The organism is Bacillus sp. cl96 (assembly GCF_900100505.1).
Taxonomy (GTDB): Bacteria; Bacillota; Bacilli; order Bacillales; family Bacillaceae_G; genus Bacillus_A; species Bacillus_A cereus.
On record NZ_FNDM01000006.1, the window covers coordinates 57,672 to 108,682 of the forward strand.

A 51,011-nucleotide genomic window follows, 5' to 3' on the forward strand; every position below is an offset into this window, starting at 1 on the left:
AACTCCTCCACCACTTCCCCCGCCAAATGGATGACGGCCTGAATGTTCTACTTTACCAAATTCACTTCCACCAGCAGCAAATCCGAAACTTACTTTCGAAACTGTAAGAATTACGCTTCCATCTGCCGCTTTAATTGGGTCACCAACAATTGTATTTACATCAGTCATTTGTTTTAAATGCTGCATTGCTGTTGTCATTAAACCTTGAATTGGATGGTCCATTCTATATCCCCCCTATGCTTGAACAGATTTTTCTGTCATACCAGATCTTTGTCTTCTCATAAATACGAGTAATTTGACGCCAGTTTTTATAGCGCGGAATATACGAAAAGATGCTGTTAACTCGCATCTTGATGCAAATCCTTTCCCTTGAAAAACTGGGGTAATTTCAAATTCTGGTACGTCGACAATATGCATATATTGTCCGACAACTCCAGCAGCCATACCTTTTGTCCCCCATGCATATCCAGTGACAATTCCAGTACTAGCTGCATCGCCTGCTCCAATTTGTGTATGCCATTTCCAACCATTGATTTTCACTCGTTTGAGAAAATCTTTAACAATAGTATGAACTTCTTGAAGCTTTTTTATCAGTTCACCAATGCTGTCAAGTTGCGCCATAATTTTATTATCGAGTCCGCCGTCCTCTTCAGCTTTTTCGATTTTCTGTCCTGTCTTTTTCTGCTGTTTTTCAATTCTTTCCAACACATCAAATGTATATCGAATCATCCATATTTTCACTTGAAGCAAACATTGCTTTTCCATTTCTGAATATAAAAATGTCACCTTAAGCTTTATTTTCGACAATAGTATAAACAAAATAAAAAGAAGAAGAATTATTATTCCAATTACGAGCCACTTCATACGTATCATCCTTTCACTCCGTACCCATTATCGACAAGTTTATTCATCGTTAAACAGAGTTTTATAAGATTGAATATAAAAATTTTTCTAAAAATAAAAAGGTATTTTGACAATTTATATCGAAATATATTATTTGAACATATCATCAGGGAACGGACTCTAATGATATGTAGCACGAAAAACAGAAAATTTAACTGCAGTGGAGGGATACATAATGGCAGATCGTCGCAATTTATTTTTCTTTTATGGTGATGACAAAGCAACGCTCGTTGAAAAAATGAAACCAATCTATCGTATTTTAGAAGAGAATGGATTTACCATATTAGATCATCCAAAAAATGCAAACGCTATCGTCAGTGTTGGAGATGATGCAACCTTCTTACAAGCCGTTCGTAAAACTGGTTTTAGAGAAGATTGCTTATACGCAGGGATTTCTACGAAAGATGAAATTTCTTTCTACTGCGATTTCCATATTGATCACGTTGATACAGCCCTTCAAGAAATTACAAAAAATGAAATTGAAGTGCGAAAATATCCAACAATTCAAGTAGATGTAGATGGCAGTACATCTTTCCATTGTTTAAATGAGTTCTCATTACGTTCTAGCATTATTAAAACATTCGTTGTAGATGTTCATGTTGATGATTTATATTTCGAAACATTTAGAGGGGACGGTTTAGTGGTTTCTACCCCAACAGGAAGTACTGCTTACAATAAATCATTGCATGGTGCAGTTGTTGACCCGCTTATCCCATGTTTCCAAATAAGCGAACTAGCATCTTTAAACAACAACACTTACCGTACGCTCGGTTCACCTTTCATTTTAAATCACGAACGTACATTAACTTTAAAACTAAGACCAGACGGTAACGATTATCCTGTTATCGGCATGGATAACGAAGCGCTTAGCATTAAACAAGTGGAAAAAGCTGTTGTACGCTTAAGCGATAAACAAATTAAAACAGTTAAATTAAAAAACAATTCTTTCTGGGAAAAAGTACAGAGAACGTTTTTATAAGATTAAAATAACCGCAGAATTATGAAATTCCATAATTCTGCGGTTATTTATTTCCCCCGATTGACGCGAACAATACTCTCTTACTATCCGGCCGTTATTCTTGTCAGTTTTTGTCGGTAATTCGATATATCCCGAAAACCGCTCATATATTTTTACGCATCTTTTCTATAGACAACTTGGCCATCTATTACGGTCATTTCTGCTTGTACTTCTTTTATTTCTTCTGCCTCAATTTCAAAAATATTGCGGTCTAATATTGTAAAATCTGCTTCATATCCTTTTGCAATTTGCCCTCGCTTCGCTTCTTTTCCGATTGCATAGGCACTTCCTGTTGTAAATAAAGAAACAGCCTCATAAACCGTTAATCTTTCCTCAGGCATATAGCATATACCGTCAATAAAACTTCTACGTGTAACAGCGCTATATATGCCTAGAAACGGATTCACTTGTTCAATAGGAGCATCTGAGCCACCGTTGCAGTGTAATCCTGCCTCCAGTAACGTCTTCCAAGCGTACGCATAACGAAGACGGTGCTCGCCTAGTTTTTCAATGACTGACGGAAAATCTGATGAAAGAAAGACTGGCTGTATATCGATAATGGCTTGCAAGTTTTTCATTCTTTCTATCAACTCTTCACGAGCAAGCTGACAATGAATAATGCGGTCACGCACCCCTTCTGCTGGTGGATATAATTCGAGTGCATCAATGACATATTCAAGCGATAAGTCACCGATAGTATGAATCGCAACTGGCATATGTAGATCTCGTGCTTTCTTTACTAATTCCGCAAGTTCTTCACGTGAGAAAATCGCAACTCCATTTGTTTCCTTCGCATCTTCATACGGTTCACTTAATAATGCTGTTCTTCCGCCAAAAGAACCGTCAGAGAAAATTTTCATTGCTCCAAATTCAATACAATGTTCATTTTCATATTCTTTTCGTTCATGTGCTACTTCATGGTGAACGAGCAAATGGGCTTTAAATGGCATTTCTTTTATAACGTGAGAAAACGCATTATATGTTTTTCTAAAACCACCATAATAATTTAAATCTTCCGTATGCCCGCCAACAAGTCCGTATTTCCAGCAATCTTTAATCGCTGTTTGCAGAGCTCTTTGTAAATAAGCTTCATCAATTTCTGGCTGAACATGTTTAATTAATTCTTGCCCTTGTTCATATAAAAGCCCTGTTAACTTATTTGATGAATCTCTACCAATTTTCCCGCCTTTTGGATCTTCTGCCTTTTCTGTTATATTCGCTTCTTGCAGTATGTATGCATTCACCCATGTAACGTGACGACAAACTCTCTTTAGTAAAATGGGATGTTCTTTCGAAATTTCATCTAAATCACGCGCGTGAACATCTTTTGTATCTGTAAAGTTATTTTCATTCCATCCTTCTCCAATAATCCAAGAGCCCTTTGGAGCTTCTTCCACTCGCTTCTGAACAAGAGTAAGCACTTCGCCATAAGATGTGCAATTTGATAAATCTAAACGAAGCAATCTCTCCCCATGCCCAATAAGGTGCATGTGGCTATCAACGAGACCTGGAATCATCGTTTTGCCTTTTAAATCGTGCAATGTAACCGCGGCATATTGGTTTTCTAACTCTTCTTTACTTCCAACATCAACGATCGTACCGTTTTCAATGTAAACAGCGTCCACTTTTTCATTTTCTTCTCTCACTGTGTAAATGGTGCCGCCATACCAAATTTCTCCCATATATCCCATCTCCTTTATTTTTTATTGTATAAAAAAAAGCACCATTTCAAAACATGGTGCTTTTCTAAAAATTACTTTTGTTCAGTAGTAGATGTTGTAACTTGCCATTCAATATTAAATTTATCTTTTACTTGTCCGTATGCTGGGCTCCAGAATGTTTCTTGAAGTGGCATGATAACTTCTCCACCTTCTTGTAACTTATCGAATACTTCTTTTGCTTTTTCTGCATTACTAATTTGAATTGCGATTGTTACTTGAGATCCGATTGCATGCCCTTGACCTGGGAATGTATCAGAAATCATAAGATCCGTATTACCAACTTTTAAAGTAGCGTGTAAAACGCGCTCTTTCGCTTCAGCTGGAATCGGGTATTCTGGATTTTCAGGCATGTCACCAAAAGTTTGCATAACTTCTACTTTTGCATCTAAAGCCTCTTTATAAAACTGTACAGCTTCTTGCCCACTACCATCTAAAACTAAGTACGGATTAATACCTAAAATCATACGGACACCTCTTTTTTAAATTTATAAAATCGAACTTGTGTTCGTTTTTATTTTATCATTGTTTTACATTTCATTCAACTATTTACTTCACTGTTTTCAAAATTATTTTGACGGAATCTCCATCTCTTGTTTTCTAAGTTCAATACGGCGAATTTTTCCAGAAATCGTTTTTGGTAGTTCATCTACAAATTCAATTTTGCGAGGGTATTTATATGGTGCAGTGAGTTCTTTGACGTGTTGTTGGAGTGTTGGAATTAATGTTTCTTCGTTCTTTTCTATATTCTCTCTTAATACGATAAATGCCTTCACGACACTTCCACGAATTTCATCAGGACTTGCGACAACTGCACATTCTCTTACATAAGGATGTTTTACAAGTGCATCCTCTACTTCAAACGGCCCGATTGTATAACCAGAGCTAATAATGATATCATCGCCGCGCCCTTCAAACCAGAAGTAGCCGTCTTCATCTTTCTTCGCTTTATCACCTGTAATATAATAATCACCGCGGAATTGCATCGCTGTACGCTCATCATCTTTGTAATATTGTTTAAAGAGGGCCGGCGTTTCAATGTGAACTGCAATATCACCAACTTCGCCTACTTTAACTGGAGTACCTTCCTCATTTACGATATCGACGTGGTTACCTGGCGTTGGTTTCCCCATTGATCCTGGTCTAATATCCATCCCTTTCATTACACCAACAAGTAATGTATTTTCCGTTTGCCCATAGCCGTCTCTCACTGTAATATGAAAGTGCTTTTTGAACGTTTCAATGACTTCTCTATTTAACGGCTCACCTGCCGATACAGCGCTATGTAATGCCTCTAAATTGTACTGGCTTAAATCTTCTACCTTTGCCATTAATCTATACTCAGTCGGTGTACAACAAAGTACATTCACCTTATTATCGTCTAATAAGTTTAGGTACGTTTTCGGTTCAAACTTACCGTGATATACAAACCCTGTTGCCCCTGATCCTAAAGTTGCTAAAAACGGGCTCCAAATCCACTTTTGCCAGCCTGGACTAGCTGTTGCCCATACAATATCATTCTCTTCAATTCCGAGCCAATTTGGAGCGCTCGTACGTAAATGAGCGTATGCCCACGCATGTGTATGAACGACACCTTTTGGATTTCCTGTCGTTCCTGACGTGTAAGATAAAAAGACCATATCTTCTTTATCTGTCTTCGCCATTTCTAACATGTCACTCTCTGTTTCTAACGCTGTTTTTAAATTAACCCATCCATCTACTGACTGCTCGCTCAGGACAAATTTTCGAAGAGATTCCATCGCTTCTATATCATCAAACTGCCTAATATACGGCTCATAGCTTACTATCGCTTTTACTTCTCCATGTCCAATTCGATATTCTATATCTTTTTTACGTAACATTTCCGAGCTTGGAATTACGACAAATCCTGCTTTAATAGCAGCAATATACGTCATGTACGCTTCAATTAAACGCGGCATCATAATGAGAAGCTTGTCCCCTTTTTGCAAACCACTTTTTATAAAAGTGTTTCCAATTTTATTCGCACCTTGCATTAATTCAGCGTATGTAACTTCCCTTCGATTCCCTTTATCATCTTGCCAAATTAAAGCTAACTTCCCTTTATCACCTGTATATTTCTCTATTTCAGAAACTAAATTATAAGACGGTGGCGCCAACAATTCTTCTCGCTTCATAAAATATCCTCCCTTTTCTTTATGCCTCCTTTATATAATAAAGAATTTTCAGTTAATTTTGAACCCTCTTCTTTTGACAAATTTTTCAGTTCTGTCGAATTAGTAAACGAAATTACATCGACTTACCGACAAATAGCGACACAACACAAAAAAAGAAAGAGCGGGAGAACCCGCTCTTTCTAAGCCATCATATGGGATTATTTTTGGTAACCGCCTAATTGTTGCTCAGCTAGTGAAACTAGACGTTTAGTGATTTCACCACCAACAGAACCGTTAGCGCGAGCTGTTGCATCAGCTCCAAGTTGAACACCAAACTCTTGAGCGATTTCGTATTTCATTTGGTCTAATGCTGATTCAGCACCAGGAACCGCTAATTTATTTGTGCTACGTGACATGTTATATCACCTCCTTGTGAGTATAGAGTGTGATAAATAACATGACTTCATACACGTTTTAGATATGGTAATTTATGGTTTTAGAAAAGTTCTTCAAATTTTTCTTCTTCCGCCACTACTTCTACCGTTTGTAACACCATTGTTTCTTTGTTCGCTACAGCTTCATCGATTAATGGTGTGAAATCGTATTTCGCTTCAAAACGATTTGCTTTTTCACGTTTCGGCTTCGTCGCTGGGCTTGCTGGTGTGAATACAGTACAGCAATCTTCATATGGACGAATTGAAATATCATACGTGCCGATTTCTTCAGCGATTTTAATAATCTCTAATTTATCCATCGTAATAAGCGGACGAATAACTGGGTAGTTTGTTACTTCGTTAATCGTATGCATACTATCTAACGTTTGGCTTGCTACTTGTCCAAGACTTTCACCAGTCGTAATTGCAAGTGCGTTACGCTCCTCAGCAATACGTTCTGTAATACGCATCATCATACGGCGCATAACCGTCATTGAATAGCTAGATGGGATTTCTTTATTAATCGTTTTTTGCACTTCTGTAAACGGAACAAGGTGAAGCGTTACTCGTTTACAATACTTCGTTAACTCTTGCGCTAAATCGATTACTTTTTGTTTTGCACGCTCACTTGTGAAAGGTGGACTATGGAAGTGAACTGCTTCCACAGATACGCCGCGTTTCATCGTTAAGTAAGCTGCTACTGGGCTATCAATACCACCAGAAAGAAGTACCATTACTTTTCCGCCAACGCCAACTGGTAAACCGCCAGCTCCCATACGCTCATCGCACATGATATAGCTATAGCCACTGCGGATCTCTACACGTACATTTACATCTGGATTATGAACATCTACTGTAATATCTTCTGTATTTTCTAGAATGTGTCCGCCAATCTCAGGTAATAATTCCATCGTTCTCATTGGGAAATGCTTATAAGAACGGTGTACAGTAATTTTAAATGTTTTCACATCACCTTTTACTTGTAAGAAAGCTGCTAATGCACCTTTTTTAATGTCTTCTAATTCTGATGGTACTTTCATCGCTAAGTTAAATTTATGAATACCGAATACATCCTTCAATCTTTCAGAGACTGCTTCATGATCTTCACCATTTAACTGGATGTACATACGATCATGTGTTGCATCGATTTTAATATTTGGGAATTTTTTCAGTTTGAACTTCACGTTATCTTTTAATGTGCTTACAAACTTAGAACGGTTCTTACCTTTTGTCGTCATTTCTCCGTAACGCACTAAAATATATTCATATTTCAACATAATTTCTTTACCTCATCACTTCATATAATTTTGGCATCGTCTCTTTTACAATACCTTCAAATTGTTTTACTTCTTCCATTGTGTTTTCTGGTGCCAAACTAATACGAATAGCGCTTGCAGCTGCTGCATGCGGTACTCCCATTGACACTAACACTCTGCTCACTTCATTTGCTTTTGAAGAACAAGCAGATTTCGTTGACACATATACACCGTGTTCTTCTAAAGCATGAACGACTACTTCTGGTTTTAAACCAACAAATGATACATTTAAAATGTGCGGTGCTGCATATGCAAGCGACGTGTTAATCGTTACATCTTCCATCTCTTTAAAGAAACGAACAAGCTCTGCTTGTAAACTTTGCAAATGAGCTACCTTTTCTTTCACTTGTTCCATTGTCATGCGAAGTGCTTTCACCATCGCTACAATGCCAGGTAAATTCTCTGTACCAGAGCGATACTTAAGCTCTTGTTGACCACCTGATAAAATCGGATCTAATCTTACGCCATCGCGTACATAAAGAAGACCCGTTCCTTTTACACTGTGGAATTTATGTCCAGATATTGAGCAAAGATCAATATGAGAAGCATATAAATCAAGCGGTACTTTCCCTATCCCTTGTACATGATCTACATGGAATCTTATTTTCGGATGATTCGATAATAACGTTCCAATTTCAGCAACGGGCTGAATTGCTCCAGTTTCGTTGTTCACATGAATAATTGACACAAGAATCGTATCTTCACGAAGTGCTCGTTTCACATCTTCTACCGACACAACACCATGCTCGTTAACCGGTAAATATGTTACATCAAACCCGAGTTCTTCTAATTGCTTATATGCCTCAAACACAGACGCGTGTTCAATATTTGTTGTAATGATATGTTTGCCGCGCGAACGATTCCTCATCGCTATCCCTTTAATCGCAAGGTTATTCCCTTCTGTTCCACCTGATGTGAAAATAATTTCAGAAGGTTTAACACGAAGAAGCTGCGCTGCAATCGTTCTTGATTGTGTTAATAGACGCTCTGCCTCTCCTCCAAGCGAATGAATAGAAGAAGGATTACCAAAATATTTCCCAGCAACCGTCACATACGATTGAAGAGCTTCTGGATATGGCTTCGTCGTCGCACTATTATCAAAATAGATCATCGTTCTTCCCCTTTCAGCGCTATCACATCGTATAATCATATCATAAATACGTGTCATTACGCTAAGACTACGCAAAGGTTCCGTTTTATCTCGATTGGTGAAGGCTAATAATTGTCGAGGATGCCCTCCTATTACAGTTTCACTTTATCCCGCATGAACGGGCAATAAGACTCTCACCTCAAAATCCAGTTAGAGCAAAGAAGTTAGGTAGGAGTCGGGCTGTCCGTAAATGCCCGATTGGTGAAGGCTAGTAATCAATGGGGATGAATCCTCCTACTGATTACAGTTTCACTTTATTTTGAAACGAATAACCTTGCTGTATTCCGCTATTCATTATAGCAACATCGTCTGCAAAATTACACAAAAAAACAAACCCTTTTATGAAAGGGTTTGTTCATTGTCTACATATTCAGCTATTTTTTGAACAACGCCAGGTTCAAGTTGCTCTAATACTGAAGCCGCTTGTTCTAAAGCTGCATCATATTGATATTCACGGAATAATTTCTCAGCATAATTTAAACTTTCTGCTAGGTTTTCATCATGACTACGGTAACGGTTACCGTACTGAATTAATTTTTCCACTAAATATGCTTGTCCAATTAACTCTTCTGTCATTTCAGCCACACCGTTCACAGTTGTGTATGCTTCTTCTAAACTGCTATTTACAGCGTTCATATTTAACGGCTTCACTTCTAATTGTTCATATACAGCTTGCATTGCCATTTGCCCTCTTTTTAAATCTTCCATAATACTCTCTGGAAGACCTGGCAAATTCGACTTTTGCATAAAGCGTTTCGTTTCGAAAATAGTATTTCGCATTTCTTGTAACTTCTCACGTGCTTCAAATTCTTCTTTGCGCATCGCTTGCAGCATTTCTTTATATTCTGCATGAAGTACTTTTAACGTTTCACATTGCTCATAAACCTCTTCTAGTTCCTCACGAATAATAGAGAAGGCAATATCTTGTTCTGCAACGCGTAATTGTAGCATTTCAAAACGTTTCGTTAAAATGTGCATTTGCTTTTCAATTACTTTTTGAGACTCAATGTCTTTATCTTGTAACTGATAGCTTTGTTTTACAAGTTGTGTTTCTGTTTTCGTTTCAATCGTTTCGATACGCATTTCTTCTAAGTCATCGTAAACAGAAAGTGTTTTTTGCTCCACATAATGTCTCGCATGTACTTCTTGTTCCAATTGATCGTAGAAGCCATCTAAACGTGTTTTTAAATTTTCTACTTTTTCAGCCGCTTCTGTTATATGAAGCTCCTGTATATCCATTAAACATGTTTGTAGTTGTTTCGTCATATCGCGAACTTCTTTAGGGACTTCCAAATAATCTAATACATAACCTTGTCTTACCATATCATTATGTCCGTGTAATAAATCTTCCAGCTGAACTGGTAACGTCGCTTGACACTCTACCAATAAATCTGGAATTTGGTGAATAATGATTTCTAAATCTGCTAAACCTTCTTCCAAACTAATAACAATTTCTCTCGCTTTTAAATAGTCGCCATTGTTTGTTGCTTCTTCAAAGGTTTTAAATTTCTCAGATTCAGCGTCTAGCATCTCTTCGATTTTCTGCTCTGCTGCTCCATACATATGTCTATGAGCAAGAACACTCTTTTTCATACTACGATATGTATCACGTAACCCTTCAATTTCCGAGCTATTTTTCTCATGGCTTTCTAACAATTGCTGTAATTCATTTAAAATGTCAGTAATACGATTATCAGCGTCATCTAAACCACTTATGGATTCGTTCATCGCATGCTTTGCTTTTCGGAAGGAGAATTGCGAGGCGAATTTTCGCGCTTGCGCTAAATCTTTGTCAGCTTTCGGAAGGGTTGTTGATACAATTTCATCCCATTCTTCACGCCATTTACCAAACAGTTCTTCTGTTTGACCCGTCATGTTTAAATCTTTTACCCGTTTTAGTTCATCTGCCACAGGTTTATCTTTTATCTCTTGTTTCCACTGCTCCAGTGCTTCAATATCTTTATATGAACGATTTCTTATCACAAGCTCTATCATGAGCAGCACTAGAATAGAGCTTACTACAATGATAACGATCGTCAGGATAGAATCCATGCAAAAAAGCCTCCTAGTTATATCTCTTTTTTTGTCCGTTCCGTTTATGAAATGGAAGGCATTATGTATAAAAAGGGAATTCCCCTATATTTAACAACTAACAATGTACTAATCATACCATGTAATGGTTTGTTTTTGACCTAGTTTTTTTTAAAATTTCATGTTTCTTTCAATGTGATTGTAATCTTTCTCAATATTCCGCCTACCTCACTCCCTATCCTCAAATGATTGTAATAACAAACAATCTTTCGTATGGGATACGAAATAAATTTTCCGCATGAGTGGTGGTTCAACAGAAATTACATGTACATTTCCTTGCCTTACAGACTGCTCTACTGCCCTTTCTGGAAGTAACGTGATACCAAGGCCAGCTTTTACCATTGCAAGCATCGGTTCTGCGTAAGATGTTTCCACAGCTATAGTTGGTTTTACACCTATTTCATGAAACATGTTCATAATCATTTTCCTTACATCACATATTTCTGGATATACAATTAATTTTTCATTGTGCAGCTCTTCTATTTGAATGACTATCTTCTCTTTGTACGGATGATTATTTGAAACGGCACAAACAATTTTCTCTTGTTGCACTTCTTTTATATACGTAGCACCTTCTACTACTGAATCGATGAACATCGCGTCAATCTCCCGCGCTTTAAATAAATCTCTTAATACTTCCGTATGCCCGATTTGCCATTCCACTTCGAACTCATCACCTAATATATCTTTACATTCTGATATGTAATGCTCCGCTAAACTCGGTAGTATACCAATTGAAAACTTCCGGTTCTCTTGATACCCCCTCATTTCTGTTTTCACTTCATTTATTTGCTCCAAAATCGGTAACATTCTTTTTATAAATAACTCTCCTGCCTCCGTTAACTCTACTCCTTGCGCAGAACGCTTAAGTAACGTAACCTCTAAATCCGCTTCTAACTTTTGAATTTGTTTACTAAGCGCTGGTTGCGATATATGTAAAATCTTACTTGCCTTTGATAAACTTCGCGTATGCTTCACTTCAATAAACGATCGTACTGCCTCCAAATCCATCGTACACACCTCTAACAAAAAGTTATAACCGTTATAAGAAATCGATATTTCCTCCTATAAACAATTACTCTTTATACTTATTTCATCAACTTACTATAACGAAATGTAAAGGGGAAAGATACTCTTGAACAAAAAACAAATGCTACTCGGATCCTTTCTATGCTTACTCGCTGTCACTGCCTGGGGATTTATGTTTCCTGTAATGGCAAATGCTCTGCAATTTATCGATCCATTCTTCTTCACAACGATTCGCTATGGATCAGCAGCTATTATTTTTCTTATTTTGCTATTAATTACTGAAGGAAAGACTTCACTCCGCTTAGAAAAAAGAACACTTTCTCTATTCTTTTACGGGACAGTCGGTTTCGCGGGGTATGGTTTTCTCGTTTTCTACGGACAACAACTTGCCGGACCTTCCGGAGCAATCCATGCAGCTATGATTCAATCCCTTATGCCACTGATTGCCTTATCACTGCAATGGATAACGAAAAATCGCCGCCCACAAAACTATACATTCCTTTGTATGTTTGTTGCATTACTTGGTGTTATGCTTGTCATTTCAAAAGGAAATATTCACTTATTATTTGGAGCTGCAAGCCACTTATCAACAAACATATTGATGCTATGCGGCGTTACTTGCTGGGTCATTTATACAAACGGGGGTGCTCGTTTTCAATCTTGGTCACCACTTAGGTACACGACATTAACTTGTTTATTTGGCTCCATTTCACTCATCGTTATTGTTACTTTCTTAACGTACACAAATATAGTTACTATGCCGTCACTGCGTACAGTTGTGAGCGTTCGTTTTGAGCTCTTTTATATGTCGATTATCGCAGGCGTTATCGCTGTATTTTGCTGGAATATGGGAAATCGCTATATTTCATCTATTAACGGCATATTATTTATGAATTTAGTTCCTATCCTTGCACTGATCGGTTCTATCTTTCGAGGTTATACAGTCGATAAAATTGAAATCGCTGGAGCTGCATTAACAATTATAGCGCTATTATGTAACAATTTATGGCAAAGAAAAGTAAACATAAAAATCCCCACCTCAGTTCGTTAGGTGGGGATTCTTCACATATGAACAGCTCTTGGCCATTCATGGTACATATTCGCCTTACATAATACTTGTTCCATCCATTGCTCAATCTCTTTCGTGTACATTTCTATGAAAAATGTCTCAGACGGGAAAGAATGCAGTACTTCTGATATATATTGTGGATATAAAAACGGCATATTTATCATGCCTTTTAATTGCGTCATAAACATTGTAAATGATACTTTCTGAAATTCTTTTTTCATTTGTCCTTGTCTAATCATTTGTTCTATATAATATCTTTCTTTAGAAAAATAAACGGTCATCACTTCACGAATTAATGTCGTATCAAGCGAAAGCTCTCGGTAGAAGAAACGTGTTAGTTCTCTATTTTCAAATTGATATCGTAAAATCCCGCGCACCATTTGCACCATCACATCTTTAGCCGACAAATACTCTCTCTGTTCAAACGACATTTCAATCACATGAATATATCCTTCTAAAAAATCAGTAATAAGCTGTTCTAATAAACCTTGCTTCCCAGCAAAATAATATGAAATATTCGCTACATTCACATCCGCTTGCTTTGCAATGTCTCGCACCGATGTTCCATCATACCCTTTCGTATTAAACAACGATATTGCCGCATCAATTACTTTTTGTTTCGTCTGCTTCATGCGCTCACTTCCCCTCACTGAACAGCTATAGTTTAAATTTCTTGACTTTTAAGACAAATTCCTTTAATTTTCTATCGACAAAGTCATGTGAAATACATCGTATTTTGCTAATATTTTACACATCTCGATAAAAAAGGAGCTGTTTCCATGTTTACTAAAGAAAGTTATGCAGGATCTCGTGTGCAGCAATATGAGACAGTAATTAAACAACTGGATGCGTTATTAACTGGCGAATCAAACGTAGTCGCAAACTTATCAAATGCTTCCGCATTATTAAACCAATTTTTAGATCGCGTTAATTGGGTTGGCTTTTACGTAACAGAAGGAAATCAGCTTGTCCTTGGACCGTTCCAAGGAATGCCTGCTTGCGTACGCATTCCATTTGGACGAGGCGTTTGCGGCGTAGCAGCTGAAACGAAAACAACACAGCTTGTAGCAGACGTTCACCAATTCCCAGGTCACATCGCTTGCGATAGTGCTTCTAATTCAGAAATCGTTGTACCAATTGTGAAAGAAGGAGCTGTCATTGGTGTACTTGACATTGATAGTCCCGAAAAGAATCGTTTCGATGAAGTAGATCAGCGCTATTTAGAAAAGTTTGTGGAAACACTCCTAAAACATATGTAAAAAGAAAAGAGCGAGTTATCGATTTAGTACGTCCTGTACAAAACCGATAGCTCACTCTTTTTTTATTGATTAACAGTAGATATTTTCTTTAATGCCTGCTCTAAATCAGAAACGATATCCTCCCACGATTCTAAACCGACTGATAAGCGTATTAAATTATCGAAAATGCCCATTTCTTTTCTTAGTTCAGCTGGAATCGCAGCGTGCGTCATCGTTGCTGGATGCTGAATTAACGTTTCTGTATCTCCTAAACTCACCGCAATTGTAATAAAGTGAAGATCATTAATAAACGCTTGCGTCTCTTCTTTTCCGCCTTTTACTGAAAAAGAAATAACACCGCCCCCGCGTTTCATTTGACGAGATGCTAACTCCCCTTCTGGATACCAAACACCTTCTACCGCATCATGTTTTCTTAGGAACGATACAATTTTTTCTGCATTATCACAATGACGATCCATTCTTACTGCTAACGTCTTTAACCCGCGTAATAATAACCACGCATCAAACGGTGCCATAATACCGCCGATATCCTTTCGCATCGGGCGAATCTTTTCAGCTAATGCTTTCGTTTTACAAATTGTTACGCCCGCTACAACGTCACCGTGACCACCAATATATTTTGTCGCACTATGCACAACAGCGTCACAGCCAAGCTCAAGCGGTCTTTGTAAATAAGGTGAACAAAATGTATTATCAACAATAACAAGTAAGCCATTTCGCTTTGCAACCCGAATCACTTGTTTTAAATCAATTAATTTCATTGTCGGATTAATCGGTGTTTCAACGAAAATAAGCTTTGTATTTGGGCGAATTTTATTTTCAATATCAACCTCTGTCTCCATATCACAAAACGAATGCGTAATCATAAATTTTTCTTCTAACACTTCTAAAAAACCGTACGTGCATCCATATAATCCATTTGAACAAATAATATGATCTCCAGCTTTTAGAAAACCGATTAACGTTGCTGAAATAGCTGCCATACCAGATCCGAAGGCAAGTGCTTCTTCTCCTCCTTCTAACACCGCCATACGTTCTTCAAATAATTTCACAGTTGGATTTCCAAGCCGTGAGTAAATATAAGATGGATCCACTCCCGCAAAACTCGCCTCTCCTTGCTGCGCAGTCTCAAATGTAAATGTAGAAGTTTGAAATAAAGGTGGTGTTAAACTTCCTTTATGTTCCTCAGGTGTATAACCGTAATGAATTAACGCTGTCTCCATATGCTTCTTTTTCATAAAAACATCCCCCTTATGTTTTTATTGCCGCATATTCATCCATAAAAATTTGATGAACGTTTTCCTTCATTTTATGTAAGCGTTTTATTTGTGTTTCTATCTCTTCTTCTATATTGTTTTAAATTCCTTCTTATATTAATTCCCAAAATTTATATGCATAAAACAAAAACGTACTCGCTTGACGAAACTCTGGGTAAAAGATATAATAGCGTTTGTGTAAAATAAAAAGGCAGCCTTGTAATGTGAGTTTATCGTTTGTATTTTGTTCCTCTACGGAGGTGTATCTCGTAACTCCCTGCTGCTGGAGCGAAGGTACATGAAAACAAAATGCCCGTAAATATCGATTACGTCTGTTTTTATTTTACGTAAATAAAAACATTTTTAAAGGAGGAGTCAACTATGGCTCGTTATACAGGTCCAGCTTGGAAACTGTCTCGTCGTCTTGGAATCTCTCTAAGCGGCACAGGAAAAGAATTAGAAAAACGCCCTTACGCACCAGGTCCTCACGGTCCTAACCAACGTAAGAAACTTTCAGAATACGGTTTACAATTACAAGAGAAACAAAAACTTCGTCACATGTACGGCATGACTGAGCGTCAATTCCGTCGCACATTTGACCAAGCAGGTAAAATGCCTGGTAAGCACGGCGAAAACTTCATGATCCTTCTTGAAGCTCGTCTTGACAACTTAGTTTACCGTATGGGCTTAGCTCGCACTCGTCGTGCAGCTCGCCAATTAGTAAACCACGGTCACATCATGGTTGATGGCGCTCGCGTAGATATCCCATCTTACCGTGTAAAACCTGGTCAAACTATCAGCGTTCGCGAAAAATCTAACAGCCTTGTTGTTGTTAAAGAAGCGATCGAAGTTAACAACTTCGTACCAGAATACTTAACTTTCGATGCTGACAAATTAGAAGCTACTTACACTCGTCACGCTGAGCGTGCTGAGTTACCAGCTGAAATCAACGAAGCATTAATCGTAGAGTTCTACTCTCGTTAATCTCGGTACTCTGCAAAGAGTATTATTAAAAGCCTTAGGAACCTTGTTTATCAAGGGGCCTGGGCTTTTTTTATTGAATATAGCCGATTATATGTATAAAAACAAAACAATGTAACAAAATAAAACTTAACCCTCTCTCTAGAATTTCATCCATTTTTTATCCACATTAATAAAAACCTCCCCCCCTTCTTCTAACACTAAAAAAACACTACATTCTACCCCACAACTCATTTTTCTTTGCTGTACTCTCCTTTTGTTAACATGATTTTTACAACGTATTTATTTGTACATAATCTATACCTTCCCTTTTTCTATTTACATTCAACTTAAAAACCTCTTCATCACCCGAGCATCTGAATAAGATTAAAAAAACTTAATGAACAAGTATCTCTTTAACCGCCGAATTATCAGAATATTGAATTTACAACCCCTTCCTTAAATTGGTATTATTTTCTTGTAAGAGGAGGGAAAGTTCATGTCTTTAAATATGTATCTCGGTGAAGTACAAGCTCAAACAGAAAGTATGAACTCTTTCTGTACCACTACTATTCAAGGTATGGAACAAATTATTCATTCTATTGATGCTTTTGCATTGGATACTGTTCTACAAGGACAAACATATAGCAGTGCAAAAGCATATTTCTTACAAACCTTTCGTCCGTTAGCACAAGGAATCATTTACTTATGCGAAGAATTAATCCGTCAAAATGATGCTTTTCCAAGAGACTTTCAATCACAGGTCGCTTCTACAGATGTTATCGAACAGGAGATATTAGAACAAATTCGAGAAATTGACCGAATGATAGCAAGTACGGAAGCGCTCAACCAAACTATGCCGATCCCAGGTATGGACGCTATGGTAAATCTTTTTACTGTCATGAGGCAAAAAATGCAAGAAAAATTAGAACATCTATATAAATTTAATTATACTTCTAGTAATAATTATGATACTGCACTCCAACTAGCTGCTAGCATTGCGACAGGTTTGGCGGAAGTTCAAAGTGGAAAAGGTTAATGATTATGAAAGGATGGTTAGTATGACACTCAAAATGACAAAAGAAGAACTTATTGAACTTGTAACAAAGATTTGTAATCCTAAATTACCTGAAGAAGAACTTAATGAATACGTAAACCAATTTAATAATAGCGGTGTACCTCATCCCGCTCCAAGTGATATAATCTTTTGGGATTTTAGGGATTTAACACCGGAAGAAATAGTAGAGATTGCATTAAATTACAAAGAAGAAGAAAACTAAAACATGTAAAGAATAAGCCGCCCCGAAAAAACGAGCGGCTTTCTTCATTATCTAATTCATTTTATACTGTTCTATTTGTGCTAATGTTAGTATTTCTTTTCAATGCTAATACAACATTAGAATTATCATTTCTGAATTTAGCCAGTTTACCTTCTTCTAACACTTAAAAACACTACATTCTACCCCATAACTCATTTTTCTTTGCTGTACTTTCTTTTTGTTAACATGATTTTTACAACGTATTTATGTGTACATTCTCTATACCTTCCCTTTTTCTATTTACATTCAATCTTAAAAATCTCTTCATCACCCGAGCATCCGAATGAGATTAAAAAACTTAATGAACAAGTTTTTGTTTGCTGAATAATTAGAACATTACATTTACAACCTCTTCCTTAAATTGGTATTATTTTTTTGTAAGGGGGAGGGAAAGTTCATGTCTTTAAATATGTATCTCGGTGAAGTACAAGCTCAAACAGAAAGTATGAACGCTTTCTGTAACGCTACTATTCAAGGAATGGAACAAATTATTCATTCTATTGATGCTTTTGCATTGGATACTGTTCTACAAGGACAAACATATAGCAGTGCAAAAGCATATTTCTTACAAACCTTTCGTCCGTTAGCACAAGGAATCATTTACTTATGCGAAGAATTAATCCGTCAAAATGATGCTTTTCCAAGAGACTTTCAATCACAGGTCGCTTCTACAGATGTTATCGAACAGGAGATATTAGAACAAATTCGAGAAATTGACCGAATGATAGCAAGTACGGAAGCAATCAATCAAGCTATGCCTATCTCGGGCATGGCTGCTATAGTAAATCTATTTGCTGACATGAGGCGTAAACTTCAAGAAAAGCTAGAGCACCTATATGAATTTAATCAAACATCTAGTGATAACTATAATACAGCGATTCAATTAGCCGCTAGTATCACGACAGGTTTAGCTGAAGTACAAAGCGGAAAAGGTTTTAGTCCCGTCAGTGGTACATTTAGTACACAAAGGTTGAATATGGAATGGATAGCCTCTATTCAAAAAATTGCAGAGGAAAGAGTTCAAGAAGCCGAAATAAAAAAAGAAATTGAAGAAAAAATGGCTTTGCAGGAACAAGAAGCTAATAGACCATGGTACCAAAAAACAGCTATTGGCGCTTGGGAATTCTTCCAAGGAATTTGTAATTCAGCTGCTGAAAACTTTACAGGCGTAGAATTACCAATGGGCAATGAATTAGAAAACAAAACAACCTTTCAAGTCGGAAATCTTGTGGGGAATTTTGTATCAGGGGTAGGATCTATTTTTGAAATTTTGGGCGGTATAGCTATTGTAACAGGATCAAATGTTGGAACCGTATTGTTAGAAGGAGTAACTTTCGGGGCAGCATCACCAATTGTTATCCCAGCTGATTTAGCTCTTACAACCGCTGGAGCAGGTGTTGCTACACATGGTGCATTTGTATGGTATAATACCGTTCAAAATAGTATCGATACTTTGCAAAGGTTTCAGTATTCTTTTGGTAAGTCTGGCGAAAGAGTTATGCAGACAGTAAAACCTAACTACAAAGACTATGTAAAAGCAGAGAAAGGACAAAGAGCGCCAAATTTTACTCCTAAAGGAGCTAAGAGAGGTGGAGCTTTCAACGAAGCTAAGAGAGCAAGCGGTATTCCTGTTAATGAACAGCCAACTAAGGTGACACCAGCTGTAGATAAAAGAGGGAACCCTATTCCTGGAAGAGACTATCATTTCAAAGATGGTAAGATTATAAGAGAGCATTCAGGCGGTCATACTTATCCAGATGATCCATCTCAAAATAGAGGATCACATTTCAATGATATACATGGGAATCATTATGACTATTAAAATTGAGGTGGTAAAATGAAGTGTTGGAATGAAGTAGAAGAAGATGCATTCTCATACTACAAATGGTTTAGTAAGGATGAAGCAATCAAAAGAGTCGGGAATTTACCAAATTTAAGTTTATTCAGTGTTAATGGCTCCATGTTATTTAGCTCAGATGAAAAAAAACAATTCAAAGAAGTATGTGGCACTGAAATCAAGCAAGTATTTATGAAACATGATTTGACTAATGTCTACAAATTCTACTTGCTTGCAGCTATTGAAATCAAAGACAAAAACTCTAAAATTGAAAAATACCGAAAGGTATGGAAAGCTCTTCAAACCAAATGGAAACTTGAGGGATTTAATAAGGGTCCAGAAGTTGAAATGGAAACTGGAGGAACAACTTTCTACTCAAGTATTGCAGAGTTTTGTCTTGAGAAACTTCCAGATGCCATTGAAATAGTTTCTAGTAATCCTAAAAGATTTACAATCATTGCAAGTAAAAATAATGATATAATTGCGGAAGAAAATGTTAGAAAAATCTTCAAAAAAGCATTTAATGAATATAACAAATGGAAAGATGAAATAGATTATTTTAACCTTTCCATTCATCTCTGCCCAAAAGATGATATAGTTTTTAGATGGGGAGATTCATTAGAGGAAGCGGAAATAGCTGCTATATTTAAAGGAGATATACTTACACTTTTAAATAGCTAACTGCAAAATCTTTCTAAAAATAACTACATTTCAATTAACAATTATAATATTTGAATAGAATTAAAATAAGAAAAATCCGACTCACAAAAGACGGATTTCTTCATGTATCTAAAATGTATACTGCTTTATTTGATCTAATACTAAAAATTAGGGAGGAGTAATTTTTGGCGTATTCATTAAAACCTGAAATACAAGCCAGTCTTACAAAAATTGATTTTATTAAGAGATATAAAGCCTTATCAGAAAAATTTTCTGATAGAGAAAATACATTTGAAAACTATGAAAATGAAAAAGCAATTGAAGTATTTGAGTCTCTTGGCTATAAAGCTCGTTTTATGAAAAAAGAAAACTTTTTTAGAGTAGGAGAAGTAAAAAACAAAGATATCTATACTTTCAGGTTCAATATTAGCTTGAAATATGGACTCGTTGAATTTATTTGGGAGGCATGGCACACTGGTGAAGTTAGAACTGGAACATCTTGGGCTATGTTTGTAGACGTATTATCCAATGATACAGAAAAAATACTTCGTCCATGCTTCCACAGTTACGATGAACTCAAAGAAATCATGAAAATTGCCTTTGAAATGTACGAAGATTTTAAGCGAGAATTAATTCCTATTTATTCATGATTTCACCTTAAAGATATATGAAGTAATGACCCAAAAATAAGGATAGACTTAATATTTTAGGAGGAATAACTTTTGCCTTATTCATTAAAACCTGAAATACAAGCCAGTCTTGCAAAAATTGATTTTATTAAGAGATATAAAGCCCTATCAGAAAAGTTTTCTGATAGGGAAAATACATTTGAAAACTATGAAAACGAAAAAGTAATTGCAGTATTTGAGTCTCTTGGCTATAAAGCTCGTTTTATGAAAAAAGAAAACTTTTTTATTGTTGGTGAGGTCAAGAATAAAAACATCTATACTTTTAGATTTAATATTAGTTTAAAACATGGCCTTGTTGAGTTTATTTGGTCTGCACGACATAATGGTGCAATAAGAGCTGGAGATCCATGGGCTATGTTTGTAGCAATATTATCAAATGATACAGAAAAAATACTTCGTCCATGCTTCCACAGTTACGATGAACTCAAAGAAATCATGAAAATCGCCTTTGAAATGTACGAAGATTTCAAGCGAGAATTAATTCCTATTTATTCATAATTTCACCTTAAAAATACATGAAGTAATGACTAAAAAACAAGGACAGACTTAAGGTTTTAGGAGAATTAATTATGAACTTAAAATTAAAACCTGAAATAGAAACAGCACTTAAAAAAATTGACTTTGTTAATAGATACACAGAACTTTCTTCTTTTTCGAGAGAAAATTATGATGCCGAAGAAATCATTCCTAATCCCAATATTGAAGAAATTCAACAAATCCTTGAAAAGCTAGGTTATAAATCAGTTTATGATAAAAAAGAAAAGTTTTTAAAAGTTGGAGAACTAGGTGATAAAAAAGAAAATTTATTTTATTTTCATATTGGTATTAAAGTAAACGTTCTGGATTTTACTTGGGTAGTTTATCATAATGATGAACTAAGATTAGGTAGTCCATGGAGTCTATATTCAAGACTTTTAATTTCTCCAGATACTAGAATTAAGCCCGTACTATTTAGCGATTATGACAGCTTAGAAAAAATTTTAAAAATTGCTTTAGGTATGTATGAAGATTTTAAACAAGAATTAATTCCTATCTATTCATAATTTTACATATAAGAAAGGCAATCTTATCTTATATATAAAAAAAGAAAATCCGACTCACAAGAGCCGGATTTCTTTATGTATCTAGATTTGAGATTTTGTGCCTTGGAAACATGAATAAAGGGAGATGGTTTTATGCTAAGAAAATATTATTCAAAAAACAATCATTTACAACCATTTTTTGAGGAAGTTAATAAATATGTAGATGGCATTCACACCCTAAACAATGGAATTAACTTAGAAGATATAACAAGCCTTCAAAATGAACTTAACATTCAAATTCCTGATATATATAAAGATTTTGTCCAAGTGTGTAATGGTGGAGAATTATTTATACCTGGAACAGTCCTGTCAGAAATTCATACAGCTGCTGGGGGCCCAAAACAGCGTGGTGGCTCTTATCTAAATGATTCGTTTAAAAACGAACGAAGACCGACAAAGATGCCAGACACGTATTTAATCATCGCAGATTTAAACTATGGTGACTCGATATGTATAGACTTAGAATCAAGCAATGGATACGATGCAACGGTAATACAATGGGATAGGGAGACTCACAGCGTTTCTAGATCATGGAATGGTTTGGTGGAATGGTTAATGGATACCTTAGACGAAGGATCATTACTAGTAGATTATGATGGTAATGAAAAAGATTTAGACTTTTAACATGAATAGTAAAAGTGGAGCCACAAGAATTAATTCCTATCTATTCATAATTTCATATTCAAGAAAGACAATGTTATTTTAAATATAAAAAAAGAAAATCCGACTCACAAGAGCAGGATTTCTTCATTTAACTAAAATTTATACCGTTCTATTCGATTTCGAACGTTTAATTGAGCAGGATAGACTAACAACACCTCATTGGAAAAAACTCGCTCTAAAGTGGACAAAAAGAGATAATGAGTATTTGATAAAAGGCGAGATACCAAAAGACTATTTCAAAATTCATGAATAAGAGGGTGCAAATATGAAATTATACTTTAAAGATACTGAAATAGGTGAAATCAGAGACATTTTTGCAGAAACACCATGGATGTATGGAACAATACATTTAAATGATAATAGTAAACCCTATCAAGAATATTTTCGTGAAATGGTAGACGAAGACAGTACTTTTGGCTTTGAAAGTATTGACCCTGAATTTCTAGACGATGAAAATTGGTCCGTTTTCGATGAAAACGAAGAGAAATATTTAGGAATCGGCATTCCAGCAATCCACATTGAAGATACCACGATTGCATGGCGATGGAGATAAAAATCACACAAAGAAGAACGCCTGATTAATATTTAAACTAACGTTTACGCTAGCTTTTCCTTTGTTTCGAATCAAATATCATGGAAAAGGAATATTTGATTTTACTGGTGAAAATATTATAACTAAGATACTTCAAAATGAACTGTATCAAGCAAATTATACATTTGTAAAGACTTCAATTTCACGTACGAAAAAAGAAACAAATTCAGGGAAAATTTTGAGACGTATTTGAAAGAAATGAAAGGTAAATATGCTATTAAGATTAGATTTAGGGAGGAATAATTGATGGCATATGATTTAGAACTTGAAATAAAAGAGGTACTTGAGAAAATTAACTTTGTAGAAAGATATAAAGCTTTATCAGAAAAATTTTCTAATAGTGAAAATACATTTGAAAACTATGAAAATGAAAAAGCTATTGAAGTATTCGAGTCTCTTGGCTATAAAGCTCGTTACAATAAAAAAGCAGACTTTTTTATTGTAGGAGAAGTAAAAACAAAGATGTCTACACCTTTAGATTCAACATCAGCTTAAAATATGGTGTTGCTGAATTGATTTGGGAAGCATGCCATAATGGTGAAGTTAGAGCTGGAGACCCTTGGGACATATTTATAAGATTGTTATCAAATGACATGGGAAAAGTACCCGTGTTATATTTCCACAGTTACGATGAACTCAAAGAAATCATGAAAATTGCCTTTGAAATGTACGAAGATTTCAAGCGAGAATTAATTCCTATTTATTCATAATTCAAAAAGCTACCGAAGACGCCAAAACAGTTACTTCGAGTAGCTCTTATTTATATATTAAAGTTATTTATTTTCCTCTTTTTGAACATATACATAAGCATCTTTCTGCTCTTTATGTATATCAACCTTCGAATTCTCTGCAAGTTGACCCGCGTTTAGCAAAGAAAAAATAATCAAAGCTTCTAGTGACATTTCGTTTTACCACTCCTTTCTAATTGTTATACGTTTATCATACCGCTTACATGTGATTTCCGTATGAACTCGAAAAGGAGATTAAAACAAAAAAGCTTTGAGGAATTTCCTCAAAGCTTTTTATTTATTAGTAACGAATTAAGAAATATTTCTTCTTACCGCGGCGAATGATTGTGAATTTACCTTCGATGCGGTCGTTTTCTGTTACAACGTAGTCTAATACTTGTGTACGCTCACCGTTTACGTAGATTGCGCCGTTCGTTACATCTTCACGTGCTTGACGTTTTGATGGAGAGATTTTGCTTTCTACAAGTAAGTCGATTAATACTGTATCTTCTGCAGTACGTTCTACAGATGGTACGTCTTTGAATCCTTGTTCGATTTCGCTTGCAGTTAGTTCTGCTACAGAACCGCTGAATAATGCAGCTGAAATTTTAATCGCTTGTTCTAATGCTTCTTCGCCGTGAACAAGTTTTGTCATTTCTGCACCTAATGCTTTTTGTGCTGCACGTTTTTCTGGCGCTTCAGCTACTTGCTTTTCAAGCTCAAGAATTTCTTCATGAGATAAGAATGTGAAGTATTTTAAGTATTTAACAACATCACGGTCATCTGTGTTAATCCAGAATTGGTAGAATTCATAAGGAGTTGTTTTCTCTGGGTCTAACCAAATTGCGCCGCCTTCTGTTTTACCAAACTTCGTACCGTCAGATTTAGTAACAAGTGGAATTGTTAAACCGAATGCTTTCGCATCTTCTTCTGATTTACGGATTAATTCAAGACCAGCTGTAATGTTACCCCATTGGTCACTACCACCGATTTGTAGACGGCAATTATGTTGTTGGTATAAGTTTAAGAAGTCGTATGATTGTAAAATCATGTAACTGAACTCAGTGAATGAAATACCAGTTTCTAAACGAGATGCTACTGTATCTTTTGCTAACATATAGTTTAAACCGAAGTTTTTACCGATATCGCGTAAGAATGAAATGACATCTAAGCTACCAAGCCAGTCATAGTTGTTAGCCATCGTTGCTGGGTTGTCCACGTTTTCAAACTCTAAGAAGTTTGAAAGTTGGTTTTTAATGCTTTCTGTGTAGTAAGCAACTGTATCTTTCGTATTTAATGTACGCTCTGCTTTTTTACCACTTGGATCACCGATCATACCAGTACCACCGCCAACAAGTGCGATTGGTTGGTGACCAGCTAATTGGAAACGACGTAACATTAGTACTGGTAACATATGACCAATGTGTAAGCTATCTGCTGTCGGGTCGAAACCACAGTATAATTTAACGCTTTCTTTTTCTAATAATTGCTCAAGGCCCTCAGCATCTGTTTGCTGATTAATTAGACCGCGAAATTCAAGATCTTGTAAAATACCCATATCCTACATACTCTCCTTTAAGTTCATTACTGGCGTGAAGGTTGAAAACATAAAAAAATCGCCCCTTCAAATAAGGGACGATTTTGATTATCGCGTTACCACCCTAGTTGCAAGCAAAAAAAAGCCTACCACCTTATTTACATAACGGCTTAGCACCGTCTTTTCCCTTTTGAATACAATTCAATCGAAAAAAGATGCTCTAGGGGCGTAATTCGCGATCATCTATGTGCTGATTTTCACCGACCATCAGCTCTCTAAAACAGGGAAATGATCACTACTTCTCCCTTTCCACGCTCAATTATTCATATACTTTTCTTTATACCATCATTTATATAGGCATGTCAAATAGAGGTCAGGTTTCCCTTCTTGTCAATCCTTTACAACGTCGCAAGAAGTAATTTATTAGACATATAAAAGCCTCCCTCATCTATTCTTTTATAACTGTATACAGACGAGGAAGGCACTTCGTTCAAATATTATTTTAGTTTTTTTATAATCTTTGCAGGATTCCCGCCAACTACTACATTATTAGGCACATCTTTCGTTACGACAGCACCAGATGCGATTACCGCATTGTCTCCAATTGTTACACCTGGATTAATAATTGCTCTTCCGCCAATCCATACGTTATCGCCAATTGTAACTGGTTTTCCGTATTCTGATCCGCTTATACGCTCTACCGGATCAAGTGGGTGCGTTGCTGTATAAATGTGAACACCTGGAGCTAACATACAGTTCACTCCGATTGTTACCGGGCATACGTCTAAAATCGTACAGTCAAAGTTCGCGTAAAAATTTTCACCAACATGAATGTTATAGCCGTAATCACATCTAAAAGAAGATTCAAGATGAATATTATCTCCTGTCGTTCCGAATAATTCTTTTACGATTTCGCTACGCTCTTTCAATTGCTCTTCTGGCGTATCATTTAATTTTCTCGTTAATATACGTGCTTGCTCTCTTTCTTGTACTAAAACTGGATCAGCCGGTATGTACATTTCTCCTAGTATCATCTTTTCCTTTTCTGTTTTCATCATACTATCCCCTTTAACTTATATATATGAGTTCATGATATCATAAAAAAGAAAGGTCTGAACGTTATTTCGTTCAGACCTTTCTCTCTTAATCTTCCATCGTTGATAAGTCACCTGTTGGTAAATTCAGCTCCCACGCTTTTAATACGCGGCGCATAATTTTACCACTTCTCGTTTTCGGTAATTTATCTCTAAATTCAATTTGTCGTGGCGCTGCATGAGCTGCTAAGCCTTTCTTTACAAATTGACGAATTTCTTCTTTTAATTCATCAGATGGTTCGTATCCTGCTCGAAGTGCGATAAATGCTTTAATAATTTCGCCGCGCACCGGATCAGGAATACCAATTACACCAGCTTCTGCAACAGCAGCATGCTCGATTAATTTACTTTCTACTTCAAACGGACCAACGCGCTCACCTGACGTCATAATTACATCGTCAATACGTCCTTGGAACCAGAAGTATCCATCTTCATCCATATAGGCAGAGTCACCTGATACGTACCAATCTCCCGGCATGAAATAAGATTCATATTTTTGCTGGTTATTCCAGATCCCGCGCATCATAGATGGCCAACCTTTCGCAATTGCTAAGTTACCCATTGTGTAAGGAGGCACTTCATTTCCTTCATTATCAACAATCGCTGCTTTCACACCTGGAATTGGTTTACCCATTGAACCTGGACGGATTTCCATACAAGGGTAGTTACAAATTACTTGTCCACCTGTTTCTGTCATCCACCACGTATCATGAATACGAAGTCCAAATGCATTCATACCCCAGCGAATTACTTCTGGATTTAACGGCTCACCAACGCTTAATACGTGACGAACTTGTGATAAGTCATATTTTTTAATTGCGTCTTGTCCAGCTCCCATTAACATACGGAATGCTGTTGGTGCGCTGTACCAAACCGTCACACCGTAATCTTGCAGTGCTTCATACCAAGCTTCTGGACTAAAGCGTCCACCTAAAATAACATTTGACGCTCCAACTAACCACGGTGCGAAAATACCGTAAGCTGTTCCAGTTACCCAGCCCGGGTCAGCAGTACACCAATATACATCGTCTTCTTTTAAATCTAATACCCACTTCGCCGTTTGATAGTGCTGAACCATTGCGTTTTGCGCATGAAGCACACCTTTTGGCTTACCAGTAGAACCAGACGTGTAATGTAGAATCAAACCGTCTTCACGGCCTAACCATTCAATATGTAATTCTTTTGAAGCTTGTTCAAATAACGGATTGAACGCTACCGTTTTACCGCCTTCTTCTACATTATCTCCAACAAGGAAAACTGTTTTTAAAGCCGGTAAATCATTTAATGGTACGCGCTCTAATAATTCAGGCGTTGTAATTAACACCTTTGCTTCGCTATCTTCTAAGCGATCGCGAACTGCGCCTTCCATAAATGCTTCAAATAGCGGTCCAACAATTGCTCCTAATTTCACTGCACCTAAAAGTGCGAAATATAACTCTGGAGAACGTGGCATAAAAATAAAAACGCGATCGCCTTTTTCTACATCGCCATAATTCTTAAGGACGTTTCCTGCTTTATTAGAAAAATCCTTCATTTCCTTAAATGTATATTTCTCTTTTCGCGATCCATCTTGATAATAAAGAGCTACTTTATTCTTTCGATCGGATTTCGCATGCTTATCAATTGCCTCATACGCCATATTTACTCGGCCTGTTTCATTCCAAGTAAAGTTTTTATTAACCTCTTCCCAGTTAAAATTCGCGTATGCCTCATCATAATTCGGCAAATTATTTTCTCCTTTAATGACAGGAAGCGTTTCTACTTTCATACTTTACATCCCCCTCCTATGTATTCTATTATCTATTATAATGACATTATTTAAAATTTTCAGTATATTTGTTGATTTTTAGACAAATTTTTAATGACAAATTTCGATTCACATCGCATATATTATAAAGTACGATATTAATAGATTCACAAACCCTCAAGGTGGTGAGCAATACATTGATTCATAAAAAAATATATAATGCTAGAAACTTAAAAACAGCGAAAGGCACTTTAATTATTGAAGGTCCTGTCTCTACACATAACTTAGAAATGTATGAGTTTCATCCAGACTTAATTGCGTTTCGTCCTGCCGAGCAACAATATAAAGCAATTGTCGAAATTTCTAAATTACCAGAAGCTCGTCTCATTATTGCTAGACATGACCAAACAATTGTTGGATATGTTACATACTTGTATCCTGATCCACTTGAACGATGGTCAGAAGGAAAAATGGAAAACTTAATTGAGCTTGGGGCAATTGAAGTAGTCCCAGCCTTCCGCGGGAGTTCTGTCGGAAAGAACTTACTAGAGGTTTCTATGATGGACGATTATATGGAAGATTACATTATATTGACGACTGAATATTATTGGCACTGGGATTTGAAACAAACAGGATTGAATGTGTGGGAATACCGAAAAGTAATGGAGAAGATGATGAATGCTGGCGGGTTACAATGGATGGCTACAGACGATCCTGAAATTTGTTCACATCCTGCCAACTGTTTAATGGTCCGCATCGGTAAACGCGTTGATACGGATTCTATTCAAGCTTTTGATCGTCTACGTTTTCACAATCGTTTTATGTATTAATAAAGGGGGCAACTGGAATGATTGTAGAAGAAATTATGAATCAAAATGTAGTTACATTACATCCAAACGATACAATCGAAACAGCAATCCGAACGATACGCACGAAAGGCATTCGGCACATTCCAATTGTCGATCAAAATAATCACGTCGTAGGCATTATTTCTGATCGGGATGTAAGAGATGCAAGTCCGTCTATTCTAGATGAACAAGTTTCACTCGATATGCTACAGCAACCTCTCGAACTTATTATGAAACATCCTGTTATGACTTGCCATCCTCTCGATTTCGTTGAGGAAATTGCTACTTTATTTTTTGAAAATAAAATTGGCTGTCTTCCTGTTACAAAGGCCGGGAAGTTAGTTGGAATCATTTCTGAATCTACAGTATTACACACGTTAGTAAAATTAACAGGAGCACATCAACCAAGTTCGCAAATTGAAATTCAAGTAAAAAACGAACCTGGTATTCTTGGAAAAGTCGTTGCTATTTTTAGTGATTTACAAATAAATATCGTGAGCGTTCTCGTCTATCCAGCAAAAGATGAGAATGATAAAGTACTCGTTTTCCGCATTCAAACGATGAATCCTCTAAAAGTGATTGATGCACTTGAAGCAGAAGGCTACCGCGTATTATGGCCAAACATCATGGGGATGCAGGCATGAGTAGCGCGTTTATTTATTCGGATGACTTCCGGGGCTATTCATTTAGCCCTGATCATCCTTTTAACCAACTGCGCGTCACACTTACGTATGATTTATTACAAAAGGGCGGTTTCATCTCTCCCTCTCAAATCATCTCACCACGGACGGCTACAGATGAAGAAATCGCCTACGTTCATACAGAGGAGTACATAAATGCGGTAAAACGTGCTGGAGAAGGAAAGTTAGAAAAATCAATTGCAATGACATATGGACTCGGAACAGAAGATACACCGATGTTCCCAAATATGCACGAAGCAAGCGCATTGCTCGTTGGTGGTACATTAACAGCTGTCGATGCTGTTCTTTCTGGGAAAGTAAAGCACGCACTTAATTTGGGCGGCGGCTTACATCACGGCTTTCGCGGCAAAGCATCTGGCTTTTGTATTTATAACGACAGTTCTATCGCAATGAAATATATTCAAAAGAAATACGGTTTACGCGTCTTATATATTGATACAGATGCTCATCACGGTGATGGCGTACAGTGGTCGTTTTATGATGACCCTAACGTATGCACAATTTCATTACATGAAACTGGTCGCTATTTATTTCCTGGAACTGGCGCTGTAAATGAACGCGGACAAGGTAATGGCTATAGTTATTCTTTTAACGTTCCACTCGATGCTTTTACAGAAGATGAATCGTTCTTAAAATCATATCGAACTGTTGTAAAAGAAGTTGCAGCGTACTTTAAACCGGATATTATTTTAACGCAAAATGGTGCTGACGCACATTATTATGACCCACTTACACATCTTTGTGCGACAATGAATATTTACCGTGAAATACCGAAGCTCGCTCGTGAAATTGCAAATGAATATTGTGACGGTCGCTGGATCGCTGTCGGTGGCGGTGGCTATGATCACTGGCGCGTCGTTCCAAGAGCTTGGGCACTCATTTGGCTCGAAATGAACAACATCCAAAACATCTCAGGTTATCTCCCTCCAGAATGGATTGAAGCTTGGAAAGGACAAGCAGAAACAGAACTTCCCCTCACATGGGAAGATCCAGACAACATGTATAAACCTATCCCCCGTAAACCAGAAATTGAAGAAAAAAACGCATTAACTGTAGCGAAATCCCTTGAAATTATTCGGAATAATATGACAAAATCTTTGTACTAAACGAAAAGGAGGCTCGTTTTTGAATAGCCTCCTTTTATTTATTGTCGGTTTCTGTCGGTAAGTCGATATATTTTAATAATCGCTGATATATTTCGAAATGCGCCGATATATTTTCATTTCATAACAGCCTGGCCCAACTTTTATGAGAAAAGGTAGTGATATTATGTGGAAACGACAAATGATCCACACGAAACGTAGTACATTTGAACTCTTTACAAAAGGAGATGGCGAATCGCTTTGTATTACACATCACTATTCACAATTTAATGAAACTGGTGATTACTTTGCGGATGTTTTTACTGCTACGCATCGTGTATTTCTCATTAATTTACGAGACGCTGGTAACTCGTTAAAAGCCAATTCAGAAAAAGAATTAAGCATGATTGAAACAATCCACGACTTGGAAGCCATACGAGAAGCATTACAACTTCCAACATGGCATTTCGCTGGCCATTCAACAGGTGGTATGCTTGGACTTTTATATGCAATTACATATCCACATTCCTTACAATCATTAGTCGTAGCAGGAGCTGCAGCAAGTAACTATACCGAAACACCATTCTGCATTTATCACCCAGCACATCCACAGTTTCATTATATGCAAAAACTCATCGAAAACTTAAAAAGCCCTCACCTTACAAATGAAGAACGGAAAGAACTATCTACTAAGAGAACAAAATTATCATTGTATAAACCAGAAAACTACAACTCTTATTTTTGTAAACCAATCAATAAAACAATGTCCATTAGCCGGATGAATGCTTTCGCCAATGAATATCCTTCATTTGATTTAAGAGAGAATTTACCTTCCATCCAAACAAAGACACTTATTATATGCGGAAGATATGATGTACAGTGCCCAATTCAATATTCTATCGAGATACATGATGGGATACGTAATTCTATCTTCATTCCATTCGAAAACAGCAACCATTATCCTTTTTTAGAAGAAGCTGCTCAGTTTACTTCTACTACTCAAACATTTTATAAATCGTTAGTACCATTATTATTAAGAAAACCTAAACACTGATAAAAAGCTCATAGCCTCTATACGACTATGAGCTTTTTTCAAAAGAAATATTTCACACTAAAAACAACTAAAAAAACAAAAGAAATAACCACTAAACCCACATCAAGTAATACCGACTTTTTATCTCTATCTTTTAAACTTACCTTAGAGCTAGAAATGCTTTTAATTACCCAAAAGATCGCAAAAAAGAACCAACCGAAATGATCATTCGTAGAATCTTCATCATAAAACATTTGTATTGCACCAATAATCAATAAGATAAGTACGATATTAGTTCCAATCTTTAAAGTCTTATTTGATTTATTATCTTTTAATATATCCCCCAACATATAGCTCGCTCCCTATGCTCTCCTCTGTTTTGTTTCTCTTTACATTTTAACACAAATTACCTATTTCTTCCTTTTCATTCGAATAACATACAAAAAACCTGCCAATTACTCGGCAGGTATATTACACGTTAAAACGATAACCAGCTCCCCATACTGTTTCAATATATTGCGGGTGAGCAGGATCTCTTTCAATTTTTTCACGTAGTTTTCTAATGTGAACAACAACAGTAGCTAAATCACCAGCGGAATCTAATCCCCAAATGCGTTCAAATAACTGTTCTTTATTTAATACTTGGTTTGGATGTGTGACAAAGAATGTTAATAAATCAAATTCCTTCGTTGTAAATGCCACTTCTTCATTGTTTATAAAAACTTTTCTCGCTCGTTGATCGATAGAAATTCCGTGAATATATAACGTATCACGTTGCTTACTTACATTTCCTAATAATCTTTCATAACGGGCAATATGCGCTTTTACTCTTGCGACTAATTCACTCGGACTAAACGGTTTCGTTATATAATCATCCGCTCCTAATCCGAGTCCGCGAATTTTATCTATATCTTCTTTTTTTGCTGAAACAAGTAGAATCGGAATATCTTTTACAGCACGTATTTGTTTACAAATTTCGAATCCGTTCATTTTCGGAAGCATAATATCTAAAATAATTAAATCATAGTCTTCTTGCAAGGCTGTTTGTAAACCTATTTCTCCTGAATGCTCTACATCAACTTGGAAATCATTAATTTCTAAATAATCTCGCTGTAATTCTGCAATACTTACTTCATCTTCTATTAGTAAAATTCTTTTCAATTTACTCACCACATTCCTCTACTTTTTCCAATGAGAAGAAAATGCTTGTGCCTTTACCAAGCTCGCTTTCCGCCCAAATTTTCCCGCCATGTTCTTCAACAATTTGCTTCGCTATTGCTAAACCAAGTCCACTTCCACCTGTGCTAGAATTCCGCGATTGTTCTGCACGATAAAAACGTTCAAAGATATAAGGTAGCGTATCAGATTCTATACCTGATCCATTGTCCATCACTTTCACAATAACTTTATTATTATTACTCGATACTGTTACAGTAATTTTCTTCTCTTCTTTATCCATGTATTTCACACTATTATGAATTAAATTTGATATAACTCTATTTATCTTTTCGCAATCAGCCGTTACATATAGTGGTGATGCATGTAATTGCAAGTTAACTTCTATACCTTCTTTACTTAAATCCATTTGCATCTCTTCGATTAACTCTTGCATAAACATATTTAATTCAACCGTTTCAAACTGAAAGGGAACTCGATTCAAATCGAGCTTCGAAAACAAAAAGAGTTCATCAATGAGTGTGTCCATATGTTTTGCCTTCGTATGGATAGTTGTTAAATACTTATCCATTTTTTCTGGCGTATTTGCTACTCCGTCCTTTATTCCTTCTACATATCCGATAATTGATGTAATCGGTGTTTTTAAATCATGAGAGATGTTTGAAATAAGCTCTTTTCGATTTTCTTCATACTGTGTTTGCATCTCTATCGATTCTTTTAATCTCTTCCTCATTTCCTCAAATCCTTGATTTAATTGCCCTATTTCATCGTGTGATGTAACTGGTATTTGAAAATCTAAATTTCCTTCTTTAATTTTCTCCGTTGCGCCTTTCAATACAAAAATTGGTTTTATTACACTTCTTGAAACGAGGTAACTTAATAATCCAATGAGTAAAATGGCTAGTAGTAAGAGAGATACAAATAAGATTGGAAATAATTTTTGTGTAAGATCTACAAATGAACTTTGCTTTTTTAATACAAATATACTTCCCTCTTCTTCCTGAGGAAAATAAAAATCAAACTTTACATATCGATAAAATGTATCGCCTAGTTCCGTTGTACCACGACTATTAATATTTGCTGATTCAAATTTCGGAAGGGCTTCTTTTAAAGATACACTTTCAAATACGTTTGAAGCATATGAAAGTGTTTCTCCTTTTCTTACTACTATTTTCACACCCTCTTTTTCTATTGCTGAGACAAACGACTCATCTAACAATTGAGATTGATGCTGTTTAGCTGCTGACTTCAACTCAAGATAGGCATTCTCTTCTTCTGGTGTAAGCGGCTTTTGAATGTAAGAACTTTTATAGAAATTTTTCACTGCTTCCAAGTCACCTGTTATCGAAAAAACGATTAAAAATCCCGCGACTAATATAAGCGTAATGGAAACGAGGATAACAGCAATATAAGAAAATAAAAACCTTGTTTTAATAGACATATCTTAAATCCTCACTTTACCCCGCATTAACGGGCAGTAAGATCCCCACCTCAAAATTCAGAGAAAGCAAAGAAGTTAAGTGGGGGATCAACTGCCCATAAAAGCCCGATTGGTTCAACTAATAATCAGTGGGGGATGAACAAAACCCCCACTGATTAAAGTTTCACTTTATCAAACCTTATTATTTATAAGCATAAAAATATATGTTCAATTACTCAAGCGATTTTATAGTAATTTTAGCGTCAGTTTATAAAAATTTAATGTTCCTATTTTACAGTTGAAATTAGGAGGTTGAAATTCCATGTTCAAAAAAACATTCAGTATGATATGTTGCGTAATTTTTTTACAAGGATGCTCGCAAGAACAAGAAGTAAAAAAGGAGATGGCAAACATGGAGACTGCACTACTAGCAGCTACTGAAAAAAATGAAACGAATACTGTTATATCTTTACTAAAACAAGGCGCAAATATAAATGCGACGGATAGTCAAGGACGCACTCCGCTTATGATTGCTACATACAAAAATGATGTAAAAACCGCAAAGGCGCTTATCAAAGCCGGTGCTGACGTAAATATTCAAGATGACATGAAAAATAATCCCTTTCTATACGCCGGTGCGGAAGGTTACTTAGACATTTTAAAACTAACAATTGATGCTGGTGCAGATCCTACGATTACAAATCGTTACGGCGGAACAGCTCTTATCCCAGCTTCAGAACATGGCTATATTGACGTCATAAAAGAACTCCTCACTCGAACAAATATTGATGTAAATCATGTAAATAACCTGGGATGGACAGCTTTAATGGAAGCCATCGTACTAAGTAACGGAAACGAAACACAGCAACAAGTCATTCGCCTTCTTATTGAGCACGGCGGAGATGTAAACATTCCAGACAATGATGGTGTTACCCCGCTAGAGCATGCTCGCGCTCATCACTTTGAGGAGATAGAGAAGATTTTGTTAGAAGGCCGTAAGTAAAAAGCTAATTTTTGCCTTCCTCCCCCACCCTATGCTACATTTAAGCCGTTACATTAATATTAATAGGGTGGGAATAAACATGAACAAACCTAAAATTGGGATGATTGGACTTGGAAGTATTGCGCAAAAGGCCTATCTTCCAACACTTACAAAAGAAACTGATTGGAATTTTGTAGGGGCGTTTACACCTAACGCAGAGAAAAGAAAACAAGTTTGCCAGCAATACCGAATTCAAGACTTTCATTCTATTGAAATGTTAGCTTCGGAATGCGATGCAATCTTCGTTCATAGTTCAACTGCATCGCATTATGAAATCGTTTCTGAACTTCTAAAAAAAGGGATCGACGTTTATGTTGATAAACCGCTAGCAGCTACAGTGGAACAAGCTGAGCAACTAGTCGAGTTAAGCGAGAAGTATAACCGAAAATTAATGGTCGGATTTAATCGCAGATTCGTTCCTATGTATGTCGCTGCCAAAGAACAGGCTAATGATATTTCATGGATTCGAATTGAAAAGCATCGTACAAATAAAGTCGGGCCATATACGTACGACTTCACTATGTTAGATGATTATTTACACATTGTAGATACCGCTCGCTGGTTAGCTAATGATGACCTTAACGCCGTTCACAATATGATGCAAATCAATGAAAAGAATGAACTTCTTTACGGACATCATACATATACAACTCCAAGTGGACTGTTACTTTCTACTGCAATGCATCGCCATGCCGGTACAAATTTAGAACAAATTGAACTTGTAACGCCAGGGAAAATCATTCGCGTAAAAAATATGAATACATTTGAAATTGAACAGGAAAACTCAGTTTCACAAAGTGGTTCCCCATCATGGGATACGACGTTAAAACAACGTGGTTTTGAAGATGCTGTTCATCATTTTATTGAGTGTGTACAAGGCGATACAAAGCCCGTTGTAGATGGATTAGAAGGATTAAAAACGCAGCAAATGCTACAATCTTTACTAGATGATGTAAACAAAAATTAAAACGGATACATTTTTCAGAATTTACTTTCATTCCCATTCCCTCTTTATTTCTCTCGTGAATTTCTATAGAATATGTTGATAGGAATTATAAATTTCATAATGAATCGTGGAAAGGATGGGATTAACACATGTGGAACGAGTTTAAAAAATTCGCTTTCAAAGGGAATGTAATCGATTTAGCTGTCGGGGTTGTAATCGGTGCTGCATTCGGTAAAATCGTTAGTTCTTTAGTAAAAGATATCATCACACCATTACTTGGTATGGTATTAGGTGGCGTTGACTTTACAGATTTAAAAATTACATTCGGTAAATCATCTATTATGTATGGTAACTTCATCCAAACTATTTTTGATTTCTTAATTATTGCAGCTGCTATCTTTATGTTTGTTAAAGTTTTCAACAAACTAACATCTAAAAGAGAAGAAGAAAAAGAGGAAGAACTTCCAGAACCAACAAAAGAAGAAGAACTTCTTGGCGAAATTCGCGACTTACTAAAACAGCAAAACTCTTCTAAAGATAGAGCATAATTGAACGGATAAAAAGGCATGTCCCCTCGGGACATGCCTTTTCTATATGCTATAACGTTTCCGAATTCATATGAATAAATAAAATAATACCAGCAACCATAAGTACCATAATGCTACCTGCAAATAGTGTAATACCAATAAACATTAAACTTGTGCTCATATCTACTGATACACTTTCAATAAAAATAGAAATTACATACGTGATAAGGGCAATTCCTGCAAGAATACTTCCTGGAACAAATCGCTTTAAACCATTTTGTTTTAACGTCATATATGCAAAAATAGCAGTCATACAAAGCGTAATTATCCAAAGAACGATCATCTCTTTTCCCCCCTCACAAGCCTTTTCTTTCTATTATACATGACATTGCCCTATAATAGTTAAATTTGCACTTATGTGACATATAACAAGGAATAGCCCCATCTATAGCGAAGGCATTATAACATACACTTATACAATAAGGAGGCTTTCATTTGGAATATACTACTACATATAAATTAGAGCTATCCGAACGATTCGATTATGTTACGATTGACTTAGACAAACAGTTTTTTTACATCGAAGTTGTAAATTTACAAAGTAATATAACTGTACTAAAAATATCAATTAACTTGCAAAAAGACGAAATGGTAAATGCAGTCGTACAAAAATACTATCCTGAATACGAATAAAAGCTCACAGCAATCGCTGTGAGCTTTTTTATACTTACTTCGTTGAATCTCTAAATTGGATACGGTGAGGTAAGATAACAGTGTGATCTTCCACTTTTTCTTTGTTCATATACTTTGTTAATAGACGCATTGCTACTGCACCGATATCATACATCGGTTGAACAACTGTTGAAAGCTGCGGACGAACCATTAATGCAAGGCGTGTATTATCGAAACCAAGTACTTCTACGTCAGTTGGTACGTTTAATCCAGCGTCTTGTGCTGCATGGATTACACCTAGTGCCATTTCATCAGAAGATACGAAGATTGCTGTTGGCTTTTCATCATTGCTCCAAAGCTTTTCGAATGCTTCGATACCTGAGTCATATGTGTAATCTCCATCGATTACAAGATTTTCATCATATGAAATACCTGCTTCTTCTAAAGCTTTTTTATAACCTTGTAACTTCTTCGCGCTTCCCGCTTTATCAATGAAAGGACCAGAGACGAAACCGATACGTTTATGTCCTTGCTCGATAAAGTGCTTCATTGCATCATAAGCTGCTTGTGTATAATCAATATTTACTGATGGCGTTTCATTTTGCTCATCAAATGATGCTGCTAATACAATTGGTACTGGAGATTTTTTAAATTCTTCAATGTGAATGTCTGTAATATCTTCACCCATGAAAACAATTCCGTCCACTTGTTTTCCAAGCATCGTATTTAATAAATGGAACTCTTTCTCTTTGTTTTGGTCAGAGTTACTTAAAATGATGTTATATTTGTACATTGTTGCGATATCTTCAATTCCACGAGCTAGTTCTGCATAAAACGTATTTGAGATATCAGGAATAATAACACCTACTGTAGTTGTCTTCTTACTTGCTAGTCCACGTGCTACCGCATTTGGGCGGTATCCTAAACGATCAATTGCTTCTAATACTTTCTTTCTTGTTGTAGGCTTTACATTTGGGTTACCGTTCACAACGCGTGATACGGTAGCCATTGAAACGTTCGCTTCACGCGCTACATCATATATTGTTACGTTCATCTCATCGCACACTCCTTCTATTTTTGTTATCTATTTTTATGTATCGGTTACTTGAATGAAAAAAAGACATCAACTCTATTTGCAGATGCCACCAATCGTCCCGAGTTCTTCCTTTTACTAATGATACGATAAAAACGCAGGCTCATACAATATTTTCCCGCAAAAGTTTCGAAAAAATTCGCTTCTTTTCTCGTATTTTCGTATTTTTTATGAAAAAAGGGCATTTTTTGTAAAAAAATAGATGTTTCCTTAGTAGAAATCTTATTTTAAGCAGTACGATAGTAAATGAAATTTATATCGGCGATTTTTCGAATATATCGACTGTAACTCGAAATATATCAGCGATTTTCCAAATATATCGACCGCAACTCTAATTATATCAGCGATTTTTTAAATATATCAACTTACCAACAAAAATCGACAATGACAGTCGCTATCCAATAGGAGAAAGCTGTTCCAAAATGCCTTTTTGGAACAGCTCATTAAAAGTTTTTATAATTTACTTCCAAATGATTTTAATTCATTCATAAAATCATTGAACTGCGGTATATTCATTTGTTGCGCTGCATCAGATAAAGCTACAGCTGGATCTGGATGTACTTCAGCCATAATTGCGTCTGCACCAATTGCCATCGCTGCTTTTGCAGTTGGTAAGAGAAGGTCACGTCGCCCTGTAGAATGCGTTACATCGACAACGACAGGTAAATGTGTTTCTTTCTTTAAAATCGGCACAGCGGAAATATCAAGCGTATTACGCGTCGCTCTTTCATACGTGCGAATACCTCGTTCACATAAAATAATGTTCCCATTTCCCTTTGCCATAATATATTCTGCCGCATTAATGAATTCTTCAATCGTTGCTGATAGACCACGTTTTAATAATACTGGTTTATTCACAGCACCAGCTGCCCTTAGCAAATCAAAATTTTGCATATTGCGAGCACCAATTTGAATAACATCAACGTAATCTAATGACATCTCAATATCATTCGGATTTAAAATTTCACTAATGACAGCCAAACCATATTCATCTGCTACCTGGCGCAAAATTTGTAATCCCTCTAATCCAAGACCTTGAAAATCATACGGTGAAGTACGTGGTTTAAACGCACCACCACGCATTAATTTCAGACCTTGCCCTTTCATTGCTTCAGCAACTTGACGTACTTGTTCATAACTTTCCACTGCACACGGTCCCATAATAAAATGCTGATTTCCGTCACCAATTTTTTCACCATTAATTTCAACAATCGTATCTTCTGTTTTTTTCTTACGAGAAACAAGTAATGCTTTACGATGATCGTCTTCTTGTAATTCTAAACCAGCTTGAAAAATTTGTTTGAAAATATGTTGTAAAGTCGAAGTTTCAAATGGACCATTATTATTCTCTGCAATTAAATCCAGCATATTTCTTTCACGTACAGGATCAAAACGTTTCACACCTTGTACTTCTTTTAAATTACCAACTTCTTGTACGAGACGACCTCTTTCGTTTAGTAACTCTAATATTTGTAAATTAAGTTGATCAATTTCAGAACGTAAACGACCTAATTGTTGTGATGCCATAAGAAAGCCACCTCTTTCAAATTCCTATATGTTACTTTTTTAAGATAATTTATTATAGCTGATACATATACGATTGTCACACGATATACAGCAAGGAATTACTATCAAAAAACATTATATATTTTCATTTAAAATAAAAAAAAGACAGTTTACATACTGTCTTTTTTTACAAGAAGGAAACAAACGGTTTATCACTGTTTTTCTCTTTTATAATAACGGCCTCAATTTTACTCTCGGACTTGATCTGTAATTGTACTTTCGCATCTTTAGGCAATTTGTCTAACATGCCTTGAGCAGCCAATTGGGTAAGAGCCATTAATTCTGTTTTACCGTTATATTTAATAACAATATTCATATTTAATGTATCCATTTGATCTTTCTTATAAGAAACTTTAGCGTTGACTGGAATAAAATCTCCATTAGAAAAACCTTTTATTTCCTTAGCAAAGTTATTTATTTTTGTATTATCTTCTCCATGTGCTTGTGTAAATTCATCAGAAGGATATGAATACGACTTTTCATCGATCGTACTCCAATTTCCAAGGTTCGTATCATTCTTTTGAACAGTAGCACTAGCAATATACGTACCATTTTTTAAAGAACTTGTACTTTCTTGCTTAAAGATAGCAAACGTAATTGGAGATTTGTTATATTTATCATTTTTGTTAATAGCTTCAATAAGTTGTTTAGCAACTTCAGTCCCTTTAGACATAGCCTCTTCATTCGATACACTTGAAGACATAGCTAAGCCAATCATAACACCAGATAAACTTAATTCATTTGAATTCTGTTTTCCGAAATAATCTTGTTCTATAATATTTGTCAAAACTGGCGCTTCTACTTTCGCAACTAGTTCATCAATTAGTTTCTCTGGAATATACTGGTTTAATTGCAGTACGTGACTCTCTGTATCAAATTGCTGCGTTGCAATATTTATTAAACCATTTTCATACTCTGCTAAATCTAATTTAGAATTTGTTTTTATATTAGCTGTATTAATAACCTTTTGTTCTTTTAAAGGAATAACAGTTCTATAATAATCTTTAGAAACAGCAGTTCTCGGAATCATACTTTTTTCTTTTGTATCTTTTTGTATAACTTCATCCTTCTTACTAATCGTATTACTATTGTTACTACAAGCTCCCAGTAATAAACTTACGACTGCGAAGGATAATGCCATTTTCTTCATTACTTAAAACCTACTTTCAACAATCTAGTTATTTAGTTTGAACTATTAATAGTGTACCACTAAATATATTTCAACAAAAACAAAAAAAAAGAAGCAAGCACCTTTAGCTTGCTTCTTTTTACTTTATATTCTCTTCTAAAGCATCTTTTTTAATATTCCAATGAGATGTATTCCATACTACCATCCCATCTTTTATGTATAACACTTGCGGTGATTCATGTCTAATACTGTATTGTTCTGCAACACGATTTGACACATCTCTCGCATCTTGTACGTATAAGTAATACGCTGGTACTTCTCTTTCTTCGCTGCAATACGCTTGAAATTCTGTGTATGCACCGTGACTAATTGGGCATGTCGTACTGTGTTTAAAAAGAACATACGGCTCGTTCTTTTCTACTAAGACTTCAAGCTCTTCAATTGTTTCAAGTTTTGTCATATTCATCACGATTCACCTCTCATACGAAATCTAGAGCGTTTCTCTTTCTTTTCAGCTTTTTTCTCAATTCTTTCTAATTTACGCTCTTCTTTTTCAACTTTCTTCTCTTGTCTCGACGCACGGTAATGATTGTATACTTCAATCGCCGCACTGCTCCACTGTACAACTTGCGCTACTTTATCAGCGTTATTTTCAATTTCGTCCGTTACAGAGTCTGATACATTACGAAGCTTCGTATTTAAAGATTGGATTGTCGTTCCAATCCCATCTACACCCGCTACCACTTTATTTAATGACTGTGACTTCTGTTGAATATCATCAGCTAACGCATTCGTTTTATGTAATAATTGCTCTGTCTCTACGCTAATTCCTTGCATTTGTTTTTCTAAACCTTCTAACGTGCTTGCAACGTTTTCTAACGTCTTCTGAACCGATAACAACGTTCTACATACATACACTACTAATACTGCGAAAGCAACCGCGATAATAGCCGCACTTACATATAAAAGAACTTGCATTTCATCACTTCCTTTATCTTTTTCATACTTTCCCCTATTATACAATCATTTTCCGTTTCATTCTAATCCCTATCTCATCATTAGAATTTTCATACTTATTCGTTAACTGTAACATAAATCATTCAACAAATTCCACTAAGTAGGTTACAATAGGAGAGGATACATAATTAGTAGGGAGGCTTTACATATGAAAGATCCACGTATTGAAAAGTTAGCATACAATTTAATTAACTACTCTATCCGCTTACAAAAAGGTGAAAAAGTATTAATTGAAAACTTTGGCTTACAAAAAGAACTTGTAACTGCACTTGTAAAAGAAGCATATGCAGCTGGTGGTTTCCCATTCGTCTCTTTAAAAGATCATCAAGTAGATCGCTCTTTATTAATGGGTGCTACTGAAGAACATTTCGAACAAATCGCTGCATATGAAGCAAGCGTAATGAAAGACATGGACGCTTATATCGGCCTTCGCTCTGGCGATAATATTAATGAACAAGCTGACGTTCCAAGTGAGCGTATGAAAGTTCATGGCCAAACAGTTGGTAAAAAAGTTCATAGAGACATTCGCGTTCCAAAAACACGCTGGGTTGTTCTTCGCTACCCAAATGCTTCTATGGCACAGCTTGCTAAAATGAGTACAGAAGCTTTCGAAGACTTCTACTTTGAAGTATGTAACTTAGACTACGGTAAAATGGATAAGGCGATGGACAGCCTTGTTACATTAATGAATAAAACAGATAAAGTTCGTTTAACTGGTCCTGGAACTGACTTAACATTCTCTATTAAAGACATCCCAGCAATTAAATGCTCCGGTCATTTAAACATTCCAGACGGTGAAGTATACTCTGCACCAGTTCGTGATTCTGTTAACGGTACAGTTTCTTACAACACACCATCTCCTTACAACGGTTATACATTTGAAAATGTACAACTTAAGTTCGAGAACGGCCAAATCGTTGAAGCAACTGCAAACGATTCAGAACGCATTAACAAAATCTTCGATACAGACGAAGGCGCACGCTACGTTGGTGAGTTCGCAATCGGCGTAAACCCATACATCTTACATCCAATGGGAGACATCCTATTCGATGAAAAAATCGATGGCAGCTTCCACTTCACTCCTGGACAAGCTTACGACGATGCATGGAACGGTAACAACTCGAACATCCATTGGGACTTAGTATGCATCCAACGCCCTGAATACGGCGGCGGCGAAATTTACTTCGACGACGTACTAATCCGTAAAGACGGACGCTTCGTTGTAGCTGAATTAGAAGCTTTAAATCCAGAGAACTTAAAATAATAATAAAAACGCTCGGGATTTTTCCGAGCGTTTTTTTTATTAATACTTTAATAACTCTTTCGCCACATCTTCTGGCACTTTAAAACTCATTTTCTTATTTTTCATTTCAACTTCGACATAAGGGACATCTTTATATACTGTCATCGTACCAATTTCATGTAACTCTTTTTTATCTTTACTCGAATCCAATAATTTCGGTGTATCCTCTTGATACATTGTAAATGTTTTCCCTTGCGGAGTATCTAAAGGAGCCGATTGCATTTTCCACTTATCCATTTTCATGACTTCAAACAGCTTTTCAATTTTTTTCTTATCGGTAATTACTTTTTTCTCACTTGAATCAGTAAGTGATTCAATTTCAACTTTTTGTGCCTTTTCTAAGTTCATATCAGCCTTTTCCTTCTTCGCACTACACCCTATTAAAAGAAAGGATGCAGTTAACAGAAGTAAAAATAACATAAGGGCTTTTTTCATTTCTAATCCCCCTAACTACATAGTGCTACTTTTCTCACTTTTTGTTTGCCGAAAATGAAAATAATATAAAAGCGCCACTGCAATAGTACTTATTAATATTGGTATATATAAGGGCAAATCCCATTTCATATATACTCTAGTGCAAATAGCAAGCACCAGTAATATTTCTAAGCAAAACAAAGGTTTTACATATTTCATTTCTTACCCACCATTTCTATTTTCACATGTGGATTTTCTTTTTCGATAAGCGCCAAAAATTCATTCATATCTTGCGGCATCGCAACCATATGTACTTTATATGCATTCGTCGTAATTTCAAGAGACTTTCCGACCTGACGTATAATTCTCACATCTTTTAATACAATATCATCATTTAAAATACCGTACTTTAATACGCCATTTTCTACTTTATGTTTTTTAATAAATACTTCCCAAACGAGTGGTACATTTACAATGAAGCATAACCCCATCCCAATCAACGCTGACATCCAATGCGCTTTATTAGTGAAAAGCATGACAATTGGATATATAAACATAAAAACTAACGTAAGGCAAACGAAAATGACTACTGACTTACTTCTTTGAATTGGAAAGTTCATACCTACACCCCCTAATCCAAATTATACCACTATTTCCATTTTAGTTCATAGAAAAAGGCCATTTCTAAATGACCTTTTACACAATGTACCTATAAAATTTCTTATCTACCTGTAGCACCGGAAAGTTTTTCGGCAACTCGTCTATACTCACACTTTGAAAACCATTCTTTTCATAAAAGCGATGCGCCGCTAAAAATTTTACTGTTGTTCCTAAGTAAATATCTTTCAATTTTTTATCCTCAGCCCATGAAATTGCTGTTTGAAGCAACATATGTGATGCGCCCCATTCTTTTCCGCGAAACTCTTTTTGTACGAACATTTTTCTTAGCGCTACTTGATGATTCTCAATATCTAATAAAGCTACTGTTCCAACTACTTTACCATCATAAATTGCTACCCAAAAGTTTCCGTGATCCTTTTGATAGAATGTTTCTATTTCAAGTAAATCAGGTTGCTCTTCTTTCGTAATTGAAACATTATACTCTTTTTGCTGAATATGAACGATAAGATCTACTACTTCCTCTTGAAACGTACTTTCATATGGAACAATACGAATCTTCTCGTTCATCGAATCTCTTTCCATTCTGAAGCTAGTAAACTATATACAGCGATATCATGAAAATGATCATATAGCCATTCTTCATCTCGTAAAATACCATCTAACTTAAATCCTAAACGTTCTGGAATTGCGCGGCTTTTCGCATTTCCAACACCGCACCGAATTTCAATTTTATTCAGCTTTAAATTTTCAAATGCATAGTGAAGTACAGCCTTTACGCTACGCGTCATAATACCTTTCCCGCCAGCATCTTCTGCAAGATAATACCCAAGACTCGTCGCTTTCTTCCCCCAGCTCACTGGATGAATGCCTACCATCCCAACGAGCTTTCCTTTGTAACGTATACCACTTTGAAAACCGTCTCCCTCTGCAAACTTCTTTAACCACATCGGAAAAATTTCATCATAAGCATCAGCAGATTTTGTCCCATCTACCCAAGGGAGCCATTTCCGTAAATGATTACGGTTTTGATCTAATAATTGATATAATTCCTCTTTATGATGTTTTTCTAGTAATTGTAGTTCGATTTCGTCATCTACTCGGAGTGTGAACATGTTTTTTAGTCCCCTTTTTAGTTTTCTTATTATTCTAACATTTATATTTCAAAACGCGTACCAATATATCAACGATTTTTGAAACATATCGAACACAACTCCATATATATCGACGTTTCAACATTAATGCACAACCACGACAACATAAAAAAGACGCACAGCCAAGCTATGCGTCTTTTCTATTATTTCTCTGCAACTTGAACTTCTTTTACGTAAGCCGCTTCGAATTTTTGGATGTCACCTGCGCCCATGAAAATTAGAACGCCGTTTTTATGTTTCTTTAATACATCCGTTGTTGTATCTGTAATTAATTCTGCACCGTCAATACGCTTTTGCAGATCTTCGATTGTTAATTCACCTTTGTTTTCACGTGCTGATCCGAAAATATCACATAAGTATACTTGGTCAGCTTTGCTTAGGCTTTCTGCGAACTCATCTAAGAACTTTTCTGTACGTGAGAATGTATGTGGCTGGAATACAGCGACAATTTCACGCTCTGGATGTTTTTGACGAGCAGCTTCAATCGTTGCATTAATCTCTGTCGGATGGTGTGCGTAGTCATCGATGATTACTTGCTCTCCCATCGGCTTTTCATTAAAGCGACGTTTTACGCCTTCAAAAGTTGTTAATTGATGTTTTACTGCTTCTACATCAACATTTTCATAATGGCAAAGCGCGATTACTGCTAACGCATTTAATACGCTGTGATTGCCGTATCCTGTAATTTTGAACGTATCATAGTACGTGTTACGAACGAATACATCAAATATCGTACCATCTGTTCTCTTTTGAATGTTGCGTGCTTGGAAATCATTATCTTCTCCAAATCCATAGAAAATAACAGGTACTTTCGCTTGAATTTTTTGAAGTTCTTCATCATCTCCACATGCAATAATGCCTTTTTTCACTTGCAATGCCATCTCTTGGAATGCACTGAATACATCATTGATGTCTGCAAAATAATCTGGATGATCAAAATCAATATTCGTCATAATTGCATAGTCTGGATTATAAGACAAGAAATGACGACGATACTCACAAGCTTCAAATACAAAATACTTACTATTTTCTACCCCATGCCCTGTTCCATCTCCAATAAGGTAAGATGTTGGGTGTGCACCTTGCATTACATGGGCTAACAAACCTGTTGTTGATGTTTTTCCGTGTGCACCAGTTACAGCAACACTTGTGTATTGGCTCATCAGGTCACCTAAGAAATGATGGTAACGATGGACTGGGATGTTTAATTCTTTTGCTGCTACGATTTCTTCATGCGTATCAGGAAATGCATTTCCTGCAATAATCACTTGTCCTTCTTCTACATTATTCTTATCAAAAGGAAGGATCGAGATACTACGCTTTTCCAACGCTGTTTGTGTAAAGAAACGCTTTTCATAATCAGACCCTTGAACAGTATGCTTCATATCATGAAGAATTTGCGCTAATGAACTCATTCCTGTTCCTTTAATTCCTACAAAATGGTAAACTGTCATCTTAAAGAACCTCCAACATTTCGAACTAATACAACGGCCTATCTATAAGACAGTATATGAATCTTTTCTTATTTTGGTAATCATCATACATTTTTGATGTAGTGAAGTTATTCTTTCCCTTCACTTATCAGGATAAACTCGTACGTACTTCTTTATATGTCCATAATAAGTCCATTATAGCAAAAAAGAAGCCGCTATACTATGATAACAGAAAAACTGATAGGGTCAATCACCTATCAGTTTTTCTCTCTTTTACATCTCTTCTCTTTTTTCTAATTGAACACGCTCTAAACGTGGGTTTGGACGATATTTACGACCAGCTTTTGCTTCTGGTTTCCCATTTAGTTCTACATTATCACCAGTAAAGCCAATATTCATTTTTAATAAGCTACTTCCTACCCCGTATATGTCAACAGGTACGTTTTGAGCTTCAAATTCACGAATACGCTTCTCATCAAATCCACCAGTTACAACGATGTCTACATGCTGGAATCCTTCTTCATCAAGTGCTTTACGAAGTGCGAATACAAGCGATGGGTTTACACCACGTGGATCGAATGTTCCAAGTACTTCTGGGTGGCGAATAAAGTATTGATCAATCATCGTGCGGGACGTATCTACACGTACACCTTTTAATGTTGATCCAAATTCACGCGCTACGCGAAGTGCATCTGTAATGACATCATTGTTGTAATCAATTAATACAACTAATTCATCTTCTGGGAATTTCTTATGATATGCTTTTGCCGCTTCCACAACATCACCATTAAACATTTGAATTAATGCGTGAGGCATCGTCCCCATACCACTTTTGCCCCACCATTCATTCATCGCATGCGTCGCTTGTGCGCTCATACCTCCGATGTATGCTGCATAACCGTCACCAGCTTGTTGTGTATAATGATCATCACGATCTCCCATGAAAATAACTGGTTTTTCTTTATCTACGCTACGCGCAGCTTGGACAACGTTATATACGTTTGTCGCAACCGATGTACGACGAGCTAAAATCCCATCAATGACACCTTCTAAAAATCCGAAATTTTCATAAGGACCATGAATTGTTAACACTGTTTCAAATGGACTAATTTTATCGCCATCTTTTAAAGAGTTAATTTCAAGTTCCTCAGGATTTTTAGCGAATGTTTGTAGCAATGCAATTACTTCATCCGTTCCGCAAAGAACTGCATTTTCCTTTTGGAAAAATTGCATCGTTACAACACTTTTCGGGCGAAATTCTTCGATGATTTCTCTGGTCTTTAAAAAGTAAACGGCAGAGAACCAACCTTCTCCAACACGTTCGTCAAATTTAAATGTTTTATTTGTTAGTCTATTTATTTCACCTTTTAATTTTAATTCAATTTCTTTCATGTCGCTTTACTCCCTACTTTACTATCCAACATTTTCTCTTAGTATACAGCAAAACCGTTTACTATACATTTGTTTCCTGCATAGCGGCAAATTCATCCTCAGAAATAAGGACATCTCTCGGTTTCGTTCCTCTACCTTCAGAAATAATTCCTTGCGATTCCATCTCTTCAATGAGACGTGCCGCGCGATTATAACCGATGCGGAATTTTCGCTGTACAGAAGATGTGGACGCTCCCCCTTGTTCTACAACAAATTGACATGCATCAAGGAACAATTCGTCTTCCGACTCAGCTTGTTCTGTTTTCGCTAATAAATCCTCTTGCTTAAATAAGTAATTCGGCTTCATTTGCTTTTTCACATGATCAACTGTTTTTTCAATCTCATCATCCGATACATATACACCTTGTACACGAACTGGTTTAGATGTACCGTTCCCTAAGAATAACATATCACCACGGCCAAGTAATTTCTCCGCGCCCCCAATATCAATAATCGTACGCGAATCAACTTGAGATGATACAGTAAACGCAATACGCGTTGGAATGTTTGACTTAATTAAACCTGTAATAACATCTACAGATGGACGCTGCGTCGCTACTAATAAATGAATACCACAAGCACGTGCTTTTTGCGCAATACGACAAATCGCTTCCTCAACATCACCAGGTGCTACCATCATTAAATCGGCTAACTCGTCAATGACAATAACGATATAAGGTAATGTCTCTCCTGGAATTTCTCGCTCACTTACAATCGTATTGTAGCGAGTTAAATCACGAGCACCTGCGTGTGCAAACAATTCATAACGGCGTTCCATTTCCTCAACTGCCCATTTTAATGCAGCTGTCGCTGCTTTTACATCCGTAATAACAGGTGCTACAAGATGCGGAACAGAATTGTATGGTGCAAGCTCAACCATCTTCGGATCAATTAACATTAACTTCACTTCATGTGGTTTCGCTTTATATAAAATACTCGTTAAAATCGCGTTAATACACACACTTTTACCTGAACCCGTTGCACCCGCAATAAGTCCGTGCGGCATTTTTCGAATATCCGTTACAATTGGGTCCCCTGAAATATCAAGTCCAAGCGCAACAGTAAGCGGTGATTCACTCTTTGTGAATACAGGACTTCTTAATATTTCGCGAAGAAATACTGGCTTGCTTTCTTTATTTGGAACTTCAATTCCAATTGCACTCTTCCCTGGAATCGGCGCTTCAATACGAATATCTTTCGCAGCTAAACTTAACTTAATATCATCACTTAAGTTTGTAATTTTATTTACTTTCACACCTGGGTCTGGCTGTACTTCAAAACGAGTTACCGCTGGCCCTTGCGATACATTAATAACATGTGCGCCAACGTGAAAATTATTAAACGTTGTATCTAATAATTCTTTCTGCTCCTCTAACCATTCTGTATTATCTAACGCTGATTGCTGTGGAATCGACAACAGCGCTAATGGTGGAACAGTATATGTCGGTGGTGTATGCAATACATTTCGCATATCGTTCTCTCTTTGATTTACAACATATGCTTTCTCTTGTACTTCCGTACTTGAAATTGGCTTTTGTACTTGCTCTACCACTACTTGCTGCATTGGTTGCTCTTCCACTTGTGGTTCTGCTACTTGCTGCACTGGGCGCTCTTCCACTTGTGGTTCTACTACTTGCTGCACTGGGCGCTCTTCCACTTGTGGTTCTGCTACCACCTGCTGCACTGGGCGCTCTTCCACTTGTGGTTCTACTACCACCTGCTGCACTGGACGTTCTTCCACTTGTGGTTCTACTACCACCTGCTGCATTGGGTTTTCTTCCACTTGTGGTTCTGCTACTACTTGCTGCACTGGGCGTTCTTCCACTTGTGGTTCTGCTACCTCTTGTTGTACTGGCTTATTCTCTACTCGTACATTAGCAGAAGGCTGCATTGCATTTGCTCTAGCTGCATGTCTTTCCATTAATCGTGTTCTATCTTGTTTCAACATAACAACATTAAATGGTACATGGCGCTTTTTCTCACGTTTTGGTTCTTCTTTTTGTACAACTGGTTGCTCTTCTGCGATTGGTGTTTCTTCTACAACTCGTTGCTCTTCTACGACTGGCGCTTCTTCTACAACTCGTTGCTCTTCTGCGACCTGTGCTTCTTCTACAACTCGT

At 36.4% G+C, this 51,011-nt stretch carries 54 protein-coding genes, 2 pseudogenes and 1 other annotated feature (1 of these 57 only partly in view); of the genes and pseudogenes, 23 read left to right on the top strand and 33 right to left on the bottom strand.

All coding sequences use genetic code 11. From position 1 onward, the window contains the following. Window positions 1–222 carry the 5' portion of a GerW family sporulation protein gene (gene ytfJ / locus BLT20_RS15015; RefSeq protein ID WP_000350003.1) on the bottom strand. The gene continues 174 nt to the left of window position 1, outside the view, so the window shows 222 of its 396 coding nt (coding positions 1–222); the start codon lies at window positions 220–222; the stop codon falls past the left edge of the window. Between the two features lie 12 nt (window positions 223–234). Beyond that, window positions 235–873, bottom strand: a complete 639-nt coding sequence (locus BLT20_RS15020; RefSeq protein WP_002164419.1) for a DUF2953 domain-containing protein — start codon at window positions 871–873, stop codon at window positions 235–237. A gap of 205 nt (window positions 874–1,078) precedes the next feature. On the opposite strand from BLT20_RS15020, the gene BLT20_RS15025 reads away from it, so the two are divergent. Next, the gene (locus BLT20_RS15025; protein WP_000785176.1) at window positions 1,079–1,882 is read left to right on the top strand and encodes an NAD kinase; all 804 of its coding nucleotides are present in this window, start codon (window positions 1,079–1,081) and stop codon (window positions 1,880–1,882) included. A gap of 152 nt (window positions 1,883–2,034) precedes the next feature. Here the strand turns inward: BLT20_RS15025 and BLT20_RS15030 are convergent, their stop codons facing one another. The 8 genes from BLT20_RS15030 to BLT20_RS15065 form a co-directional block, all read right to left on the bottom strand. After that, window positions 2,035–3,603 carry an amidohydrolase gene (locus tag BLT20_RS15030; RefSeq protein WP_000504019.1) on the bottom strand — a complete coding sequence of 523 codons (1,569 nt, stop codon included), beginning with the start codon at window positions 3,601–3,603 and terminating at the stop codon, window positions 2,035–2,037. Window positions 3,604–3,674: 71 nt separating this feature from the next. Further along, on the bottom strand, window positions 3,675–4,106 hold the full coding sequence (locus tag BLT20_RS15035) for a VOC family protein (protein ID WP_000600350.1): 432 nt from the start codon (window positions 4,104–4,106) through the stop codon (window positions 3,675–3,677). Between the two features lie 102 nt (window positions 4,107–4,208). Next, window positions 4,209–5,795 carry an acyl-CoA synthetase MbcS gene (mbcS, locus tag BLT20_RS15040; protein ID WP_000817777.1) on the bottom strand — a complete coding sequence of 529 codons (1,587 nt, stop codon included), beginning with the start codon at window positions 5,793–5,795 and terminating at the stop codon, window positions 4,209–4,211. Between the two features lie 197 nt (window positions 5,796–5,992). Beyond that, complete coding sequence (locus BLT20_RS15045; RefSeq protein WP_000091640.1) at window positions 5,993–6,190, bottom strand: alpha/beta-type small acid-soluble spore protein; 198 nt, start codon at window positions 6,188–6,190, stop codon at window positions 5,993–5,995. Between the two features lie 80 nt (window positions 6,191–6,270). Further along, window positions 6,271–7,485: a tRNA uracil 4-sulfurtransferase ThiI gene (thiI, locus tag BLT20_RS15050; protein WP_000922341.1), complete on the bottom strand. Its 1,215-nt coding sequence runs from the start codon at window positions 7,483–7,485 to the stop codon at window positions 6,271–6,273. Between the two features lie 7 nt (window positions 7,486–7,492). After that, window positions 7,493–8,635, bottom strand: a complete 1,143-nt coding sequence (locus BLT20_RS15055) for a cysteine desulfurase family protein (protein ID WP_000638992.1) — start codon at window positions 8,633–8,635, stop codon at window positions 7,493–7,495. 378 nt (window positions 8,636–9,013) lie between these two features. Further along, window positions 9,014–10,726: a septation ring formation regulator EzrA gene (gene ezrA / locus BLT20_RS15060; RefSeq protein ID WP_000377303.1), complete on the bottom strand. Its 1,713-nt coding sequence runs from the start codon at window positions 10,724–10,726 to the stop codon at window positions 9,014–9,016. A 207-nt stretch (window positions 10,727–10,933) separates the two neighbouring features. Further along, window positions 10,934–11,776, bottom strand: a complete 843-nt coding sequence (locus tag BLT20_RS15065) for a LysR family transcriptional regulator (RefSeq protein ID WP_000362529.1) — start codon at window positions 11,774–11,776, stop codon at window positions 10,934–10,936. A 124-nt stretch (window positions 11,777–11,900) separates the two neighbouring features. Between BLT20_RS15065 and BLT20_RS15070 the strand changes: the two genes are divergently transcribed. After that, window positions 11,901–12,845, top strand: a complete 945-nt coding sequence (locus BLT20_RS15070; protein WP_001036052.1) for a DMT family transporter — start codon at window positions 11,901–11,903, stop codon at window positions 12,843–12,845. Window positions 12,846–12,856: 11 nt separating this feature from the next. On the opposite strand, the gene refZ is transcribed toward BLT20_RS15070, so the two are convergent. Continuing rightward, window positions 12,857–13,495, bottom strand: a complete 639-nt coding sequence (gene refZ, locus BLT20_RS15075) for a forespore capture DNA-binding protein RefZ (protein ID WP_000814912.1) — start codon at window positions 13,493–13,495, stop codon at window positions 12,857–12,859. A gap of 147 nt (window positions 13,496–13,642) precedes the next feature. Here refZ and BLT20_RS15080 point away from each other — a divergent pair, with 147 nt between their 5' ends. Next, on the top strand, window positions 13,643–14,122 hold the full coding sequence (locus tag BLT20_RS15080) for a GAF domain-containing protein (RefSeq protein WP_000494340.1): 480 nt from the start codon (window positions 13,643–13,645) through the stop codon (window positions 14,120–14,122). Window positions 14,123–14,184: 62 nt separating this feature from the next. Here the strand turns inward: BLT20_RS15080 and megL are convergent, their stop codons facing one another. Next, on the bottom strand, window positions 14,185–15,360 hold the full coding sequence (gene megL / locus BLT20_RS15085) for a methionine gamma-lyase (RefSeq protein ID WP_000726616.1): 1,176 nt from the start codon (window positions 15,358–15,360) through the stop codon (window positions 14,185–14,187). Window positions 15,361–15,759: 399 nt separating this feature from the next. On the opposite strand from megL, the gene rpsD reads away from it, so the two are divergent. The 11 genes and pseudogenes from rpsD (at window position 15,760) to BLT20_RS15145 (ending at window position 23,890) form a co-directional block, all read left to right on the top strand. Continuing rightward, window positions 15,760–16,362, top strand: a complete 603-nt coding sequence (gene rpsD, locus BLT20_RS15095; RefSeq protein WP_000135315.1) for a 30S ribosomal protein S4 — start codon at window positions 15,760–15,762, stop codon at window positions 16,360–16,362. 475 nt (window positions 16,363–16,837) lie between these two features. Further along, window positions 16,838–17,374: pseudogene (locus tag BLT20_RS15100) on the top strand (T7SS effector LXG polymorphic toxin); the annotation flags it as partial. A gap of 25 nt (window positions 17,375–17,399) precedes the next feature. Next, window positions 17,400–17,618: a bacteriocin immunity protein gene (locus tag BLT20_RS15105; RefSeq protein WP_000172895.1), complete on the top strand. Its 219-nt coding sequence runs from the start codon at window positions 17,400–17,402 to the stop codon at window positions 17,616–17,618. 436 nt (window positions 17,619–18,054) lie between these two features. Then, a complete protein-coding gene (locus tag BLT20_RS15110; RefSeq protein ID WP_061685311.1) occupies window positions 18,055–19,479 on the top strand; it encodes an HNH/endonuclease VII fold putative polymorphic toxin in 1,425 nt (474 codons plus the stop codon). A 15-nt stretch (window positions 19,480–19,494) separates the two neighbouring features. Continuing rightward, window positions 19,495–20,175 (top strand): hypothetical protein, encoded by a 681-nt coding sequence (locus BLT20_RS15115; protein ID WP_000650400.1) that lies wholly within the window; start codon window positions 19,495–19,497, stop codon window positions 20,173–20,175. A 164-nt stretch (window positions 20,176–20,339) separates the two neighbouring features. Further along, window positions 20,340–20,804: a hypothetical protein gene (locus BLT20_RS15120; protein ID WP_000331788.1), complete on the top strand. Its 465-nt coding sequence runs from the start codon at window positions 20,340–20,342 to the stop codon at window positions 20,802–20,804. A 72-nt stretch (window positions 20,805–20,876) separates the two neighbouring features. After that, on the top strand, window positions 20,877–21,341 hold the full coding sequence (locus BLT20_RS15125; RefSeq protein WP_001147018.1) for a hypothetical protein: 465 nt from the start codon (window positions 20,877–20,879) through the stop codon (window positions 21,339–21,341). A gap of 71 nt (window positions 21,342–21,412) precedes the next feature. After that, the gene (locus tag BLT20_RS15130) at window positions 21,413–21,886 is read left to right on the top strand and encodes a hypothetical protein (RefSeq protein WP_001049760.1); all 474 of its coding nucleotides are present in this window, start codon (window positions 21,413–21,415) and stop codon (window positions 21,884–21,886) included. Window positions 21,887–22,018: 132 nt separating this feature from the next. Continuing rightward, the gene (locus tag BLT20_RS15135) at window positions 22,019–22,549 is read left to right on the top strand and encodes an SMI1/KNR4 family protein (RefSeq protein WP_000944938.1); all 531 of its coding nucleotides are present in this window, start codon (window positions 22,019–22,021) and stop codon (window positions 22,547–22,549) included. A gap of 304 nt (window positions 22,550–22,853) precedes the next feature. Further along, window positions 22,854–23,141, top strand: a complete 288-nt coding sequence (locus BLT20_RS15140) for a hypothetical protein (RefSeq protein WP_000780767.1) — start codon at window positions 22,854–22,856, stop codon at window positions 23,139–23,141. Window positions 23,142–23,426: 285 nt separating this feature from the next. Next, window positions 23,427–23,890, top strand: a pseudogene (locus BLT20_RS15145) (hypothetical protein). A 63-nt stretch (window positions 23,891–23,953) separates the two neighbouring features. Here BLT20_RS15145 and BLT20_RS15150 read toward each other — a convergent pair. The 4 genes from BLT20_RS15150 to acsA all read right to left on the bottom strand — a co-directional run bounded on the left by BLT20_RS15150 (window position 23,954) and on the right by acsA (window position 28,307). Next, entirely contained in the window at window positions 23,954–24,082 is a 129-nt protein-coding gene (locus BLT20_RS15150; RefSeq protein ID WP_000050940.1) for a hypothetical protein, read from the bottom strand. 127 nt (window positions 24,083–24,209) lie between these two features. Beyond that, entirely contained in the window at window positions 24,210–25,466 is a 1,257-nt protein-coding gene (gene tyrS / locus BLT20_RS15155; protein ID WP_000512088.1) for a tyrosine--tRNA ligase, read from the bottom strand. 70 nt (window positions 25,467–25,536) lie between these two features. Continuing rightward, window positions 25,537–25,766: a binding site (T-box leader), on the bottom strand. A 176-nt stretch (window positions 25,767–25,942) separates the two neighbouring features. Continuing rightward, on the bottom strand, window positions 25,943–26,503 hold the full coding sequence (locus tag BLT20_RS15160) for a maltose acetyltransferase domain-containing protein (protein ID WP_002026426.1): 561 nt from the start codon (window positions 26,501–26,503) through the stop codon (window positions 25,943–25,945). 85 nt (window positions 26,504–26,588) lie between these two features. After that, window positions 26,589–28,307 (bottom strand): acetate--CoA ligase, encoded by a 1,719-nt coding sequence (gene acsA, locus BLT20_RS15165; RefSeq protein WP_000862049.1) that lies wholly within the window; start codon window positions 28,305–28,307, stop codon window positions 26,589–26,591. A 176-nt stretch (window positions 28,308–28,483) separates the two neighbouring features. Here acsA and acuA point away from each other — a divergent pair, with 176 nt between their 5' ends. The 4 genes from acuA (at window position 28,484) to BLT20_RS15185 (ending at window position 31,971) form a co-directional block, all read left to right on the top strand. Beyond that, a complete protein-coding gene (acuA, locus tag BLT20_RS15170; protein WP_000581388.1) occupies window positions 28,484–29,116 on the top strand; it encodes an acetoin utilization protein acetyltransferase AcuA in 633 nt (210 codons plus the stop codon). 17 nt (window positions 29,117–29,133) lie between these two features. Further along, window positions 29,134–29,778: an acetoin utilization AcuB family protein gene (locus BLT20_RS15175; protein WP_000634583.1), complete on the top strand. Its 645-nt coding sequence runs from the start codon at window positions 29,134–29,136 to the stop codon at window positions 29,776–29,778. Continuing rightward, window positions 29,775–30,941 carry an acetoin utilization protein AcuC gene (acuC, locus tag BLT20_RS15180; protein ID WP_000092832.1) on the top strand — a complete coding sequence of 389 codons (1,167 nt, stop codon included), beginning with the start codon at window positions 29,775–29,777 and terminating at the stop codon, window positions 30,939–30,941. Before BLT20_RS15175 ends, acuC begins: the two co-directional genes overlap by 4 nt. Before the next feature lie 142 nt (window positions 30,942–31,083). Next, a complete protein-coding gene (locus tag BLT20_RS15185; protein ID WP_002026428.1) occupies window positions 31,084–31,971 on the top strand; it encodes an alpha/beta fold hydrolase in 888 nt (295 codons plus the stop codon). Window positions 31,972–32,009: 38 nt separating this feature from the next. Here the strand turns inward: BLT20_RS15185 and BLT20_RS15190 are convergent, their stop codons facing one another. The 3 genes from BLT20_RS15190 to BLT20_RS15200 form a co-directional block, all read right to left on the bottom strand. Further along, the gene (locus BLT20_RS15190) at window positions 32,010–32,300 is read right to left on the bottom strand and encodes a hypothetical protein (RefSeq protein WP_000900161.1); all 291 of its coding nucleotides are present in this window, start codon (window positions 32,298–32,300) and stop codon (window positions 32,010–32,012) included. A 121-nt stretch (window positions 32,301–32,421) separates the two neighbouring features. Next, window positions 32,422–33,111, bottom strand: a complete 690-nt coding sequence (locus BLT20_RS15195; protein WP_001986686.1) for a response regulator transcription factor — start codon at window positions 33,109–33,111, stop codon at window positions 32,422–32,424. 1 nt (window position 33,112) lies between these two features. Continuing rightward, entirely contained in the window at window positions 33,113–34,567 is a 1,455-nt protein-coding gene (locus BLT20_RS15200; protein WP_000023870.1) for a sensor histidine kinase, read from the bottom strand. Window positions 34,568–34,868: 301 nt separating this feature from the next. On the opposite strand from BLT20_RS15200, the gene BLT20_RS15205 reads away from it, so the two are divergent. The 3 genes from BLT20_RS15205 (at window position 34,869) to mscL (ending at window position 37,082) form a co-directional block, all read left to right on the top strand. Next, window positions 34,869–35,549, top strand: coding sequence for an ankyrin repeat domain-containing protein (locus tag BLT20_RS15205; RefSeq protein WP_000474106.1), 681 nt, complete (start codon window positions 34,869–34,871; stop codon window positions 35,547–35,549). 79 nt (window positions 35,550–35,628) lie between these two features. Next, on the top strand, window positions 35,629–36,555 hold the full coding sequence (locus BLT20_RS15210) for a Gfo/Idh/MocA family protein (protein ID WP_001039693.1): 927 nt from the start codon (window positions 35,629–35,631) through the stop codon (window positions 36,553–36,555). A gap of 128 nt (window positions 36,556–36,683) precedes the next feature. After that, the gene (mscL, locus tag BLT20_RS15215) at window positions 36,684–37,082 is read left to right on the top strand and encodes a large-conductance mechanosensitive channel protein MscL (protein ID WP_000267003.1); all 399 of its coding nucleotides are present in this window, start codon (window positions 36,684–36,686) and stop codon (window positions 37,080–37,082) included. Window positions 37,083–37,131: 49 nt separating this feature from the next. On the opposite strand, the gene BLT20_RS15220 is transcribed toward mscL, so the two are convergent. Next, window positions 37,132–37,404, bottom strand: coding sequence for a DUF3917 domain-containing protein (locus tag BLT20_RS15220; protein ID WP_000636589.1), 273 nt, complete (start codon window positions 37,402–37,404; stop codon window positions 37,132–37,134). Between the two features lie 152 nt (window positions 37,405–37,556). Between BLT20_RS15220 and BLT20_RS15225 the strand changes: the two genes are divergently transcribed. Next, window positions 37,557–37,754 (top strand): hypothetical protein, encoded by a 198-nt coding sequence (locus tag BLT20_RS15225; RefSeq protein ID WP_002195827.1) that lies wholly within the window; start codon window positions 37,557–37,559, stop codon window positions 37,752–37,754. A gap of 34 nt (window positions 37,755–37,788) precedes the next feature. Here the strand turns inward: BLT20_RS15225 and ccpA are convergent, their stop codons facing one another. From ccpA to BLT20_RS15260, 5 genes are all read right to left on the bottom strand, one after another. Next, window positions 37,789–38,787 (bottom strand): catabolite control protein A, encoded by a 999-nt coding sequence (gene ccpA / locus BLT20_RS15230; RefSeq protein ID WP_001103297.1) that lies wholly within the window; start codon window positions 38,785–38,787, stop codon window positions 37,789–37,791. Window positions 38,788–39,279: 492 nt separating this feature from the next. Continuing rightward, window positions 39,280–40,353, bottom strand: coding sequence for a bifunctional 3-deoxy-7-phosphoheptulonate synthase/chorismate mutase (locus BLT20_RS15245; protein ID WP_000168210.1), 1,074 nt, complete (start codon window positions 40,351–40,353; stop codon window positions 39,280–39,282). 166 nt (window positions 40,354–40,519) lie between these two features. Further along, a complete protein-coding gene (locus BLT20_RS15250) occupies window positions 40,520–41,542 on the bottom strand; it encodes a CamS family sex pheromone protein (protein WP_000738025.1) in 1,023 nt (340 codons plus the stop codon). A gap of 118 nt (window positions 41,543–41,660) precedes the next feature. Then, window positions 41,661–41,987 carry a bacillithiol system redox-active protein YtxJ gene (gene ytxJ, locus BLT20_RS15255; protein WP_001057469.1) on the bottom strand — a complete coding sequence of 109 codons (327 nt, stop codon included), beginning with the start codon at window positions 41,985–41,987 and terminating at the stop codon, window positions 41,661–41,663. Beyond that, window positions 41,987–42,499, bottom strand: coding sequence for a DUF948 domain-containing protein (locus BLT20_RS15260; protein WP_001197720.1), 513 nt, complete (start codon window positions 42,497–42,499; stop codon window positions 41,987–41,989). Before BLT20_RS15260 ends, ytxJ begins: the two co-directional genes overlap by 1 nt. 187 nt (window positions 42,500–42,686) lie before the next feature. Here BLT20_RS15260 and BLT20_RS15265 point away from each other — a divergent pair, with 187 nt between their 5' ends. Then, window positions 42,687–43,802, top strand: coding sequence for an aminopeptidase (locus BLT20_RS15265; protein WP_000654727.1), 1,116 nt, complete (start codon window positions 42,687–42,689; stop codon window positions 43,800–43,802). A gap of 39 nt (window positions 43,803–43,841) precedes the next feature. Here BLT20_RS15265 and BLT20_RS15270 read toward each other — a convergent pair whose 3' ends face one another. From BLT20_RS15270 to BLT20_RS15305, 8 genes are all read right to left on the bottom strand, one after another. Further along, window positions 43,842–44,276, bottom strand: coding sequence for a hypothetical protein (locus BLT20_RS15270; protein WP_000709855.1), 435 nt, complete (start codon window positions 44,274–44,276; stop codon window positions 43,842–43,844). 15 nt (window positions 44,277–44,291) lie between these two features. Then, complete coding sequence (locus tag BLT20_RS31065; protein ID WP_000878356.1) at window positions 44,292–44,474, bottom strand: hypothetical protein; 183 nt, start codon at window positions 44,472–44,474, stop codon at window positions 44,292–44,294. Then, window positions 44,471–44,875: a PH domain-containing protein gene (locus tag BLT20_RS15280; RefSeq protein WP_001010641.1), complete on the bottom strand. Its 405-nt coding sequence runs from the start codon at window positions 44,873–44,875 to the stop codon at window positions 44,471–44,473. Before BLT20_RS15280 ends, BLT20_RS31065 begins: the two co-directional genes overlap by 4 nt. Window positions 44,876–44,951: 76 nt before the next feature. Further along, entirely contained in the window at window positions 44,952–45,443 is a 492-nt protein-coding gene (locus tag BLT20_RS15285) for a GNAT family N-acetyltransferase (protein WP_001003163.1), read from the bottom strand. Next, window positions 45,440–45,988, bottom strand: a complete 549-nt coding sequence (locus tag BLT20_RS15290; protein ID WP_000494684.1) for a GNAT family N-acetyltransferase — start codon at window positions 45,986–45,988, stop codon at window positions 45,440–45,442. Before BLT20_RS15290 ends, BLT20_RS15285 begins: the two co-directional genes overlap by 4 nt. A gap of 182 nt (window positions 45,989–46,170) precedes the next feature. Then, the gene (gene murC / locus BLT20_RS15295; protein ID WP_000219468.1) at window positions 46,171–47,481 is read right to left on the bottom strand and encodes a UDP-N-acetylmuramate--L-alanine ligase; all 1,311 of its coding nucleotides are present in this window, start codon (window positions 47,479–47,481) and stop codon (window positions 46,171–46,173) included. Window positions 47,482–47,733: 252 nt separating this feature from the next. Then, window positions 47,734–48,852 carry a nicotinate phosphoribosyltransferase gene (locus BLT20_RS15300; protein ID WP_000658370.1) on the bottom strand — a complete coding sequence of 373 codons (1,119 nt, stop codon included), beginning with the start codon at window positions 48,850–48,852 and terminating at the stop codon, window positions 47,734–47,736. Window positions 48,853–48,913: 61 nt separating this feature from the next. After that, a partial coding sequence (locus tag BLT20_RS15305; RefSeq protein ID WP_141770359.1) for a DNA translocase FtsK occupies window positions 48,914–51,011 on the bottom strand: 2,098 nt, incomplete at its 5' end.

Bases quoted from the DNA above. Each gene is read 5' to 3' on its own strand.
- BLT20_RS15020 (WP_002164419.1), bottom strand. From the start codon at position 873: ATGATACGTATGAAGTGGCTCGTAATTGGAATAATAATTCTTCTTCTT.
- BLT20_RS15025 (WP_000785176.1), top strand. From the start codon at position 1,079: ATGGCAGATCGTCGCAATTTATTTTTCTTTTATGGTGATGACAAAGCA.
- BLT20_RS15030 (WP_000504019.1), bottom strand. From the start codon at position 3,603: ATGGGAGAAATTTGGTATGGCGGCACCATTTACACAGTGAGAGAAGAA.
- BLT20_RS15035 (WP_000600350.1), bottom strand. From the start codon at position 4,106: ATGATTTTAGGTATTAATCCGTACTTAGTTTTAGATGGTAGTGGGCAA.
- mbcS (WP_000817777.1), bottom strand. From the start codon at position 5,795: ATGAAGCGAGAAGAATTGTTGGCGCCACCGTCTTATAATTTAGTTTCT.
- BLT20_RS15045 (WP_000091640.1), bottom strand. From the start codon at position 6,190: ATGTCACGTAGCACAAATAAATTAGCGGTTCCTGGTGCTGAATCAGCA.
- thiI (WP_000922341.1), bottom strand. From the start codon at position 7,485: ATGTTGAAATATGAATATATTTTAGTGCGTTACGGAGAAATGACGACA.
- BLT20_RS15055 (WP_000638992.1), bottom strand. From the start codon at position 8,635: ATGATCTATTTTGATAATAGTGCGACGACGAAGCCATATCCAGAAGCT.
- ezrA (WP_000377303.1), bottom strand. From the start codon at position 10,726: ATGGATTCTATCCTGACGATCGTTATCATTGTAGTAAGCTCTATTCTA.
- BLT20_RS15065 (WP_000362529.1), bottom strand. From the start codon at position 11,776: ATGGATTTGGAGGCAGTACGATCGTTTATTGAAGTGAAGCATACGCGA.
- refZ (WP_000814912.1), bottom strand. From the start codon at position 13,495: ATGAAGCAGACGAAACAAAAAGTAATTGATGCGGCAATATCGTTGTTT.
- BLT20_RS15080 (WP_000494340.1), top strand. From the start codon at position 13,643: ATGTTTACTAAAGAAAGTTATGCAGGATCTCGTGTGCAGCAATATGAG.
- megL (WP_000726616.1), bottom strand. From the start codon at position 15,360: ATGAAAAAGAAGCATATGGAGACAGCGTTAATTCATTACGGTTATACA.
- rpsD (WP_000135315.1), top strand. From the start codon at position 15,760: ATGGCTCGTTATACAGGTCCAGCTTGGAAACTGTCTCGTCGTCTTGGA.
- BLT20_RS15105 (WP_000172895.1), top strand. From the start codon at position 17,400: ATGACACTCAAAATGACAAAAGAAGAACTTATTGAACTTGTAACAAAG.
- BLT20_RS15110 (WP_061685311.1), top strand. From the start codon at position 18,055: ATGTCTTTAAATATGTATCTCGGTGAAGTACAAGCTCAAACAGAAAGT.
- BLT20_RS15115 (WP_000650400.1), top strand. From the start codon at position 19,495: ATGAAGTGTTGGAATGAAGTAGAAGAAGATGCATTCTCATACTACAAA.
- BLT20_RS15130 (WP_001049760.1), top strand. From the start codon at position 21,413: ATGAACTTAAAATTAAAACCTGAAATAGAAACAGCACTTAAAAAAATT.
- BLT20_RS15135 (WP_000944938.1), top strand. From the start codon at position 22,019: ATGCTAAGAAAATATTATTCAAAAAACAATCATTTACAACCATTTTTT.
- BLT20_RS15140 (WP_000780767.1), top strand. From the start codon at position 22,854: ATGAAATTATACTTTAAAGATACTGAAATAGGTGAAATCAGAGACATT.
- BLT20_RS15150 (WP_000050940.1), bottom strand. From the start codon at position 24,082: ATGTCACTAGAAGCTTTGATTATTTTTTCTTTGCTAAACGCGGGTCAA.
- tyrS (WP_000512088.1), bottom strand. From the start codon at position 25,466: ATGGGTATTTTACAAGATCTTGAATTTCGCGGTCTAATTAATCAGCAA.
- BLT20_RS15160 (WP_002026426.1), bottom strand. From the start codon at position 26,503: ATGATGAAAACAGAAAAGGAAAAGATGATACTAGGAGAAATGTACATA.
- acsA (WP_000862049.1), bottom strand. From the start codon at position 28,307: ATGAAAGTAGAAACGCTTCCTGTCATTAAAGGAGAAAATAATTTGCCG.
- BLT20_RS15175 (WP_000634583.1), top strand. From the start codon at position 29,134: ATGATTGTAGAAGAAATTATGAATCAAAATGTAGTTACATTACATCCA.
- acuC (WP_000092832.1), top strand. From the start codon at position 29,775: ATGAGTAGCGCGTTTATTTATTCGGATGACTTCCGGGGCTATTCATTT.
- BLT20_RS15185 (WP_002026428.1), top strand. From the start codon at position 31,084: ATGAGAAAAGGTAGTGATATTATGTGGAAACGACAAATGATCCACACG.
- BLT20_RS15190 (WP_000900161.1), bottom strand. From the start codon at position 32,300: ATGTTGGGGGATATATTAAAAGATAATAAATCAAATAAGACTTTAAAG.
- BLT20_RS15200 (WP_000023870.1), bottom strand. From the start codon at position 34,567: ATGTCTATTAAAACAAGGTTTTTATTTTCTTATATTGCTGTTATCCTC.
- BLT20_RS15205 (WP_000474106.1), top strand. From the start codon at position 34,869: ATGTTCAAAAAAACATTCAGTATGATATGTTGCGTAATTTTTTTACAA.
- BLT20_RS15210 (WP_001039693.1), top strand. From the start codon at position 35,629: ATGAACAAACCTAAAATTGGGATGATTGGACTTGGAAGTATTGCGCAA.
- mscL (WP_000267003.1), top strand. From the start codon at position 36,684: ATGTGGAACGAGTTTAAAAAATTCGCTTTCAAAGGGAATGTAATCGAT.
- BLT20_RS15220 (WP_000636589.1), bottom strand. From the start codon at position 37,404: ATGATCGTTCTTTGGATAATTACGCTTTGTATGACTGCTATTTTTGCA.
- ccpA (WP_001103297.1), bottom strand. From the start codon at position 38,787: ATGAACGTAACAATATATGATGTAGCGCGTGAAGCGAACGTTTCAATG.
- BLT20_RS15245 (WP_000168210.1), bottom strand. From the start codon at position 40,353: ATGGCATCACAACAATTAGGTCGTTTACGTTCTGAAATTGATCAACTT.
- BLT20_RS15250 (WP_000738025.1), bottom strand. From the start codon at position 41,542: ATGAAGAAAATGGCATTATCCTTCGCAGTCGTAAGTTTATTACTGGGA.
- ytxJ (WP_001057469.1), bottom strand. From the start codon at position 41,987: ATGAATATGACAAAACTTGAAACAATTGAAGAGCTTGAAGTCTTAGTA.
- BLT20_RS15260 (WP_001197720.1), bottom strand. From the start codon at position 42,499: ATGCAAGTTCTTTTATATGTAAGTGCGGCTATTATCGCGGTTGCTTTC.
- BLT20_RS15265 (WP_000654727.1), top strand. From the start codon at position 42,687: ATGAAAGATCCACGTATTGAAAAGTTAGCATACAATTTAATTAACTAC.
- BLT20_RS15270 (WP_000709855.1), bottom strand. From the start codon at position 44,276: ATGAAAAAAGCCCTTATGTTATTTTTACTTCTGTTAACTGCATCCTTT.
- BLT20_RS31065 (WP_000878356.1), bottom strand. From the start codon at position 44,474: ATGAAATATGTAAAACCTTTGTTTTGCTTAGAAATATTACTGGTGCTT.
- BLT20_RS15280 (WP_001010641.1), bottom strand. From the start codon at position 44,875: ATGAACTTTCCAATTCAAAGAAGTAAGTCAGTAGTCATTTTCGTTTGC.
- BLT20_RS15285 (WP_001003163.1), bottom strand. From the start codon at position 45,443: ATGAACGAGAAGATTCGTATTGTTCCATATGAAAGTACGTTTCAAGAG.
- BLT20_RS15290 (WP_000494684.1), bottom strand. From the start codon at position 45,988: ATGTTCACACTCCGAGTAGATGACGAAATCGAACTACAATTACTAGAA.
- murC (WP_000219468.1), bottom strand. From the start codon at position 47,481: ATGACAGTTTACCATTTTGTAGGAATTAAAGGAACAGGAATGAGTTCA.
- BLT20_RS15300 (WP_000658370.1), bottom strand. From the start codon at position 48,852: ATGAAAGAAATTGAATTAAAATTAAAAGGTGAAATAAATAGACTAACA.